Source organism: Nonlabens ulvanivorans, from assembly GCF_032922765.1.
Lineage (GTDB): Bacteria > Bacteroidota > Bacteroidia > Flavobacteriales > Flavobacteriaceae > Nonlabens > Nonlabens ulvanivorans.
Window position 1 is genome coordinate 2100001 of sequence record NZ_CP136694.1, and the last position, 57671, is coordinate 2157671.

Annotated in this window: 52 protein-coding genes and 1 rRNA gene (1 of these 53 running past the window's edge); 33 read left to right on the plus strand and 20 right to left on the minus strand. The window is 36.4% G+C overall.

Annotation, left to right across the window (positions count from 1 at the left end):
• Positions 1-11: 11 nt before the first annotated feature.
• Positions 12-1537: ribosomal RNA gene (locus R1T42_RS09495) — 16S ribosomal RNA — on the minus strand.
• A gap of 478 nt (positions 1538-2015) precedes the next feature.
• Here R1T42_RS09495 and R1T42_RS09500 point away from each other — a divergent pair.
• On the plus strand, positions 2016-2522 hold the full coding sequence (locus R1T42_RS09500; protein ID WP_317290164.1) for a GTP-binding protein: 507 nt from the start codon (positions 2016-2018) through the stop codon (positions 2520-2522).
• On the opposite strand, the gene R1T42_RS09505 is transcribed toward R1T42_RS09500, so the two are convergent.
• The 3 genes from R1T42_RS09505 to R1T42_RS09515 form a co-directional block, all read right to left on the minus strand.
• Entirely contained in the window at positions 2506-3222 is a 717-nt protein-coding gene (locus R1T42_RS09505; RefSeq protein WP_317290165.1) for a pirin family protein, read from the minus strand. The two genes, R1T42_RS09500 and R1T42_RS09505, sit on opposite strands and share 17 nt — an antisense overlap.
• A gap of 97 nt (positions 3223-3319) precedes the next feature.
• Positions 3320-4807 (minus strand): sensor histidine kinase, encoded by a 1488-nt coding sequence (locus tag R1T42_RS09510; RefSeq protein WP_317290166.1) that lies wholly within the window; start codon positions 4805-4807, stop codon positions 3320-3322.
• Between the two features lie 2 nt (positions 4808-4809).
• Positions 4810-5511 carry a response regulator transcription factor gene (locus tag R1T42_RS09515; protein WP_317290167.1) on the minus strand — a complete coding sequence of 234 codons (702 nt, stop codon included), beginning with the start codon at positions 5509-5511 and terminating at the stop codon, positions 4810-4812.
• Positions 5512-5637: 126 nt separating this feature from the next.
• Between R1T42_RS09515 and R1T42_RS09520 the strand changes: the two genes are divergently transcribed.
• Complete coding sequence (locus R1T42_RS09520; RefSeq protein WP_317290168.1) at positions 5638-6537, plus strand: anti-sigma factor domain-containing protein; 900 nt, start codon at positions 5638-5640, stop codon at positions 6535-6537.
• Between the two features lie 75 nt (positions 6538-6612).
• Here R1T42_RS09520 and R1T42_RS09525 read toward each other — a convergent pair whose 3' ends face one another.
• Positions 6613-7899 (minus strand): multidrug effflux MFS transporter, encoded by a 1287-nt coding sequence (locus R1T42_RS09525; RefSeq protein WP_317290169.1) that lies wholly within the window; start codon positions 7897-7899, stop codon positions 6613-6615.
• A gap of 102 nt (positions 7900-8001) precedes the next feature.
• Here R1T42_RS09525 and R1T42_RS09530 point away from each other — a divergent pair, with 102 nt between their 5' ends.
• The 14 genes from R1T42_RS09530 to R1T42_RS09595 all read left to right on the plus strand — a co-directional run bounded on the left by R1T42_RS09530 (position 8002) and on the right by R1T42_RS09595 (position 21303).
• Positions 8002-8670, plus strand: coding sequence for a selenophosphate synthetase (locus tag R1T42_RS09530; protein ID WP_317290170.1), 669 nt, complete (start codon positions 8002-8004; stop codon positions 8668-8670).
• Entirely contained in the window at positions 8670-9932 is a 1263-nt protein-coding gene (gene kynU / locus R1T42_RS09535; RefSeq protein WP_317290171.1) for a kynureninase, read from the plus strand. The genes R1T42_RS09530 and kynU overlap by 1 nt, the downstream gene beginning before the upstream one ends.
• Before the next feature lie 115 nt (positions 9933-10047).
• The gene (locus R1T42_RS09540) at positions 10048-11442 is read left to right on the plus strand and encodes an FAD-dependent oxidoreductase (RefSeq protein WP_317290172.1); all 1395 of its coding nucleotides are present in this window, start codon (positions 10048-10050) and stop codon (positions 11440-11442) included.
• A 15-nt stretch (positions 11443-11457) separates the two neighbouring features.
• Positions 11458-11862, plus strand: coding sequence for a RidA family protein (locus R1T42_RS09545; protein WP_317290173.1), 405 nt, complete (start codon positions 11458-11460; stop codon positions 11860-11862).
• Between the two features lie 11 nt (positions 11863-11873).
• Positions 11874-12455 carry a DUF7638 domain-containing protein gene (locus R1T42_RS09550; RefSeq protein WP_317290174.1) on the plus strand — a complete coding sequence of 194 codons (582 nt, stop codon included), beginning with the start codon at positions 11874-11876 and terminating at the stop codon, positions 12453-12455.
• 150 nt (positions 12456-12605) lie between these two features.
• Positions 12606-12974, plus strand: coding sequence for a hypothetical protein (locus R1T42_RS09555; protein WP_317290175.1), 369 nt, complete (start codon positions 12606-12608; stop codon positions 12972-12974).
• An 11-nt stretch (positions 12975-12985) separates the two neighbouring features.
• A complete protein-coding gene (locus R1T42_RS09560) occupies positions 12986-14431 on the plus strand; it encodes an aldehyde dehydrogenase (protein WP_317290176.1) in 1446 nt (481 codons plus the stop codon).
• Complete coding sequence (locus tag R1T42_RS09565) at positions 14421-15623, plus strand: BaiN/RdsA family NAD(P)/FAD-dependent oxidoreductase (RefSeq protein WP_317290177.1); 1203 nt, start codon at positions 14421-14423, stop codon at positions 15621-15623. The genes R1T42_RS09560 and R1T42_RS09565 overlap by 11 nt, the downstream gene beginning before the upstream one ends.
• Positions 15624-15688: 65 nt before the next feature.
• Positions 15689-16960: a hypothetical protein gene (locus R1T42_RS09570; protein WP_317290178.1), complete on the plus strand. Its 1272-nt coding sequence runs from the start codon at positions 15689-15691 to the stop codon at positions 16958-16960.
• Positions 16961-17050: 90 nt separating this feature from the next.
• Entirely contained in the window at positions 17051-18565 is a 1515-nt protein-coding gene (gpmI, locus tag R1T42_RS09575) for a 2,3-bisphosphoglycerate-independent phosphoglycerate mutase (protein WP_317290179.1), read from the plus strand.
• 4 nt (positions 18566-18569) lie between these two features.
• Positions 18570-19151, plus strand: a complete 582-nt coding sequence (locus tag R1T42_RS09580) for a thioredoxin family protein (RefSeq protein ID WP_317290180.1) — start codon at positions 18570-18572, stop codon at positions 19149-19151.
• A gap of 49 nt (positions 19152-19200) precedes the next feature.
• Positions 19201-19560 (plus strand): cupin domain-containing protein, encoded by a 360-nt coding sequence (locus R1T42_RS09585; protein WP_317290181.1) that lies wholly within the window; start codon positions 19201-19203, stop codon positions 19558-19560.
• 131 nt (positions 19561-19691) lie between these two features.
• On the plus strand, positions 19692-20501 hold the full coding sequence (map, locus tag R1T42_RS09590; RefSeq protein ID WP_006796011.1) for a type I methionyl aminopeptidase: 810 nt from the start codon (positions 19692-19694) through the stop codon (positions 20499-20501).
• 28 nt (positions 20502-20529) lie between these two features.
• A complete protein-coding gene (locus tag R1T42_RS09595) occupies positions 20530-21303 on the plus strand; it encodes a class I SAM-dependent methyltransferase (RefSeq protein ID WP_317290182.1) in 774 nt (257 codons plus the stop codon).
• On the opposite strand, the gene R1T42_RS09600 is transcribed toward R1T42_RS09595, so the two are convergent.
• Positions 21287-22321 carry an FAD:protein FMN transferase gene (locus tag R1T42_RS09600; RefSeq protein ID WP_317290183.1) on the minus strand — a complete coding sequence of 345 codons (1035 nt, stop codon included), beginning with the start codon at positions 22319-22321 and terminating at the stop codon, positions 21287-21289. The genes R1T42_RS09595 and R1T42_RS09600 overlap by 17 nt on opposite strands.
• Complete coding sequence (locus tag R1T42_RS09605) at positions 22318-22677, minus strand: hypothetical protein (RefSeq protein WP_042247405.1); 360 nt, start codon at positions 22675-22677, stop codon at positions 22318-22320. Before R1T42_RS09605 ends, R1T42_RS09600 begins: the two co-directional genes overlap by 4 nt.
• Before the next feature lie 115 nt (positions 22678-22792).
• Between R1T42_RS09605 and R1T42_RS09610 the strand changes: the two genes are divergently transcribed.
• From R1T42_RS09610 to R1T42_RS09620, 3 genes are read left to right on the plus strand one after another with little or no spacing between them, the layout of a single operon-like run.
• Entirely contained in the window at positions 22793-25723 is a 2931-nt protein-coding gene (locus R1T42_RS09610) for a GH92 family glycosyl hydrolase (protein ID WP_317290184.1), read from the plus strand.
• Positions 25724-25729: 6 nt separating this feature from the next.
• Positions 25730-26713, plus strand: a complete 984-nt coding sequence (locus R1T42_RS09615) for an isoaspartyl peptidase/L-asparaginase family protein (protein WP_317290185.1) — start codon at positions 25730-25732, stop codon at positions 26711-26713.
• Positions 26714-26723: 10 nt separating this feature from the next.
• Positions 26724-28058, plus strand: a complete 1335-nt coding sequence (locus R1T42_RS09620) for a sugar MFS transporter (protein ID WP_317290186.1) — start codon at positions 26724-26726, stop codon at positions 28056-28058.
• 169 nt (positions 28059-28227) lie between these two features.
• Here R1T42_RS09620 and nqrF read toward each other — a convergent pair whose 3' ends face one another.
• From nqrF to R1T42_RS09650, 6 genes are read right to left on the minus strand one after another with little or no spacing between them, the layout of a single operon-like run.
• Positions 28228-29535: an NADH:ubiquinone reductase (Na(+)-transporting) subunit F gene (gene nqrF, locus R1T42_RS09625; protein WP_042247402.1), complete on the minus strand. Its 1308-nt coding sequence runs from the start codon at positions 29533-29535 to the stop codon at positions 28228-28230.
• Between the two features lie 4 nt (positions 29536-29539).
• Entirely contained in the window at positions 29540-30274 is a 735-nt protein-coding gene (nqrE, locus tag R1T42_RS09630; protein WP_006796019.1) for an NADH:ubiquinone reductase (Na(+)-transporting) subunit E, read from the minus strand.
• 46 nt (positions 30275-30320) lie between these two features.
• Positions 30321-30965: an NADH:ubiquinone reductase (Na(+)-transporting) subunit D gene (locus R1T42_RS09635; protein ID WP_317290187.1), complete on the minus strand. Its 645-nt coding sequence runs from the start codon at positions 30963-30965 to the stop codon at positions 30321-30323.
• Between the two features lie 4 nt (positions 30966-30969).
• Positions 30970-31758, minus strand: a complete 789-nt coding sequence (locus tag R1T42_RS09640; RefSeq protein ID WP_036584249.1) for a Na(+)-translocating NADH-quinone reductase subunit C — start codon at positions 31756-31758, stop codon at positions 30970-30972.
• A gap of 2 nt (positions 31759-31760) precedes the next feature.
• A complete protein-coding gene (locus R1T42_RS09645) occupies positions 31761-32987 on the minus strand; it encodes an NADH:ubiquinone reductase (Na(+)-transporting) subunit B (RefSeq protein ID WP_317290188.1) in 1227 nt (408 codons plus the stop codon).
• Positions 32987-34342, minus strand: coding sequence for a Na(+)-translocating NADH-quinone reductase subunit A (locus R1T42_RS09650; protein ID WP_317290189.1), 1356 nt, complete (start codon positions 34340-34342; stop codon positions 32987-32989). Before R1T42_RS09650 ends, R1T42_RS09645 begins: the two co-directional genes overlap by 1 nt.
• 183 nt (positions 34343-34525) lie before the next feature.
• On the opposite strand from R1T42_RS09650, the gene R1T42_RS09655 reads away from it, so the two are divergent.
• Positions 34526-35782, plus strand: coding sequence for a type IX secretion system plug protein (locus R1T42_RS09655; RefSeq protein WP_317290190.1), 1257 nt, complete (start codon positions 34526-34528; stop codon positions 35780-35782).
• A 2-nt stretch (positions 35783-35784) separates the two neighbouring features.
• Here the strand turns inward: R1T42_RS09655 and R1T42_RS09660 are convergent, their stop codons facing one another.
• Entirely contained in the window at positions 35785-36687 is a 903-nt protein-coding gene (locus tag R1T42_RS09660) for a peptidase associated/transthyretin-like domain-containing protein (protein ID WP_152565651.1), read from the minus strand.
• A 153-nt stretch (positions 36688-36840) separates the two neighbouring features.
• On the opposite strand from R1T42_RS09660, the gene R1T42_RS09665 reads away from it, so the two are divergent.
• From R1T42_RS09665 to pruA, 3 genes are all read left to right on the plus strand, one after another.
• A complete protein-coding gene (locus tag R1T42_RS09665) occupies positions 36841-37986 on the plus strand; it encodes a DUF3667 domain-containing protein (RefSeq protein WP_317290191.1) in 1146 nt (381 codons plus the stop codon).
• A 3-nt stretch (positions 37987-37989) separates the two neighbouring features.
• Positions 37990-38376, plus strand: a complete 387-nt coding sequence (gene apaG / locus R1T42_RS09670; RefSeq protein WP_317290192.1) for a Co2+/Mg2+ efflux protein ApaG — start codon at positions 37990-37992, stop codon at positions 38374-38376.
• 133 nt (positions 38377-38509) lie between these two features.
• A complete protein-coding gene (gene pruA / locus R1T42_RS09675; RefSeq protein WP_317290193.1) occupies positions 38510-40138 on the plus strand; it encodes an L-glutamate gamma-semialdehyde dehydrogenase in 1629 nt (542 codons plus the stop codon).
• Positions 40139-40295: 157 nt separating this feature from the next.
• Here pruA and R1T42_RS09680 read toward each other — a convergent pair whose 3' ends face one another.
• Complete coding sequence (locus tag R1T42_RS09680) at positions 40296-41333, minus strand: Omp28-related outer membrane protein (protein ID WP_317290194.1); 1038 nt, start codon at positions 41331-41333, stop codon at positions 40296-40298.
• Positions 41334-41500: 167 nt separating this feature from the next.
• On the opposite strand from R1T42_RS09680, the gene R1T42_RS09685 reads away from it, so the two are divergent.
• On the plus strand, positions 41501-41980 hold the full coding sequence (locus tag R1T42_RS09685; RefSeq protein ID WP_317290195.1) for a TlpA family protein disulfide reductase: 480 nt from the start codon (positions 41501-41503) through the stop codon (positions 41978-41980).
• Positions 41981-42019: 39 nt separating this feature from the next.
• Entirely contained in the window at positions 42020-43651 is a 1632-nt protein-coding gene (locus tag R1T42_RS09690) for a DUF6029 family protein (protein WP_317290196.1), read from the plus strand.
• Positions 43652-43706: 55 nt separating this feature from the next.
• On the opposite strand, the gene rsmG is transcribed toward R1T42_RS09690, so the two are convergent.
• Entirely contained in the window at positions 43707-44348 is a 642-nt protein-coding gene (rsmG, locus tag R1T42_RS09695) for a 16S rRNA (guanine(527)-N(7))-methyltransferase RsmG (RefSeq protein WP_036584224.1), read from the minus strand.
• 98 nt (positions 44349-44446) lie between these two features.
• Here rsmG and R1T42_RS09700 point away from each other — a divergent pair, with 98 nt between their 5' ends.
• The gene (locus tag R1T42_RS09700) at positions 44447-45634 is read left to right on the plus strand and encodes a pyridoxal phosphate-dependent aminotransferase (protein ID WP_317290197.1); all 1188 of its coding nucleotides are present in this window, start codon (positions 44447-44449) and stop codon (positions 45632-45634) included.
• Here the strand turns inward: R1T42_RS09700 and R1T42_RS09705 are convergent.
• From R1T42_RS09705 to trkA, 3 genes are read right to left on the minus strand one after another with little or no spacing between them, the layout of a single operon-like run.
• Positions 45626-46465 (minus strand): RNA 2'-phosphotransferase, encoded by an 840-nt coding sequence (locus R1T42_RS09705; RefSeq protein WP_317290198.1) that lies wholly within the window; start codon positions 46463-46465, stop codon positions 45626-45628. The genes R1T42_RS09700 and R1T42_RS09705 overlap by 9 nt on opposite strands.
• 3 nt (positions 46466-46468) lie before the next feature.
• The gene (locus R1T42_RS09710; RefSeq protein ID WP_036585331.1) at positions 46469-47965 is read right to left on the minus strand and encodes a TrkH family potassium uptake protein; all 1497 of its coding nucleotides are present in this window, start codon (positions 47963-47965) and stop codon (positions 46469-46471) included.
• Between the two features lie 6 nt (positions 47966-47971).
• Positions 47972-49321, minus strand: coding sequence for a Trk system potassium transporter TrkA (gene trkA, locus R1T42_RS09715; RefSeq protein WP_036584218.1), 1350 nt, complete (start codon positions 49319-49321; stop codon positions 47972-47974).
• 156 nt (positions 49322-49477) lie between these two features.
• Between trkA and ubiE the strand changes: the two genes are divergently transcribed.
• Both ubiE and porT read left to right on the plus strand, forming a co-directional pair.
• Positions 49478-50209: a bifunctional demethylmenaquinone methyltransferase/2-methoxy-6-polyprenyl-1,4-benzoquinol methylase UbiE gene (gene ubiE / locus R1T42_RS09720; protein ID WP_036584215.1), complete on the plus strand. Its 732-nt coding sequence runs from the start codon at positions 49478-49480 to the stop codon at positions 50207-50209.
• Between the two features lie 4 nt (positions 50210-50213).
• Entirely contained in the window at positions 50214-50927 is a 714-nt protein-coding gene (porT, locus tag R1T42_RS09725; protein ID WP_317290199.1) for a type IX secretion/gliding motility protein PorT/SprT, read from the plus strand.
• On the opposite strand, the gene R1T42_RS09730 is transcribed toward porT, so the two are convergent.
• The gene (locus R1T42_RS09730) at positions 50914-51642 is read right to left on the minus strand and encodes a TrmH family RNA methyltransferase (protein ID WP_317290200.1); all 729 of its coding nucleotides are present in this window, start codon (positions 51640-51642) and stop codon (positions 50914-50916) included. The two genes, porT and R1T42_RS09730, sit on opposite strands and share 14 nt — an antisense overlap.
• A gap of 26 nt (positions 51643-51668) precedes the next feature.
• Between R1T42_RS09730 and tamL the strand changes: the two genes are divergently transcribed.
• The 5 genes from tamL to R1T42_RS09755 form a co-directional block, all read left to right on the plus strand.
• Positions 51669-54221 carry a translocation and assembly module lipoprotein TamL gene (gene tamL / locus R1T42_RS09735; RefSeq protein WP_317290201.1) on the plus strand — a complete coding sequence of 851 codons (2553 nt, stop codon included), beginning with the start codon at positions 51669-51671 and terminating at the stop codon, positions 54219-54221.
• 59 nt (positions 54222-54280) lie between these two features.
• Positions 54281-55348 (plus strand): class II fructose-bisphosphate aldolase, encoded by a 1068-nt coding sequence (fbaA, locus tag R1T42_RS09740; RefSeq protein WP_036584206.1) that lies wholly within the window; start codon positions 54281-54283, stop codon positions 55346-55348.
• 57 nt (positions 55349-55405) lie between these two features.
• Positions 55406-56266 (plus strand): acetyl-CoA carboxylase, carboxyltransferase subunit beta, encoded by an 861-nt coding sequence (gene accD, locus R1T42_RS09745; protein ID WP_006796041.1) that lies wholly within the window; start codon positions 55406-55408, stop codon positions 56264-56266.
• A 183-nt stretch (positions 56267-56449) separates the two neighbouring features.
• Positions 56450-56719, plus strand: coding sequence for a 30S ribosomal protein S15 (gene rpsO, locus R1T42_RS09750; RefSeq protein WP_036584203.1), 270 nt, complete (start codon positions 56450-56452; stop codon positions 56717-56719).
• 175 nt (positions 56720-56894) lie between these two features.
• Positions 56895-57671, plus strand: partial view of a polyribonucleotide nucleotidyltransferase gene (locus R1T42_RS09755; protein ID WP_317290202.1) — the 5' portion only. 1455 nt of this gene lie beyond the right edge of the window; the window shows 777 of its 2232 coding nt (coding positions 1-777); its start codon is at positions 56895-56897; its stop codon lies beyond the right edge, outside the window.

Consider the following 57671-nt stretch of genomic DNA (forward strand, 5'->3'; position numbering starts at 1 on the left):
AGGAACTCCAGAAAGGAGGTGTTCCAGCCGCACCTTCCGGTACGGCTACCTTGTTACGACTTAGCCCCAGTTACCGGTTTTACCCTAGGCAGCTCCTTGCGGTCACCGACTTCAGGTACCCCCAGCTTCCATGGCTTGACGGGCGGTGTGTACAAGGCCCGGGAACGTATTCACCGCATCATGGCTGATATGCGATTACTAGCGATTCCAGCTTCACGTAGTCGAGTTGCAGACTACGATCCGAACTGTGATAGGGTTTATAGATTCGCTCCCACTCGCGTGGTGGCTGCTCTCTGTCCCTACCATTGTAGCACGTGTGTGGCCCAGGACGTAAGGGCCGTGATGATTTGACGTCATCCCCACCTTCCTCACGGTTTGCACCGGCAGTCTCGCTAGAGTCCCCGACATGACTCGCTGGCAACTAGCAATAGGGGTTGCGCTCGTTATAGGACTTAACCTGACACCTCACGGCACGAGCTGACGACAACCATGCAGCACCTTGTAATATGTCCGAAGAAAAATCTGTTTCCAAATCTGTCATACTACATTTAAGCCCTGGTAAGGTTCCTCGCGTATCATCGAATTAAACCACATGCTCCACCGCTTGTGCGGGCCCCCGTCAATTCCTTTGAGTTTCATTCTTGCGAACGTACTCCCCAGGTGGGTTACTTATCACTTTCGCTTGGCCACTCAGACGTCAATTCGTCCAAACAGCTAGTAACCATCGTTTACGGCGTGGACTACCAGGGTATCTAATCCTGTTCGCTACCCACGCTTTCGTCCATCAGCGTCAATATATTGTTAGTGATCTGCCTTCGCAATCGGTATTCTATGTAATATCTAAGCATTTCACCGCTACACTACATATTCTAACCACTTCACAATAATTCAAGACTAACAGTATCAATGGCAGTGCCGGAGTTGAGCCCCTGCATTTCACCACTGACTTATTAGCCCGCCTACGGACCCTTTAAACCCAATGATTCCGGATAACGCTTGCACCCTCCGTATTACCGCGGCTGCTGGCACGGAGTTAGCCGGTGCTTATTCTTACGGTACCGTCAGCTATCCTCACGAGGATAGGTTTCTTCCCGTATAAAAGTAGTTTACAACCCATAGGGCCGTCTTCCTACACGCGGCATGGCTGGATCAGGCTTGCGCCCATTGTCCAATATTCCTCACTGCTGCCTCCCGTAGGAGTCTGGTCCGTGTCTCAGTACCAGTGTGGGGGATCTCCCTCTCAGGACCCCTACCTATCGTAGCCATGGGGAGCCTTTACCTCTCCATCTAGCTAATAGGACGCATACTCATCTATCACCGTAACCTTTAATTATAAAACCATGCGATTCTATAATACTATGAGGTATTAATCCAAATTTCTTCGGGCTATCCCTCAGTGATAGGTAGATTGTATACGCGTTACGCACCCGTGCGCCGGTCGTCAGCAGAAAGCAAGCTCCCCCTGTTACCCCTCGACTTGCATGTGTTAGGCCTGCCGCTAGCGTTCATCCTGAGCCAGGATCAAACTCTTCATCGTAGAATCTTTTTAAAGATCGTTTTATGACCTATATAGTCAATACTACTTAATTAGCGTAATTGTGTTTATTTACATTAAATCTTACCAGAAAATATTATAAAATATCTCCTTATTATTTTTGTGCTGTCAATCAAAATCTCAATGAACTACTTCAAATCATAAAATTAAAACTTTGACAATCCTCTCCCGATTCTTGAACTAGTATTCTAACCTTCTTTGAAGAACTAACGCTCTACTTTAGACATCACGTCTGCTGCAAAGCGGGTGCAAATATACTCACGTTTTTCTCTACCAACCAAACTTTTTGTCAAATTAAATTAAAATAATTCGTAAAACACAAACAAACAAGTCATTACGAAAATGATTTAACTAAATTATGTGTGCCCTAAGATCATTTATCAATGAACTATTATCAATATTTACTTAATTTGAAAATTCTTTTATGAAGAATCTTCAACAAATCTTAAATTAAAATTAAATGAAGGAACTAAACAACACTATAATATTAAGACCTCGTTTTACTGTAACTTTAGATTGTGATATATCTTTAGTGAATAGCCAATTTAAAAAAGCCAAACTCAATAGAAAAGGCTACAAAGTTTCTTTTAGTGACCAGCACATCTTCATTAGAATCCCAAAAAAGCAACAGCATTTCTGGTCTCCACAATTACATTTAGAATTACAGAATAACAATATGACAACGGAAATACGAGGCTTATATGGACCCAAACCTACTGTATGGACTATGTTCATGTTTCTACATTTTGTTGTGGCAATACTTTTATTGGGAACTATCATTTGGGGATATACGATGGCAGCAACTCACAATAGTATTAATTCAGCTCTTGTATCAGCCTTATTGCTAATCTTTATATGGTTATCCTTTTATATTGCTGGTCGATTTGGAAAGAAAAAGGCTAACAAACAAATGCTTCAACTAAATACATTTTTCTATTCTATAATTAATCCTATTGAAAAATCATAGGCACTTCAATTAATAATAATTCCGAGTCTTGTTGCGAATGGACAGTAAATGAAGTTGCATCCTCAATAGCAATAGCATCTCTAGAAGAGAGAAATTGATTATTTATGTTGACCTTTCCACTAATCACCATTACAAAAACTCCATTCCCTTTCATATTAATGGTGTATATGATTTCTTTACCTTTATAGAGATTACTCATATACATCCACGCATTTTGATGAATCCAAACTCCATCATCATCAGGAATTGGCGATAATATTTGTTGCAACCTGTTGACTCTATCTTCTAGGTTTAATTGAAGCTCATCGTACCTAGGAACAACATTTTGTTTATTAGGAAAAATCCAAATTTGAAACAGCTTCAATTCTTCATTCTGTAAAGCGTTATATTCAGAATGTGTCACTCCTGTTCCAGCGCTCATTACTTGAACTTCTCCTGCTGCAATTTGCGCCTTATTCCCCATACTATCTTCATGCTCTAATTTACCACTTAATGGAATGGTTATGATCTCCATATTATTATGAGGATGTTTTGGAAATCCTGCTCCACCAGCAATACGATCGTCATTCAATACACGTAGCGCACCAAAATTAATTTTTTCCGGATTATACCAACTAGCAAAACTAAAACTATGATTTGCTTCTAACCATCCGTGGTTAGCATATCCTCTATCTTCAGCTCTATGCACCGTTGCTTTCATATCTATTTTTTACCATAAAATGAACAATACTTGTACTAACAAATATATTGAGGACAATTTGTCATTTATAACTCGCTTTCGCGAAAGCGAGATAATTTTAAGCTACCGGAAGATTAAATTTAAATGTGCTACCTGAATTTTGTTTACTCATAACGGTAATTGTAGATTGATGTAGATCAAGTATTTTTTTAACTATCGCTAATCCTAATCCTGCTCCATTCTTTGCAAAGCTTTCACTAGACTGCTTGAAACGTTCGAAGATACTAGATTGCATCTCAGGCGCGATACCTATACCCGAATCGTTAACCTTAACTAAGCATTGCTCTCCTGACTTTTCTAACTCAACCCTTATAGATCCGTTATCAGGTGTGAACTTCAAGGCATTATCGATCAAGTTTTGTAAAGCCCGCTCGATAAGACTTATGTCTGCATAGACTAATATATTTTCATTATTCTTTACCGCGATACTAAGGTCTATATTCTTCTTTTTAGCCAGAATATCATATTTAGAAACTAAATCCAGACACAAATCTGTTATTGAAAATTGTTCCATTAAAGGTTCTATTTGCTTTGCTTCTAGTTTAGAATACTCAAATAATTGTTCGACCAGATTAGTAAGCTTATCACTGTTAGAGCTTATCACATTTAAGTATTTGTTTCTCTCCTGTTCTGTTAAGCTGCTCGATTTTTCTTGTAGAGTGTCCGCATATCCTTTTAGTACTGCAAGTGGAGTTCTTAAATCATGTGAAACATTTGCTATTAATTGTCTACGTAATTCATCGACAGATTTAATCTCTTCCAGATTTTCGTTGATAGTGTCTGCCATATCGTTAAAAGTATGGGCAAAAACAGCAACATCCGTTTTTTCTGGATCTTCTATTCTCGCATTAAGATCTCCTTCCTTAAACCTACGAGCTACTTGAGTAATCGTACGTAAGTTTTTTGTGATAAACCAGATTAAGACAAAGCCTATCAATAGAGTGAAACATGTAGTCAAAGCAATTGCTCCTAGACCAAAACTCTTGATATACTTATTAAATATATTACTACTAGCAAGCTGATAAGCTTCTCCTGAGAGTATTATATATATGTATCCATTTCTGCCGTTATTTTCAAAAGGAGCCACAGAAAAAATCTTACGCTCTGATCGATCCCTTGGATCATCACCTAAACAAAAACCCTTATAATCAGATTCAATAAAATCAGTTATCGGTTTAGTGTCCACGTATAAAGCTGGCTCCTTTGGACTATGTTCTAAAACAACCGAATGTAAAACTTCACCATCGATGCCCAATAAATACACCTCGATACTGCGATTTACTGCCATCATATCATGCATTAAATCTCCAAACATAGCCTTATTAACGGTACCGTCTTCCATAAATGGAGAAGCATCTGCAAATTTCTCATCTATAAGATGCTGTGCTAGTGGTGCATTAATTTCTTGTTGTGTAGCGAGATGATGTTGATTAGAAAAATAGGTCGTTACTAAAATATAACAAGCCGCCATACCTAATATCAATAGAGATAACGCGAGCCATAGTTTAAAAACTAGTTTAGGGGTTAATGTAGATTGCTTACTCATAGTTATATATCTTCATTAAATCGGTAACCTATTCCCCAAGTAGTTAATATGTAAATAGGATTCCCCATGTCAGGTTCAATTTTTGCACGCAGCCTATTGATATGTGAATTTACAGTGTGCTCATAACCAGAAAAATTATAACCCCATATAACATCCAATAATTCTGACCTACTATAGCTGCGACCAGGATAATTTGCTAGCAGTATAAGAAGATCAAATTCTTTAGGGGAAAGATCGATTTTCTTCCCTTCCAAAGTGACACGACGCATTTCAATATTAATTTTCAAATCTCCAAAATCTAATTCTGCAGATTTTGAGTCACTCGTTTGCTGGTTAGCGGCGTCACTTCTTCTCATTACAGCTTTTGCTCTCGCTTTTAATTCACGTATAGAAAATGGTTTAGTGATATAATCATCTGCACCTATCTCTAGCCCTAGTACCTTATCTATTTCTTCAGTTTTAGCGGTAACCATTATAATAGGTGTATTCTTAGTTTTACGTAACTCTCGACACACTTCTACACCGTTAAGTTTAGGAATAGATAAATCTAATAGAATTAAGTCATAATCTTTATGCTGTGCTTTTTCTAATGCACTTAATCCATCATTAACACTTTCCACCTCAGCATTAAGGTCTTTCATGTGTATCTCTAGTAGATCCACAATCTCTAGATCGTCCTCTACAATTAATATTTGATTTGCCATAAGATAAAAGTCTACAAAGTATATCACAAAACAATCACGTCATTGCGATAAAAGTTGATAATTACGTGACGCTAATGGGATATGATAATCATTAGTTTGTACAGTAAAATAATCAAACTTAAAAAAATGAAAAAGTATTTAGCACTATTAGCAGCAGCTACATTAACATTTACCAGTTGTAATAACGATGACGATAACAGCGGTAATATAGCCACAAAAAATTTAACTCTCGATTTACAAGGTCTAGAAGATCTAGGATCAGGATTTGCTTATGAAGGATGGGTAATGGTTGATGGCTCACCTATAACAACGGGTGTATTTACTGTAGATGATACTGGAAATTTAAGCCAGACAACATTTACTGTAGACGCGGCAACATTAGATGCAGCAACCGCATTTATCTTAACGATTGAACCTAGTCCAGATTCAGATCCAGCACCTGCAGACTCAAAATACATTGCAGGGGAATTCAATAATGATACTGCTAGTCTATCAACAAATTTTGGACCAGCACCAGGTGATTTCAGTATGGCCAGCGGTAGTTATTTTTTAAGAACTCCTACAGATGAGCCAGCAGGAACAGCAAACAATGGAAACGACACTAATGGTGTATGGTTTGGATTACCTGGAACACCACCTACTGCAGACTTCAACCTACCTACACTACCTGCGGGATGGATATATGAAGGTTGGGTCGTGGGCGATGCTGGAGCACTTTCTACAGGTACATTTACAGATTTCTCATCTGTAGACTCTGGTAATGGATTTTCAGGAACTCAAAACAATGCTGGACCACCAGTACCAGGAGAAGACTTTTTCAACAACCTTCCTATGGGTGAATCATTACCATTTAGTGTAGTCGGTCGTAATGTAGTAATTACTGTAGAGCCTGTACCAGATAATTCTCCAGCACCTTTTACATTAAAGCCACTTGCAGCAATTGCTGGACCAGATACTGCTCCTAACTCACAATCTTTCAATAATAATGTTACCGTTTCTTTCCCTACCGGAACCGTAACTAAATAAAGAAATGTGAAGATAACTTTGGTTGGTTAGTTTGAAGTACCTCACAAATCTTAAGATTCTGTGGGGTATTTCTTTTTAAGACGCATTTTCTCTTTTTAAACTTACGTATGGATGTTTTAAATACGCTTTCGCGAAAGCGTATCCACGAGCATATTTTATCCTAAAGGTTTCTATCGCAGCATATCCTAGTAATGCACATCCTGCAAGCATTAAGGCTAGCGGCAATAATGAAACTGTCACATAACTAGACACAAACCAGCTCGCAAAGGAACCAAAAATCATACTCACCGCACCTACAAATGCACTAGCACTACCAGCTCTTACCGTAAATGGTTGTAAGGCAAGCGCTGTAACGTTAGGATTTTGAAACCCGATAAATGTCATCATTAAAAATAATAAAGGATACACTACCCAGAATTGCGGCTCAAAGAAACTGATATGTCCTACTAAAAGTAAAGTGGTTACCACTAGCAAAATACTTATCGTATAAGTGATTTGAAAGGTCGTAAAACGTCTTAATAAAAATCGGTTGATCTGGCTACCAGCAATAAGCCCAGCAGCATTACTACCAAAGATAATCGCAAAATCACTTTGTGCCATGTCAAAAAAGTCCAAGAAAATAAATGGTGCCGCAGCCACATAGCCTAGTAAAGCACCTATGACAAAACCTCGAGCAGTTGAAAATAAGAAAAAGGCTTTGTCTTTATAAATAGTCCAGTATTCTCTCAATACCGGAACTGGATGCAAACTAGTCGCAAGGTTAGGCTTAGAACTTTCAGGAAGAATAAAAACCACGTTAAACAACATTAAAGCTGCAAAACCTGCTAGCCCATAAAATATCATATCCCAGTGATAATGTTCTATAATAAAGCCACCAATGGTAGGTGCTATAATAGGTGCGATTCCCATGATAAGCATTAAGGTACTCAACACCTCAGCAACTTTATCATTATCAAATAAATCTCTTACAATTGCTTTACTGGCTACCATACCTGCACAAGCTCCTAAAGCTGTAAAAAAGCGCAAGGTTGCTAGTGAAGAAACATCCCATGCATAAGCACTTAAAACACTAGTTGTGATATATAAAATTAATCCAGCAATAAGTGGTCTACGTCTACCATACCGATCCATTAATGGACCATAAGCAAGTTGACCTAAACCTATCCCTATAAAATAAGTGGTTAAAGTGAAACCTATCGCACTGGTATCTACCTTAAAGTCTCCAGCAATTTGTTTAAAGGCAGGCAAATAGGCGTCTATAGAAAATGGTCCTATGGCTATTAGAGTTCCTAACACTAATATGACACTGGTTTTCCTTCCTTTACTTACGTTTTCTTTATCTACTTGTTTAACTTTCACCATGCAAAATTACTTTTTTGAGAACGCCTAAAGCATACAATTAGGAAAGGTTTACGATTTTATAACCACTAGATAAATTGTACTTTTAAGCCAAAGTTGAAAATGATGAAAAAGACGATTACTCTTCTACTAATAACTATCGCAATCTACAGTTGTAAAAACGCTGAAAAGAAGAGAGAAAAAAAGACCCTTACTAATACAGAACAAGTCGCTCAAGCAGCAGGATTTGATAATTGGGACGCTATTAAAGAAGTGAAATTCACCTTTTCAGTTGGTAAAATGGGTCGTAATTTATATGACCGTAACTGGACGTGGAATCGCCATACTGGTGATGTAACTCTTATCGCATCACCAGATACCGTACATTATAATCGCCGTCAACCTATGGATTCTATACAAACCAGTGCAGACCGTGCTTTTGTAAATGACATCTACTGGCTATTACCAGAATTTAAATTCATCACAGATAGTGGTACAAAAATCGTAGAAAAGAGCAATGCTGTCGCGCCTATTTCAAAGGACACACTTGATATGTTTACCATTGTGTATAGTAATGATGGTGGTTACACACCTGGCGACGCATATGATGTTTACTATGATAAAAAACACAATTTGAGAGAATGGGTTTATAGACAGCAAAATGATACCACCATAGGTATGATGACCACATTTGAACAATTTGATACCATCAACGGTATAAAAGTAGCAACAGATCATCGTACTCCAGACCGCATGACACGCATTCATTTAACTAACATAGAGTTCAACAAATAATGGAATTCAATACTACCAGAGATTACGCATTACAATTAGATCAAGACGATTCTTTATCTCGCTTTCGCGAAAGCTTCCATATACCAAAACATACCGATGGAACAGACTCCATTTATTTATGTGGTAATTCCTTAGGCTTACAACCTCGCCAGACCAAAACCTTTCTGAATCAAGAACTAGATGACTGGGCAAAACTAGGTGTAGAAGGTCACTTTCATGCAGAGAATCCTTGGATGCCTTATCACGAGTTTCTTACAGAGACGACCGCACAAGTTGTAGGTGCAAAACCGCACGAAGTGGTGATTATGAATACGCTTACAACTAACCTTCATTTAATGATGGTCAGTTTTTACCAGCCTAAAGGCAAGCGCACTAAAATAATCATAGAGGCAGATGCTTTTCCTAGTGATCGCTATGCCGTTGCGTCCCAAGTCCAATTTCACGGACACGATGATAAAGAAAATATTATCGAGTGGTCACCTAGAACTGGCGAGCATACACCAAGATTAGAAGATCTAGAAACAATTCTTAAAGAACAAGGCGATACCATTGCCTTAATTATGGTAGGTGCTGTCAACTATTATACAGGCCAGTTTTTTGACTTAAAAAAAATTACAGAGCTAGGCCATGCTGCTGGAGCCATGGTAGGTTTTGACTGTGCGCATGGTGCTGGTAATGTAGATTTGCAGTTGCACAATTCTGAAGCAGACTTTGCCGTGTGGTGCACCTATAAGTACATGAATTCAGGTCCTGGTAGTTTGGGTGGTTGTTTTGTACATGAACGTCATGCAAACAATTCAGACTTACCAAGATTTACCGGTTGGTGGGGACACAATAAAGACACACGATTTAAAATGCGTGACGACTTTGAACCCATGCACGGTGCTGAAGGTTGGCAACTGTCCAATCCACCGATATTAAGTATGGTAGCCATAAGAGCAAGTTTAGATCTATTTGCTCAAGCAGGTTTTGAAAATTTGAGAAAAAAATCTATCCAATTAACCAACTATCTAGAATACCTAGTAGGTGAATTAGATGGTGATCGTATCTCTATAATAACACCTGAGAATCCTAAAAATCGTGGTTGTCAATTATCACTTGCCGTTAAAAATGCTGACAAATCATTGTTTGACGCCATCACCGCAAAAGGTGTGATTGCCGACTGGCGCGAACCAGATGTGATACGCATAGCACCAGTTCCTCTATACAATAATTATGAAGATTGCTGGAGATTTGTGGATGTATTGAAGTCAGAGTTATAATAATAAGTTCGATGAAATCGCACCTCGACAAACTCAGTGTGACACGAGTATTTGAAAATAAATATGTCAGTCTAAGCTTGTCGAAGACGATGTTCCAATAAATGAAACTTTCTTAATGAAAACAACTAACAAAAAAACAAATATCCTCATCACTGGCGCTGGACTTTGTGGTTCACTATTAGGACTGCGACTGGCACAACGAGGCTATCATGTAGATATATTAGAAAAGCGACCAGACATGCGCAAAGCTGTTGTAGATGGTGGACGTTCTATTAACCTCGCACTTTCTGATCGTGGACTCGCTGGATTAAAACTGGTAGGACTAGAAGAAAAGGTACGTGAGTTGTGTATTCCTATGCATGGTAGATTGATCCATGATGTAGATGGAAACACCTTTGCTTCTAACTATAGTGGTCGTGAAGGTGAGTACATCAATTCCATCTCTCGAGAAGAATTGAATAAACTTCTACTCGATGAAGCCGATAAGTACGAAGATGTTCAAATAGACTTTGATGACGCGGTTACATCTGTAGATTTAAAAAACGCATCAGTCACCTATCACGATTCTGAAACCGATACCGAGAAAGAATGGAAAGCAGATATCGTTCTAGGAACTGACGGTGCAGGATCTGTCGTACGCAAAGCGATGATGAAACAGCGAGACATTTTGTTTTCGCATAGTATGAACTGGTTACCGCACGGTTATAAAGAATTGAACATTCCGCCTACAGAAGATGGGAAATGGCGTATCGATAAAAATTTCTTGCACATATGGCCACGTGGTGGTTTTATGTTGATTGCTTTACCTAATCTCGATGGTAGTTTCACGCTTACTTTGTTCATGCAATACGACGGCGATGGACCAGCATTCAACAAGATTAAAACTGACCAAGAAATCACCGATTTCTTCACGACTTATTTTAAAGATGTGATGGAACACATTCCAGATTTGATAGAGCAATACCATACAAATCCAGCTCCGCCATTAGGAACCGTGCGTTGTTCACCATGGACGGCTTATGGAACTAGTTTGATTATGGGTGATGCCGCTCACGCCATTGTACCTTTTTATGGTCAAGGAATGAATGCGAGTTTTGAAGACGTAGTCGTTTTTGACAAGATGTTAGACCAACACGAGAATTGGTCAGATGCCTTCACCGCATTCTCCACCACAAGAAAACCAGATGCCGATGCTATTGCAGACCTTGCTTTGGACAATTTTGTAGAAATGAGAGACAGCGTGGCAAATCCTAACTTCCAGTTGAAAAGGCAAATCGAGATGCGTTTAGAAGCAGCTTTCGCGAAAGCGGAATACCAATCTAAATACTCACTCGTAACTTTCCCTGATGAAGGAATAAGCTATCGAGAAGCCATGCTGCGTGGACGAGCGCAAGACAAAGCGATTTTATGGTTGCTAGAAAACGACCAAATAAAAGTAGAAGACGATTTAAACGATTTATTAAAATCCATCCAGCAAAAGACCGAAGAGGTGTTGTGGCTGCGAGGATAATTTAAAATAACAATAATGGCAGTATTAAAAGATAAAGCAACACCTAGAGGAAAATATCCACATATCAAGCGCGTGGGCGATTTCTTATTTGTTTCAGGAACCAGCAGCCGTAGAAAAGACAATACTTTTGCAGGCGTAGAAGTGGACGAAATGGGAACGACTAACCTCGATATAAAAGCACAAACCGCAGCGGTTTTAAAAAACATAGATGCTATCCTACAAACGGAAGGCGCTTCTATTAAAGATGTAGTTGATGTGACTACCTTCTTAGTAAACATGAACGATTTTGGCGGTTATAACACAACATACGGTGAGTTCTTCAATTACGACGGACCTACTAGAACAACCGTTGCAGTGCATCAATTACCTCATCCGCATTTACTGATTGAGATTAAAGCGATGGCTTATAAGCCATTGTAATGGTTAACAGAATGATTAGTCTAGGAACTAAATTTTATAAAAATTCAAATGAGAATAAAATAAATGGAGAGTATTTTAAAGGAGTTGGTACCATAGGGAATAATTATTTTACATATTTGATAGTGTTTGCAAATAGCATGATTAAATGTCATAAAGTTATGAGCTTTTCAGTTTTCAAAGAAAAATTATTATCAGGATTGATTCAAATTAATTTACCTTCTAGTTGTAAGGTTCATTTTAGTGATTCCACTAGGTATAAATTAAACGATGACTACTTAGAAGAAACCAATGAAGATTTTATTAAAATTGTTGAGGATTCAATTATAGAATTAAATGGTGGTAAAGGGAGATGTAATAAATGTATTGAACTATTTAAATCATATTTATTAAATGATACGGAACAAAATTATTTTAATTTAAAAAGTCAATTTGAAGATTTACCTAGCACCAAAAAAGTTCTATTTGAGATGGTTGATTATAAAGACCCTTTGATCGCTTTGATGAAAACTGGAGAGAAATTTTCTCCCGAAGGAAGAAAACATATGTTAATCGATTACTTTGAAGATGAATGGAACGAGAAGGACTTCAAATGATTTAGTAATTGAAGATCACCGCATTTCGAGTACTTCAATGCTCGATATGAAAATAAATTGAGGACTGAGGCACTCGAAGTTCGATTCTAATAGTTAGTGAAAAAATGAATTGTCAGTTCGAGCGCAGTCGAGAACAGTGTTAAAATCAAAATGATGTGGTCAGACCGATATTATTACTTGAATATTTACAAAGATGAATCTCTAGGCTCGTATTGTGATACTAAGATATTGAGAGAGTTTCTCAACAGTATTCCAGAATTACAACAAAAAAGTAAACACGAATTTGATAATGTAAAACCATTTCCTTTTACTCAATTATTATTATTGAATGCCAATAGCATTGACAATTGGAGCGGAAGTGACACAAATGCTAAAAGAACCAATCTAATAACTATAGTTTGTGGGAAGAATGAGCATGTAAACTTTAAGGAATTAAAAAGAGTTTTTGAACAAATTTCTTCATTCATAGATTGGTCGTTAAAGACTGATGACAATGAAGAATTTACAGAATATGATTAAAACATCACAAAATGGACCTAAAAAACTTCATCAATAACAATGAGCACATTCCACTAAGTGGATTATGGCTCGATAATTATGAACCAGCAAGCGGTCAGGTTTATGGACAGATTCCTAATTCAAATGAAGATGATATTGAAAAAGCCTATCAAGCGGCCAACGCTGCTTTTAAAGATTGGTCCACTACCAGTATTGATGAACGTTCCAGAATTATGTTGCGAATTGCAGATTTGATTGAAGAAAACCTAGAAGAACTCGCAGCAGCAGAATCTCGTGATAATGGAAAACCGTTATGGCTTGCTACGTCAGTAGATATTCCGCGCGCGTCCTCTAACTTCCGTTTTTATGGAAACGCGATTACGCAGTATTCTAGTGATGCACATGAAAGTGTAGGCAAGAATACTATGAATTTTACTATGCGCAAACCTATAGGCGTGGTAGGATGTATCTCGCCTTGGAATTTACCTTTGTATTTATTCAGCTGGAAAATTGCTCCGGCGATTGCAGCAGGAAATTGCGTCGTGGCAAAACCTAGCGAAGTCACTCCAGCAACCGCTTTTCTTCTAGGAGAAATTGTTAAAAAAGCAGGATTACCGGCTGGTGTCCTCAATATAGTACATGGTTTAGGCGGTAGTTGTGGCCAGGCCATAGTAGCTCATCCAGGCATTAAAGCCATTAGTTTTACAGGTGGAACGACTACTGGCGAACACATCGCTAGAACGGCAGCTCCTATGTTTAAAAAATTATCGCTGGAACTAGGAGGCAAGAATCCTAACATCATTTTTGCCGACTGTGATTATGATAAAATGCTCACCACGACCCTACGATCTTCTTTTGCAAATCAAGGGCAGATCTGTTTGTGTGGTAGTAGGATCCTAGTGGAACAATCACTCTATGAGAAATTCAAGACAGACTTTGTTGCTCGTGTACAACAACTCAAAGTAGGTCATCCTAATCAGCCTGACTCTAAAGTAGGTGCTGTGGTCAGTGCTGCTCATAGAGATAAGATTTTGGATTATATCGCTTTCGCGAAAGCGAATCCCGAAGAATACACCATACCATCTGGAGGAAATTCGATTCTTATAGAAGGTCACGAAGGTGGCTATTATCTAGAACCTACGGTCATAGAAGTCCAGTCGAATGATTGTAAATTGAACCAAGAAGAGATTTTTGGGCCAGTAGTAACCATCATGCCGTTTAAAGATGAAGCGCATGCACTAGAACTCGCAAATGGTACTCGATATGGATTAAGCGCCACATTATGGACGAATGATTTGAGCCGCACCATGAGAATGAGCAATGAACTAGAAGCCGGTATCGTATGGGTAAATACCTGGTTAAATCGTGATTTACGCACACCTTTTGGCGGTGTTAAAGACAGCGGTGTAGGTCGTGAAGGCGGATTTGAAGCCTTGAATTTCTTTACAGAACCTAAGAACATTTGTATTGAATACTAACTACCACACGATCATCATAGGCGGCGGCGCAGCAGGATTTTTTACAGCCATTAATCTTGCAGAGCGATTGCCTGAAGCTAAAATCGCAATTCTTGAACGAGGAAAAGATGTACTTCAAAAGGTACGTATTTCTGGTGGTGGACGCTGTAATGTCACTCATGCCGAATTTATTCCTAAAGAGCTATCGTTAAACTATCCGCGTGGTGAGAAAGAATTATTAGGGCCATTCCATAGTTTCATGACTGGAGATACTATTGCATGGTTTGAAGAACGTGGCGTGACATTGAAAATAGAAGAAGATGGACGTATGTTTCCTACTACAGATTCTTCTCAGACCATTATTAACTGTTTTCTTGAGCTCGCACAAAAATTCAACATAGAAATTTTAACCAGCCATAATGTAACTTCCATAAATAAAGAAGAGAACTGGAACGTATATACTAAAGAAGAACAATTTGCTTGTGAAAACCTAGTAATCACTGCTGGTAGTAGTCCTAAAGTTTGGGAGATGATGCGTGAATTAGGTCATTCCATAGAAAGAGCTGTTCCTTCTTTATTTACCTTTAATATAGTAGACAAGAAAATCACAGAGCTTGCAGGAATTGCACTTGAGGCAACTGTTGAAATACCAAAACTAAAATTAGAATCTCAAGGTCCTTTATTAATCACGCATTGGGGCTTTTCTGGTCCAGCGATTTTAAAAATGAGCGCTTGGGGCGCAAGAGATTTAAATCAATCAGATTATAAGTTTGATGTAGTAATTAATTGGTTGAATCACATTTCTAGACAAGATTGCTATGAAACTCTAATAGCACAACGTTCTAGTAAAAGGCAAGTCGGAAACGAGTGGTTATTTGATCTACCTAAAAGGCTTTGGAAGTTTTTAGTGGCAAGTATCAACCTCACAGAAAAAAACTGGGCAGATTGTTCAAACAATGATTTACAAAACTTGGCTACTGTTCTAACTGCTAGCACATTTTCTATTAATGGTAAAAGCACTTTTAAAGAAGAGTTTGTCACCGCTGGTGGTGTGGATTTAAAAGAAATCAACTTTAAAACTTTTGCTTCTAAAAAACAAGAAAACCTTTATCTCGCTGGTGAGGTTCTCAACATAGATGCCATTACTGGTGGCTTCAATTTCCAAAATGCCTGGACTGGCGGCTGGATGATTGCGCAGTCGATTGATGATTAATTTTTTTACTCTAAAATCTACAATTCTTTGTTTTTTTAGGTACTTTAAGTCTCTAAAAGCATCTTATGATTTTAAAAGATATTCACCAATATATCTGCATCCTTTTGCTATTTGCTGGTAACTCATATTTCACTTATGGTCAAACCGATAATATTAAAGAACCTTTATCAGGAGAAGTAAAATCTATAAGAGTTACTATTGAATTTGTTAATGACTCCATTCAAAATTTAAAACTTTTTAGTATTGATAATGATTATGGACATACTGGTTTTATAAGTCCTACGGCTGTAAAAAGCAACTTTAATTCTGTGTGGCACAATACTACTGCTACCCGTTATTTAAATTACTATCAAGAAAGAGATAAAAAGGATAGAATTATCAAAGAGTTATGGCTTAACAAAAAAGATGAACTTGTAGAGGACTATAGATATTTCTATAATAAAAATTCTAAATTGACAACAGAGCAAGATATTTCTGAGTTTGAAAAAAACCTAATAATTGACAAATATTGCGATTTTCAGAAGTATTACTTTGAAAATAATTTGTTAATTAAAATGACCGAAAGAGATAAATGGCCTAAAAGCGAATACTTTAAAACCTACATATATGATAAAAATAAAAAGCTTATCAATAAATTCAGATATTACTCTGATCCTGGAAATAGACATCTTATGGATGGAGAGCTTAATATATATGAAGACACTTTACTAGTTAAAACTACTCCTTATGATTACAGTAATTCTCAATATGATCAAGGTCGCGAGTATACCTATGACGGTAAACACAGATTGACAGAAATCTATCAACTACTTTACTACAAATGGGCTAGCGTAGATGACACTTTGAAAAAAATATACTCCTCAATTCCTTTAAAAAAACTTTACCGTACGCATGAATATGATGACAATAACAATATCGTTAAAGAGGTTTTTTATAACGATGATAATAGCAATAATGATTCTATAAAACATTTCAAAACAATAGAAAGGCAGTTCAAAAATAATCTAGAAGTAAACATTAAAACCTATTATTCAATTACTAAAGACGAGCTTTCGGTTTCTTTAATTGAAAAAGAATTTGATGATTCTAATCGCATCATCTCTTACCTCAGATATTTTAAAGATGTTCTCAATGCTGAAAGACATTATGCTTACAACTCACACAACGACGTGATATCAATTCAATTAGTACGTTATGATGAGTCAAATGCAATCACTAAAAATAAGATAGATTTTAAATTTGAGTACGATTCACATGGCAATTGGATTCAACAAGTAAAATCAGTTGATGGTCAACCACTTTTTATCTGGCATCGCAAAATCGATTATTATAATTAAGACATTACCGAAACCGATTGCGCAATCTTATTCACAAATCATCATTTTAAAAAATCGCTTTTCTTAACTTTAGCTTTCAAAAGAAAGACATTGAACAAGAAAACGATATTAATGATTCTCGATGGATGGGGAATCACTCAAGACCCAAAAGTTAGCGCCATCGCTCAAGCACAGACTCCTTTTATAGATAGTCTATATGATAAATATCCACATGCAACACTGCGCACAGACGGCGAGCACGTTGGATTACCAGAAGGGCAAATGGGAAATAGTGAAGTAGGCCACATGAATCTAGGTGCTGGCCGTATTGTTTATCAAGATCTAGCCAAAATCAATAAAGCCATTAAAGAAGATACGCTTAAAGATGAGCAGGTTCTTGTTGATGCACTCGCTTTCGCGAAAGCGAATTCCAAAAAAGTTCACTTCTTAGGGTTATTATCTGATGGTGGAGTTCATGCGCATATAGACCATTTAAAAGCACTATTAGATGTAGCTGAAAGTCATGAAATAGAAGATGTTTTTATACATGCCTTTACTGATGGACGCGATGTAGACCCAAAGTCTGGCGCAGGTCACATTGCAAATCTGGAAAAACATATCTCAGGAACTAATGCACAACTGGCAACTGTTACAGGACGTTATTTTGCCATGGATAGAGACCAGCGATGGGATCGTGTTAAAAAAGCATATGATGTTATTGTTCACGGAATGGGACAACCATCACACGATGCTACTAATTCTATTAAAGAGTTTTATAATCAAGGTGTCACTGATGAATTTATTGAACCTATCGTGGTTCTTAATGGAACAGAACCTGTAGCTACTGTTGAAGATGGTGATGTTATCATATTCTTTAACTATCGTACGGATCGTGGTCGTGAGTTAACTCAAATGTTATCTCAGCAAGACTATCACGAGCAAAATACTCATGCGCTAGATTTATATTATGTGACCATGACAAAGTATGATGATAGTTATAAAAATGTAAAAGTCATCTTTGAAAAAGATAATTTAAAAAACACTCTAGGTGAGGTACTATCTGCTGATGGTAAAACACAAATACGTATTGCCGAAACTGAGAAATATCCACATGTGACTTTCTTTTTTAATGGTGGTCAAGAAAAACCATTTAAAGGAGAAGAAAGAATTATGTGTAACTCTCCTAAAGTAGCAACCTATGACTTGCAACCCGAAATGTCCATCGATTGTGTTTCAAGTAGTATCATACCCGAAATTAACAGACAAGCTGCAGATTTTATATGTCTTAATTTTGCAAATCCTGATATGGTAGGCCATACAGGCTCTTTGGAGGCTGCAGTAAAGGCGTGTGAAGCTGTTGATCAAGCAGCACATGATGTCATAACAGCTGCAATGGAACAAGATTACACCATTATTGTTATTGCTGATCATGGAAATTGCGAGGTAATGCTTAATCCTGATGGATCTGTAAATACTGCACACACGACCAATCCGGTACCTATTATTTTAGTAGATAAAGATTTAAAAGAAGTTAAGGACGGCATCTTGGGTGATATAGCTCCTACTATATTAAAGTTAATAGGTGTTAAACAACCTGAAGAAATGACTCAAAATTCGTTACTTTAACCCTATGAAAAAGATTATACTATTATTAACCGTAATACTGTTAGCTAGTTGTGGAACACAAAAAGCAACAAAAGAAAAAGAAGCAAGTGTTGCTCAACCTGAAGTACCAGCAACACCAGAACCACCTAAAACACCAGTTTTAGTTAATGGGCATTTATCTGGTGTTCAAACTAAGGATGCTTTTATGCAAGAGCCATTTTCAACATGGTTCACACCACGTTATAACGCATACAGTCTCGACGAAGAAACAAAAAACACGCTAGCCGATGCTATGAAAGATGTTGAAATCAGAGCTTATATGGGAACCTGGTGCGGCGATTCAAAACGTGAAACACCTATGTTTTATAAACTATTAGATGAAGTAGGTTTTAAAGAAAAAAATCTAACACTAATTACTGTAGATAGATCAAAATCAAAACCAGAAGAATTAGTGTCTGGTTATAATGTAGTAAGAGTACCTACTTTTATCTTTTATCGCGGTGGACAGGAAATAGGTCGATATGTAGAACGACCAAGAGAAAGTCTAGAAAAGGATATTTTAAAAATAGTAACTGGAGTGCCTTATAAACATTCTTACGATAATTAAATGACTACTTTAAACCCAGCAAATGCTGGGTTTCTTTTTAAGAAGAATTATGAGCGCGATAAATCTGAATGAAAAACTCACCTTATTTCAAGAAACCTGGACTCCTAAGATTATAGGCGAGCTTAATGGGCAACAAGTAAAACTTGCAAAACTTAAAGGCGAATTTGTATGGCATCAACATGAGAATGAAGATGAACTTTTCTATGTAGTGAAAGGTCAATTAATCATTGAACTTAGAGATCAAACGATTACTCTTAAAGAAGGAGAAATGTACATCGTACCACGCGGTGTAGAACATAAACCTATTGCACATGAAGAAGTTCATATCATGCTATTTGAACCTGCAAGCACAGCACATACTGGCGATATAGAACATGAGTTAACTAAAGATGAGTTAGACTGGATATGATTTCAAAAATCAGCCTTATTATTCTTTAGTGTTTTTTACGCTTACTAAAACAAGCTTTCCTATGTGTTTTTAATTTTGATTTTTAAAAGCATCGCGTTTGGAATTGCTATTTTTGCACTTTATTACAATCTATGATAGTTACTAAAACTCGAGAAGAATTAGAAATAATGCGTCGTGCTGCACTTATGGTAAGTAAAACACTTGCTATGGTTGCTGCCGAGATCAAACCTGGTGTTACTACTTTAAAATTAGACACCATGGCCGAAGAATTTATACGCGATCACGGAGCTATTCCAGGATTTAAAGGTTTATATGATTGTCCTAGTACACTACTTATTTCACCTAATGAAGAAGTAGTACACGGTATACCAAAAGATGTAGAAATAAAAGATGGTGACGTACTATCTGTGGACTGCGGTGCCATCGTAGACGGATTTTATGGAGATCATGCTTATACATTTGCAGTAGGCGAAATTCCTCAAGAGACGCAAGATTTATTAGATCGCACTAAAAATTCTTTGTACTTGGGTATTGAGCAATTCCGTGTAGGGAATCGTGTAGGTGATGTAGGCTATGCCATCCAGAATTATTGTGAAGGATTTGGTTATGGTGTAGTACGTGAACTAGTAGGTCATGGACTAGGTCGCACCATGCATGAAGATCCACAAATGCCTAATTATGGAAAACGTGGACGCGGGAAAAAATTTGTAGAAGGAATGACTGTTGCTATAGAGCCTATGATTAATCTAGGTACTAAAGACATCAAGCACTATCCAGATGGATGGACTATTAAAACTCGTGACATGAAACCTAGTGCACACTTTGAGCACGATATCGCGATTGTAGATGGAGAACCTCGTTTATTAAGTACGTTTGATTATATCTATGAAGTACTAGGAATTACTTCAAACGAAGAAGATCCTTATCGCTGGAAAGATTAAGTAAGGAGTGATATAGGATCAACGATAAATGAAAAAACTCTTCAAATTCTTCCTCAACCTTATCCCAAGGCCATGGCTTATTAGCTTGAGCTATTGGGTGCGTCCGCTAATGGCGTGGTGGTATCGTGGTGATCGATATACAGATCCTATAGATGGGAAATCTTTTAAAAGCTTTTTACCTTATGGCTACGGAATCGTGAGAGAAAATGTCCTTTCTCCTTCTACTCTATCCTTAGAACGTCACCGTTTACTTTGGTTGTACCTTAATAGAGAAACAGACTTACTTACTCGCCCACAATCGCTATTGCATTTTGCACCGGAACAATGTTTTTATAAACGCTTCCGCGAAAGCGAAACTATAACATACACCACAACAGATTTACTTTCTCCACTAGCAGATGTCAAGGCAGATATTTGTAACCTACCGTTTGAAGATAACAGTTATGATTTCATACTATGTAATCATGTTTTAGAACATATTCCTGATGATGAGACTGCAATGAAAGAATTGTATCGCGTCTTAAAACCTGGTGGAAAAGCCATTTTACAAATTCCGTTAGAAAATGACCGAGACATAACCTTTGAAGATGATTCTATAACAGATAAAGAAGAACGCGCTAGGATTTTTGGCCAGTATGACCATGTGCGAGTTTATGGAATGGATTATTTTGACCGTTTAAGATCCATTGGATTTCAAGTAGATGCCGTTGATTACACAGCACACCTGTCTACAGATGAAGTGGATAAATACAGACTAGCAAAAGGAGAATTAATCCCTGTAGTGACTAAATCTGTGGTTTAATATATTGATTAAAACCTGGCGTGAGTTCAAATCGCAGCATTCCATTATCATCAATATACATTATAATAACCTCGATTTCTGGTATGTTTTTGAGCAGTACTCTAGATTTTTCTAATGGCATTGCCATAAGAGCTGTCGCATAGCCATCTGCTAGTGTACAATTATTTGCAATGACATTAACACCTATGACCTGTGATGGTTGCGCTAGTCCGGTTATAGGATTTACGGTATGAACGTACTCGATTCCCGTCGCCTCATCAACTTTATACTTGCGATAATTTCCACTACCTGCCATAGCCTTATCTTGTAAATTAATGGCCATAAGAGTCTTAGTTCCTTGAGCGCCGCTTTTAGGGTCATTAATACCGACTAGAAATGGCGCATCCTTTTCTAGGTTTTTACCTTTAGTAATTACTTCACCACCTACCTCTACAATATAATTCTCAACTCCTTTTTCATCCAGCATTCTAGCGATATAATCTACTAATGTACCTTTGGCAATGGCATTATACTCTAGATACATTCCTGGCTGTGTAGTTGTCACGTGGTAACCTTCATCAATTGTAGTTTTTTGTATATCCATTTTATAAAAACCTACAAACTGTAATAGACTATCAATTTGTTTTTGTGATGGAATATTAGTTTGTTCACCATTTGCTCCAAATCCGTAAGCGTTCACTAAGTTTCCGACTGTAGGATCAAAGTATCCATCAGTCTTGCGATAGATCTCTTGAGCAGCATCAAAAACTTCTTTAAACGCCTTACCTACAACAACAGTAGAATCTCCATCATTAATTCTATTTATATCAGATTCAGGTACCCAAGTAGACATGCTTTGATTAAACATATCAATTATTGCGTCTATATCTTCTGTAAGCTCCAGCGGCACATCATGAAAAGCTTTAATTCCATAAGTGGTGCCTATCGCATTGCCTACAAAAGTTTGCGGTGCGGTTAGTTCCTGTTTTTTTTCACAAGAGATTACTATAAGAATAAGTAATAGAATTAGTTTTTTCATTTGATTTCAATTAGGCCTGCAAAATTAACGGTATAATCTTCTTCGTGATGTACTGGTATTTCGTAATTTTTTGAATTAGCTAGCCCTACACCAGCATAATAAGTTCGTGCTTTAAATTTAATGCCATGATCTTTAAGTTTATTCATAAATACTTGATCATACTCAACTGGGTTTGCAGGATAAGAAATCGCTCGTACTACTACAAAATGTAATATTTTATCCTTGAGTGCCACAAACTGTGGATTCTTTTTAGGCTTAGAATTTATAGATATAAATTCAAAACCTAATTCTTCCATTTCCTTACCTACGATATTCATCGCTAGTTGATGCAGTTCTTGTTCTGTAAGTGGTGTCATGCTACAAAAATAGTCACTAACTCATCAATAGACTATAAAGGTTTACTTAAAACCACGAGCGGCTTATTAAAAATCTAGATATGACTATATTTAGGCACAAACTGACTCTGCACCTATGAAAAGAATAGTACTATGCTCACTCTTTACAATTCTTATGTTTTCATGTCAACAGAAAAATGAAACTATCATAACTGACAATTCTGTAGCAAAAACAGACAGACCACTTACAGAATACGTCAACACCTTCATAGGAACTGGTGGACATGGGCACACTTATCCTGGCGCGACGATGCCTTTTGGAATGATGCAATTAAGTCCAGACACTAGACTCGATGGTTGGGATGGATGTAGTGGTTATCATTATACAGACGATGTGATTTATGGATTCTCACATACTCATTTAAGCGGAACAGGAGTAAGCGATTACGGCGATATTCTTTTGATGCCTACTACAAAGCCTATTCTACACAACGGTGCCGATGGAAAAGAAGGCTACTCTTCAAAATTCTCTCACGATAATGAAAAAGCAAGTCCCGGATATTATGAAGTGCATCTGGACGATACTGATATAGACGTGCGATTAACAGTTACAGAACGTGCAGGAATACATGAATATCGCTTTCGCGAAAGCGAGAACCAATACGTCATCCTAGACTTATTACATAGAGATAAATTACTGGAGCATGATGTACAATTCTTATCCGATACTGAGATTACTGGAAAACGATATTCCAGCGCATGGGCTACTAAGCAAATGCTCTATTTCTATATAAAAACATCGCATCCTATTAAAAACTGGGATCGTAAGTACATAACTACACCAGAAATTGAAGCCCTAGAACTGGACAATCCCGATAATGAACCAGTCACCATCAAAATAGGAATAAGTCCAGTAGATAAAGAAGGAGCAAAACGCAATCTTGAAGCTGAAATAGGTGAAAATGATTTTGACACCATTAAAAAAGAGGCAAACAATGCTTGGGAAAAACAGTTAAATAAAATCGTTATTGAAGATGATAATCACGATAACAAAGTAAATTTCTACAGCGCTCTATATCACACCATGATTGCTCCAAATTTATATCAAGATGTAGATGGTCGTTACAGAGGAGTGGATCTAGAAATTCACGAAACACAAGATTTTGATTACTACACAGTATTTTCATTGTGGGATACTTATCGAGCTGCTCATCCATTATATACCATTATTGAACAAGAACGAACTAATGATTTTATCAACACCTTTACTGCTAAATATAAGGAAGGTGGCATTATGCCCATCTGGGATTTGAGCGGTAATTACACCGGCTGTATGATAGGTTACCACGCCGTACCTGTAATAGCCGATGCTTACATGAAAGGAATACGCGACTATGATGTAGACATAGCTTTTGAGGCTATGAAACACAGTGCAACTAGAGATAAATTAGGCTTAGATTCTTATAAATCATTAGGATTTATTCCCGTAGAATTGGAAAGTGAGTCTGTTTCTAAAACACTAGAATATGCTTATGATGACTGGACTATTGCACAACTGGCTCAAGAATTAAAAAAACCTGACGATTACAAAACTTATATTCAAAGAGCTCAATATTATAAAAATCTATATAATCCAGCCACAGGTTTTCTTCAAGGTAGAATGCGTAATACATGGTTTGCACCATTCAAGCCTGAAGAGGTGAACTTTAATTACACTGAGGCAAACGCATGGCAGTATAGCTTATATACTCCACAGGACATCTCTGGCCATATTAAATTAATGGGAGGAAATGCAGCTTATGAAAAACATCTAGACGAAATGTTCAATGCACCCATGGAAACTTCAGGACGTCATCAAGCAGATATTACTGGTCTTATAGGTCAATATGCACATGGCAATGAACCTAGCCACCATATGGCTTATCTGTACAACTATGTAGGCAAACCGTATAAAACCCAAGAGAAAGTTTATGAAATATTAACCTCACTCTATCACAATGCGCCAGATGGAGTGTCTGGTAATGAAGACTGTGGACAGATGAGCGCTTGGTATGTACTCAGTTCGCTAGGGTTTTATCCGGTGACTCCAGGATCAAATGAATATGTGATAGGAACACCTCTTTTTGACAAAGCGACGATCAATCTGGAAAACGGAAAGCAATTCACTATAGAGAAGCATGGTGATGGTAAGTATATCGCTTCCGCGAAAGCGAATTCTCAACCACATTACAACTCTCACATAACTCACGATCTTATTATGAACGGTGGTACGCTAGCGTTTGAGATGAGTAACGAAGTAACCGATTGGGGAACAGTTCAAGAAAACTGGCCAGTATCTTCTATTAAAGATGAACTTATTATCACACCTCCATTTATAGAAAAAGGTAAAATCGCATTTGCAGACTCTACCGTCATTCATTTAAATCAGGTTAATGAAAATGCAACTATGTTCTACTCCAGAGATGAGTCTGCATGGCAAGAATATAAATCCCCTATTACTTTATATAATGCGGGAACATTATCTGTGATAGCTCGTATGGAAGATAAAAAAAGTCCAATGGTTACCACCGCTTTTTATAAATATGATAAAAACATGAAGGTGACTCTTGGGCATTCTTATGCAAACGAGTATAGCGCTGGTGGTAATAATGCATTAATCGATGGCATGAGAGGAACTGAAGATTTCCGTTCTGGAGCCTGGCAAGGAACTCAGAATGAAGACTTAAATGTGACTATAGATTTAGGCAACCCTAGAACTATTAGTAGTATAGAAGCAGGTTTCTTAAAAGATCAACGCAGTTGGATTTTCTGGCCTAAGACTGTAACTTTTGAATTCTACAATGAAAATGGTGAAATGGTAAAAAACATAAATCGTAATTTACCAGAAACAGGAAAAGAAGAAGTGTCTAAAGTCTTTAGACCTCGCCTAGAAACTCCTGACATTAAGGATAAAATTAAGTTTATTAAAATGAAAGCCACCACATATGGGAAATTACCTGAGTGGCATTTGGGATATCCTTTTGGCGGTACCTCATGGATTTTCATAGATGAAATTAACGTAAACTAACCCAGATTGAAAAGAAGACAATTTATAAAAAAAACAGCTCAAGGTAGTGCTGCGCTTACGTTGGGCGCTACATTACTGTCGTGTGTAGAATCAACAAATAAATCGATTATGACAAATAAAACAGCACCTGTAGCTATTTGCACTTGGGGTTTTACAAAAGCAAATCAAGCTGCTGGTGAAGCATTAGAATCTGGTATGGCAGCACTTGATGCAGCAATCAAAGGTGTAGCTGTAGAAGAAGAAAACATAAAAAACACCACAGTAGGTAAAGGAGGCGCACCAGATCGAGAAGGTAACGTAACCTTAGATGCCTGTGTAATGAATTCAAACGGTGATTGTGGTGCTGTAGTTTGCGTTGAAAATATTACTAATGTTGCTGCATTGGCTAAAGTTGTCATGGAAGAAACTCCACACGTCATGTTAGCTGGTAAAGGCGCCGAAGAACTGGCGTATAAAAATGGGTTTCAAGCAGAGCAACTACTTACCGATTCTTCAGAGGCTGCTTATAGAGAATGGCTCAAAACTAGCGAATACAAACCTATTATTAACATAGAAAATCATGATACTATAGGAATGCTATGCTTGGATCAACATGGTGATATCGCTGGAGCTTGTACCACATCTGGACTTTCATATAAAATGAAAGGTCGTGTAGGTGATTCTCCTATAATTGGGTCTGGTTTATTTGTAGACAATGAGATAGGTGGCGCCGCTGCTACTGGAATGGGTGAGGAAATCATGAAAACTGTAGGTAGTTTTTTAATTGTTGAATTGATGAGACAAGGTAAAACACCACAAGAAGCTTGTGAAGAAGCTGTACAACGCATCGTTACCAAAAATAAAAATATAGAAAATTTTCAAGTAGCTTATATCGCTCTCAATAAGAAAGGGGAAACTGGCAGTTACTGTATTCATCCTGGATTTGCAATGATGCAGTATAAAGATGGTACTAATTCACGTATAACATCAGCAGCAACACTGGACTCATAGAAACATACCAATGAAATCAAAAAATAATTACAACACAGCATTTGTCTTTTTGGCGACCTTATTTTTTATGTGGGGTTTTATAACCGTTTTAGTGGATGCCTTAGTACCTAGATTGAAAGATGTATTTGAATTAAGTTATGGACAATCCATAATGGTACAACTAGCATTCTTTGGAGCATTTTTCTGCTTTGCTATACCATCAAGTTTTTTACTTGAAAGAATAGGATATCAACGTGGAATTGTGATAGGACTATGTACTATGGGAATAGCTTGTTTACTATTTTATCCAGCTGCAAGCATGAGAGAGTTTTGGATATTTATTACCGCCTTTTTCACATTGGCAGCAGGGATTACCTTATTACAGGTAGCTGCAAATCCTTATGTCACACTACTAGGTGATGAGAAAACAGCATCAAGCAGACTTAATCTATCACAAGCTTTCAATAGTTTCGGAACCTTATTAGCACCTATAATTGGAGCTTTATTTTTACTAAGTGATACCGTAATGGACAGTATAGCGATTGAGAAACTCAATGAGTCAGATCGCTTAGATTATTATGCTAGTGAGGCATTAACGGTTCAAGAACCATTTATCATAATCGCACTCATACTGTTTGCACTTGCCGCTATTTTTGGTTGGAAAAAACTACCTTCTTTAATTAAAGTAGCTCCAGTTGGTGGATATTCTCAACTATTAAGTAATAAAAAATTCCTATTTGGAATGTTGGGTATATTCATGTATGTAGGAGCTGAAGTTTCAATCGGCAGCTTTTTGGTCAATTATTTTCAAGAACTCGATGTAATAGAAAACATTAAAAACAACGAGTTTTTAAGAGGCCTATCTTCGTTTCTGTTAGTCGGTAAAGACATTGATCAATTAGATGCTAAAGCTGTATTAGGATCCTTTGTAACGCTATATTGGGGTGGAGCGATGATTGGTAGATTTATTGGAGCTTTTTTAATGCGTTTTATTAGTAGTGGCAGATTACTTATGATATTCGGATTACTTGCTATAACAATGATAGTTATATCAGTGAGTAGTAACGGAACGACTGCCATGTTTACCATACTAGCGGTAGGACTATTTAACTCGATCATGTTTCCTACTATCTTCAGTCTAGCTTTAAATGGACTAGATAATTTAAAAGCACAAGCTTCAGGATTACTAGTAATGGCAATTGTCGGTGGAGCTATTATACCAAAGCTTATAGGAACAATAGCTGATGCCATGAGTACTGATGAAGATGGTAATCTAACCGGTCAAGGACTAGGAATTGCTTTTCTATGTCTCACATTTTGTTATGGTTATATCGCCTATTATGGCTTAACGAAAAGCAAATCATAGAAACCGACTATAGATCATTATCTATAAATCAATTGGACCTAGCTCAAATAACATATTCACTGAACAATCTGTAGGTCAGAGACTCATAATAATGAGGTTATCACGATTCTATAAAATAAAAAACCCGACTATAAAGTCGGGTTTTTTATGATTGAGATAAAATTAATTATTAACCTCCAAAGTCATCAAATCTGATGTTCTCATCAGGAATTCCAAAATCCTCACCCATTTTTTGAACCGCTTGATTCATCAATGGAGGACCACAGAAATATAACTCGATATCTTCTGGTGTATCATGATGATTTAAATAGTTTTCAATTACACAGTTGTGAATGAAACCTACAAATCCATCACCTTCACCATCTATACCATCTTTTACTTTCCAATTATCTTCTTCTAATGGTTCAGACAATGCAAGGTAAAATTTGAAATTAGGAAAATCTTTTTCTAATGCTCTAAAGTGATCCAAGTAGAATAATTCGCGTTTAGATCGACCACCATACCAATAAGTCACTTTTCTACCAGTCTTCAAAGTACGGAATAAGTGATACAAGTGAGAACGCATAGGCGCCATTCCTGCTCCACCACCTACATAAAGCATTTCTGCTTCAGATTCGTTGATAAAGAACTCTCCATAAGGACCTGATACTACAACTTTATCACCAGGTTTCTGGTTGAATATGTAAGAACTAGCAACACCAGGATTTACATCCATCCATCCGTTCTTTGCTCTATCCCATGGCGGCGTAGCAATACGTACATTTAACATAATATCACGACCTTCTGCAGGGTAAGAAGCCATAGAATATGCTCTTTCAACAGTTTCCGGGTTTTTCATTACAAGTGGCCATAAGTTAAACTTATCCCATTCTGCTTGAAATTTGTCTGCTGTATCATGCTCTTCTGGGTGAGCTGTGATATCCATATCTTTAAAATTCACAGTACATTCTGGAATTTCGATTTGAATATATCCACCAGCTTCATAATGCATATCTTCTGGAAGACGCACTACAAATTCTTTAATAAAAGAAGCAACGTTATAATTACGAACTACTTCTGCTTCCCATTTCTTAATACCAAAAACCTCTTCAGGAATCTCAATCACCATGTCTTGTTTTACCTTAACCTGGCAACCTAATCTCCATCCTTCTGCGATTTCTTTACGTGAGAAATGTGGCTCTTCAGTAGGAAGTATTCCTCCACCACCTTCTTTTACTATACACTTACACTGGATACATGTCCCACCACCACCACATGCAGATGGTAAGAATAGTTTATTATCACCTAATGTACTTAATAAAGTACTACCAGATCCAGTCGTTAAATCTCTTTCTCCATTCACGTTAATGGTCACTGGACCAGATGGAGATAATTTTTGCTTTACTACTAAAAGAAGCGTTACTAATAACAAGGTTAATAGTAAAAACGCTGCTACTGTAGCAATAATCGTTCCCGTAGTTCCTGCTGCTAATATCATTCTATTACTGGTTTACTTGTGTTAGTTTGTCTTCTAATGCAGTCGCTTGTATAGTCAACTCATTACTTTCATCTACCGGCATTACAGATAATTCATTTGTATCTGATTTTTCTTCTTCATCACCGCCTGTTAACATTCCACCAAAGCTCATAAAACCGATGGCCATTAATCCAGTAATAATAAATGTAATCCCTAGTCCTCTTAACGGAGCTGGCACAGATGAATAGCGTATTTTTTCACGTATCGCTGCAATAGCTAATATTGCTAAAAACCATCCTATACCAGAACCTACACCATAAGTGGTAGCTAATCCTAGAGTAGCAATCTCTCTAGATTGCATAAATAATGATCCACCTAATATCGCACAGTTTACTGCAATAAGTGGTAAAAATATACCTAGTGAATTATAAAGTGATGGCGAGAATTTCTCTACTATAATTTCTACTAATTGCACCATGGTAGCAATAGTTGCGATAAACATTATAAAAGATAAGAAGCTTAAGTCATAAGAAGCGTACTCTGCCCCTAACCACTTTAAAGCTCCAGGCTGCAATATATACTGATCTAGCATCCAGTTTAACGGTACCGTAATCGCAAGTACAAAAATTACAGCAGCACCTAATCCAACTGCCGTAGATACTTTCTTAGATACAGCAAGGTATGAACACATCCCTAGGAATGTAGCAAACACCATATTATCTATAAAGATTGATTTGAAAAATAATTCTATATGTTCCATATTGTATGTTTTGAATACGCTTTCGCGAAAGCGTAATAACCTATATCTAGTCTTCTATTAAAGCTTTATTTCTACTACGTTGCACCCATATAATTAGACCTACAACAATTAACGCCATAGGAGATAATAGCATGAAACCATTATTCTCATATCCTATCGAATATAATCCAGTCTTCTCTATTGGATCTCCTAGCACTGCATAACCTAATAAAGTTCCTGAACCTAAAAGCTCTCTAAAGAAACCTACCAGAATAAGTATAAATCCATATCCAGCTGCATTACCTATTCCATCAAGGAAAGATCTCCATGGACCATTACCTAAAGCAAAAGCTTCAAAACGTCCCATGATAATACAGTTTGTAATAATCAATCCTACAAATACTGATAGCGTTTTACTTAACTCATAAGCATATGCCTTAAGTACCTGGTCAACAATAATTACCAATGCTGCTACAACTACTAGCTGTACAATAATTCTAATTTTAGAAGGAATAATGTTTCTCATTAAAGAGATCACCACGTTACCTACACCTAATACAAAAAGTACTGAAATAGACATTACAATCGATGCCTGCAACTCTGCAGTAATCGCAAGAGCAGAACAGATCCCTAATACCTGAATAGTAATCGGGTTATTATCTAATAATGGATCTGATATTAGCTTACTATCTTTTTTTGATAAAAGTCCCATATATCTATTTCTTTAAAGTTTTAAAATAAGGTACATAAAGACCTAAGTCTTTTTTAATCATAGCAGTTACTCCATCACCTGTAATTGTCGCTCCTGCAATAGCGTCTACCTCATAATCATTTTTATCATTATTCTTAGGATCTGCATTACCTTTTGCTACCGTAATTCCTTTAAAAACACCGGAGTCGTTCAATAAATGTTCGCCAGTGAAGTCATCCATAAAATAAGTTTGCTTGATATTAGCACCTAGACCAGGTGTTTCTCCTTTATGATCAAAATAAGCGCCTTGAACAACCATATCTTCATCAACAGCTACATAACCCCATATGGCATCCCATAGACCTTTACCTCTAATAGGTGCTACATATAAGGTTTTACCTTCTGGGTTTTTACCAACAAACAATGGCAACAAACGTGTACCTTCGGTCTTTTGAAGATTTTGTTGTTTTTTTACGTCTATTAAATAAGGCTCTTGGTTAGCCTCATCCATGTATTCTTGACGAGTTTGCGTTTTAACAATGCTACCATCTTTAAAAGTAAGTACTAATTGTTCAGTCACATTCTTTTTAAATTCTTCTGGAGCTTCACTAGCATCAATAAATACAGCAGAGCTACCTTCGTTATTATTAATACCTAGAGCATAAAGTATATTTTGCTGCTTTTCTATTTTCTCGTTTTGAGCTATTGCAGGGCTTAAGCTAGATGCTAAAAAGGCCAATATTCCACCTACTACGATTACCATTCCTACGGCAAAGAGTAAGGTATATGAATTTTTATCAGTTCTATTTTCCATAATTAAGCTGCTTTAACTTTTAAACGCTTCATTCTTTTCTTTACGTTACCTTGAACTACATAGTGATCAATTGTAGGCGCAAAAACATTCATCAATAAAATGGCAAGGAATACTCCTTCTGGATAAGCTGGATTAAACACGCGTATCATAATTGAAATGAACCCAATTAAGAAACCATAAATCCATTTACCCTTATTAGTTTGTGAAGCGGTTACTGGATCTGTCGCCATAAATACAGCACCAAAAAGGATAGAACCTATGATTAAGTGTTGCCCGAATGGAACACTCATTAATCCATAAAATTTACTAGAATCTGTTATGATTCCTGCATCAACCACACCGTTAAAGATCAATCCCATCACTAGTGCACCAACAACAGTACTCAACATAATTCTCCAGCTTCCTATCTTAGTAAAGATTAAGAACAATGCTCCGATAATTATTAAGAATTTAGAAGTCTCACCAACTGATCCTGGGATTAATCCCCAGAACATATCCCAGTAATCGTAAGCAACTGTGCTATTTTGAGCATAAGATCCTAGAATCGTTTCTCCAGATATTGCATCTAAGTTACTTTGTCCAGCAGCAATCATTTGATCGCGTTCTACTGCACCATGCACCCAAACTTTATCTCCAGACATCCAAGTAGGATAAGCAAAGAATAAGAAAGCTCTTATAGTTAATGCTGGATTCAAGATATTCATTCCTGTTCCACCAAAAACTTCTTTACCTATTACTACTCCAAATATTACTGCTACCGCTAACATCCATAACGGAATATCAACAGGAACTATTAATGGAACTAACATACCTGTTACTAGATATCCTTCTTCAACCTCGTGACCTTTGATAACTGCAAATAAAAATTCTACTGCCAGACCTACTCCATAAGAAACAGCTACAAGTGGTAAAATTGTCCATGCTCCAATTAGTAAGTTATCAATCGTCCAAAATGATGCTCCTAGGAAACCATTTGCACTTTCAATCATTCCTTGAGCAAGGTAATGCTGGTAACCAGCGTTATACATACCAAAAATCAAACATGGCACTAGAGCCATGATCACTGTATTCATAGTACGTTTTAAATCATCTGCCGCTTTGATATGTGTCCCATTGTGGGTCACCTCATTAGGCAAGTATAGAAAAGTATGGAGTGCGTTAAACGCAGGAGCCATCTTCTTCCCTTTATACTTTTCTTTTAAGTCGTGTAATTTGCTTTTTAAACTCATTATCCTATCTCTTTAAGCATTAAGTCTAATCCTTCTCTAATTATCTTTTGATGCGGTTGTTTAGACACACAAATAAATTCTGTCACCGCAAAATCTTCTGGTGCTACTTCGTACATACCCAAAGCCTCCATTTCATCAAGATCTTTATACATACAAGCCTTTAAGATTTGCATAGGATAAATATCTAAAGGAAATACTTCTTCATAATTACCAGTAACCACAAACGCTCTGTGTTCACCATTTGTATTGGTATCTAGGTCGTATTTCTTCTTAGGATTTAACCATGAGAAAGTTAAAGCTCTAGATGGAGAAATTTTATCAAAAACAGGTTTATTCCAACCAAATAATTCATAATCATCACCTTCTGGAATTACCGTAACAACATTGCTGTAATAATCTAAAACACCAGACTCACCGACCTGCTTACCTGAAAGAACATTTCCAGAAATCACACGGTGATTAGCTCCTTTTTCAATACCATTTTTATAAATAAAAGTATCTAAAGTAGCCCCTATTTTTGTTGTAAAGTATCTTGGGTTTTCAACAGAAGATCCTGCTAGAGCAACAACACGCTCTGCGTTGAACTTACCCGTTAAAAGCAACTCACCGATAATCACCAAATCCTGTGCTGCTACAGTATAAACCGTCTCACCTTTGTTAATAGGATCAATTTTATTGATAAGAGTACCTACATTACCACTAGGATGTGGTCCAGAAACCTTATGCAGTTCAACACCACTTAATCCAGTAAAGATAGAATCAGAGTTTTTTGCAACTCCTACATGAACCTTACCATCAGTAAGCATTCCTAAGGCAGTAATAGCTGCCTGTAGTTCTTTTTCCTTACCTGAAAGTGCAAAATTTAAATCTGCTGCAAGCGGTGCGCTAGCGTGACCAGAAATAAAAATAGCTTTAGGAGTAAGTGTTGGATTTGCAACCACGTCATAAGGACGCTGCTTTACAAATGACCAACAACCTGATGCGAGCAAGTGATTTTTAACCTCTTCAGCTTTTTTACCAGACAAGTTAAATGCGCCATGATTGACGAAGTCTTGGTTAACATCTGCTTTGATCTTAAAGGCATCGATACGTCTTTTAGGACCACGTTGCACTTCTACAATCTCACCAGATACTGGAGATACAAATTTCATTGACTCGACAGACTTGTTGTAAAACAAAGTCTCACCGGCTTTTACGTGAGTACCTTCTCTAGCTACTAGCTTAGGAATGATACTGTGAAAATCTTCAGGTCGTACATAATAAAAAGATGAAGCAGCAGCATTATCAAGCTCTTTTTGAGCAGCTCCTACTAACTTTATATCGAGACCTTTTTTAATTCTAATGTCTTTTGACATAGGATGATGGATTTAGTCCTTTTAAAAATCGTGCAAATTTACGCGATAATGCGCAGATTATTGGATGCTGATTTTATTTAGAATAATTCTTAATAGAATAACTCCGTAAGTTTGGCATCGCTTTCGCGAAAGTATTAACAACATACACAATAAACGTTATATTTATCACGTATTTAACCATCTATGAAGTCGTTTTTTATTTTAGTCTTTACAACACTATCCGTTGTTTTTATCGCTCAGTCACAAACTTTAGAGGATCTTGTTAATGATCCCGACTATATAAAGTCAGTAACATTCAACAAAGAACCAGAATATATGCTTCCCGTGTTTCAAATGGGAGAAACCGTGGCGTTAGAATTTGATGACGTCATAGGTGATGAGGCAGATTATTACTATCAGTTTGAACACTATGATTATAACTGGCAACCTAGTCGTTTATTTAAAAATGAGTTTCTAGACGGTATTGATGACATGCGCATCTTTGACTACCGTAATTCTTTTACCACTTTACAATCTTTCTCACATTACACCTTATCGATACCAAATCAATTTACGCGTGGTTTTAAGGTAAGTGGCAATTACATGATTCACATTTACAATGATAACAGAGAACTCGTTTTTTCAAGAAAATTTATGATAATGGAAGAAAAAGCTCAAGTTGGTGTAGAAATTAAAAGAGCAAGAGATATTAAATATATTAACACCCAGCAAAGAGTTCAATATACTGTAGACTCTCAAGAAATTAACTTCATTAATCCAGCTGATAATCTGAAAACAGTTATTATACAAAATTCAGACATCCAGACCGCTCTTTATGATATTAAACCACAATTTAATTTAGGAAACAGGCAAGAATACAGGTACGATACAGAAACCTCATTCTGGGCAGGAAACGAATATTTAAATTTTGAAAACAGAGATTTCAGATCACCTAATCAAAACATAGATTATGTACGAAAGAAAGATTTATATGAAGCATATCTTTTTGTTCACAAACCTCGTTACGGTAATGAATACACATTTTTCCCAGATATTAATGGAAACTATTTAGTGACCACATTAGATAATGAAGACAACGCTGTTCAAGCAGAATATGTAAACATTCACTTCTCACTTTTACCTGCTTTTAATTTGCCTCCAGATGCCAGCATCTATGTAATGGGTAATTATAATGCTTTTCAATTACAACCCGAAAATCAACTAATCTACAACGAGAAAAGAGGTATGTACGAAGCCACTATTCTTTTAAAACAAGGTTTCTATAACTATAGATATACAGTGGTGTACGATAACGGAGAACAAGATCCAGGATTCATATCAGGGAATCTATGGCAAACAGAAAACGTATACACTGTTCTTGCTTATTATCGTGAACCAGGTGGTCGTTATGATCGATTAATAGGTCAAGGCGCAGGAAGTAGTGAGGATATTAGGAATTAAATCTACTCATAATATTTAAAACGATAATTTAAAAAGTAATTTTTATCTAAATCATTTTTTCCAAAAGATTGGGTGTAATTCAATTGCTTTTCTAGGTCAACTGAACCATTTTTTGCTAAGCGATAAGATTCAATTTTATATTCTTTTGATTCTTTATCAGATATTTTTACTCTAGCCATAAACAATCCATTGTTGCAAGTAATAAACTCTCCGTTTTCATCAACTGCTCCAAGGTTTTCTAATTGTAAATAGAATCCATCTTCCGAAAATTTTAAGTTTAATTCCTTAGTTGAAAATGTTAACTCATCAATCTTACCAGTAAGAATATTTTTAATCGATGAAGAATAAATTAAATCACCCAAGCTGTCACCGTTAACTTTGAGAATATTTAATCTTAAATTAAGTTTAGACTTGCTAAATATTTCTTTTTGCTTTTTTGATAAACCAGAATGCCTATCAAAAGGAATTGTAATTGAGATTATTTTTTTTTCTTTTAAATTAGAATATGATGAGACCTTAGTAATTATGTTGGTATGACAAAAAATCACCTGATTCCCTAATTTTTTAGAATCACTTAATTTTTTTGTTGTCTCAGTATCTTTCTTATCAGATATTACAACTATCTCATCTAAAACATTATCAATAGGCTTTAATAAAATAGTGTCAGCAATTTTTGACCTATACATTTCTTGTGATTTGTAACCAATAGCTGAGATTTTAATATACTCATCTTTATTAAAAGTTGCTAAATCTAAGACTCCATTTTCATTGCTATACACTACTGTAGAATCACTTACCAAATTAGCAAATGGGATGATTTCTTTTGAACTTTTATCTAATACCAAAACTTTTTGAGCACATAACAATTGCATAGAAAAAAATAATAAAAAGAAACAATTTTTCATGATTTTTAATTTTATGATTCCAAAAATGATATTTTAAACACTAAGCTTTACTTGCTTAACAAAATTTTACGAAAAGTTTTGACAGAGTTCATTTCTAACTGTGCAATATGATCTTGATCTTTTACAATATCTTTACATCGACTAACCATCGATATGAAACCTACCGTAAGATCACTTGCAAAATTTAGAGGACAGCAATGTCTCAATTGTGACACGCCACTTGATCTAGCCGATAAATATTGTCATCAATGTGGTCAACTCAATACAACTAAGCGACTGGCTTTAAAGGATTTTTTTACTGAGTTCTTTGCAAATTTTATCGCATACGACTCTAGAGTGTGGCGTACTATAACGCACATTCTCATAAAACCAGGTTATGTTACAGAGCAATATTGTAACGGTAAACGAACTGAGTATGCAAATCCATTTCGGTTTTTTCTAACCGTAAGTATTGTTTTCTTTTTACTTCTTCAATTAGCCATTCAATTTTCTGACACCTCGCATCTTAAAAGTCAAAAAAGTAATAATGCAGGGATTTTTAATATTAGTATAGATTCTACGACACAAAACAAAGCAGAGCTGATTGAGCTCATTAAAAATCAGCAAGACAGCTTAGGTGACAATCAAAATTTTTATCAAAAATTAGCGATTGACAAAGCTATCGAAGAAATTGAAAAGGACACAACCACTTTAAACATAGGTCGCACCTATTACACACAAGAAAAACTTGATAACCAAAGCTACCTTTCAAAATACTTCAGTCAAGTAACTGATTATGCAAACTTCTATGGTAATCATCCATCAAAGAGTACCAGTGAAGCATTAAATGAATTAGGACATCGACTAGATAATCAAAACATCACAAGATATAACAAAGCAAAAAAATTCAGTGACTTAACAGATCAACCTATTGAGATGATCAACATCATACTTCCTAAGGTACCGTTGTTTCTATTTTTCTTTGCCCCTTTTATGAGTCTATTCTTTTGGTTGATTTATGCAAGAGGTAAATGGAATTATATGGAACACATGGTTTTTAATTTTCATCTTTTAACCTTTGTCTTCCTGATACTTTATCTGATCATCGCAGAAAAATCTTTTACAGGTACTAACATTATCGCATCACTATTTTTTGGCATTATAGGACCTTTATATCTTTACAAAGCCATGCGCAAGTTTTACAAACAAGGTAGATTTAAGACTATTTTAAAGTTTCTATTTATAAATTTTGTATTTTTCGTATTATTATTGGTAAGCAGCACATTGTTTATGTTAGGAAGTATTTTTCTAAGTATTTAATCTATGATTCAACAAGTTACAAGAGGAATTAAAATCTCTGTACAAACCAGTTTTGAAGGCACATTTTATAAAAACTATAAGATGAACTTTGCCTTTAGCTATATTATTACCATAGAAAATCAAAGCAAAAACTCTGTTCAACTAACTTCCCGCCATTGGAAAATCAAAGATAGTCTCAGTAAAACTGAGCATGTTGATGGCGAAGGTGTAATAGGTCAGAAACCAGTCATCAAGCCTGGCGAGTCGCACACTTATCAGAGCGGCTGCCTTCTTTCATCACCATTTGGCAATATGAGTGGTTATTATTCCATGGTTGATTTTGCTACGACTAAAAAGTTTGGCGTTGTAATACCTGCATTTAAACTCAGTGCGCCTTTTGCACTTAATTAATTCTAATTCCGCTTTCGCGAAAGCGGAATCAAATTTCTCATTTACTAGATTAAGAATTCTTTAGGTTATAATACAACCGTAAAGCAAGCTATTATTTGTAATTTCACGCCGAAATTATAAAATAAATCATATCATGGGAAAAGGATTTTTCAAAGTCCCAGTTGCTGTAAATGAGCCTATTAAAACATATGCTCCAGGAACTGTAGAAAGAGATCAAGTGCTAGCAGCTTACAAAGAATTGTGGAATGCAAACACAGAAGTACCGCTATATATTAATGGAAAAGAGGTTAAAACTGGCGATACTGCAGCTATAAGACCACCACATGATCACCAACATGTTGTAGGTAATTATCATAGAGGTGGAAAGAAAGAAGTACAAGAAGCAATTGCCACAGCCATAGAGGCACGTAAAACATGGTCACAACTACCGTGGGAACAGCGCGCTGGTATCTTTTTAAAAGCAGCAGAACTTATCGCAGGCCCTTATAGGGCCCGTATTAACGCTGCTACAATGATTAATCAATCTAAAACTATTTTCCAAGCAGAGATTGATTCGGCTTGTGAATTAATAGATTTTTTAAGGTTTAATGTACAGTATATGACAGAAATATATGCTGAGCAACCAGAATCTACATCGGGCGCATGGAATAGATTAGAATACAGACCTCTAGAAGGTTTTGTTTACTGTATCTCTCCTTTTAACTTTACCGCTATTGCAGGTAATTTACCAGCAAGTGCTGCTTTAATGGGTAATGTATGTGTGTGGAAACCTAGCGATCATCAAATGTTGAGTGCTCAAGTAATTGTTGAAGTATTTAGAGAAGCTGGTGTACCTGATGGCGTTATCAACATGGTAAATACTGACCCAGTAATGATGACTGATGAAGTAATGACTCATCCAGACTTTTCTGGTGTTCACTTTACAGGTTCAACATCTGTCTTCAGAAGTCTTTGGACTAAAGTAGGTGAGAATATTAATAACTATAAGACTTATCCTAAGATTGTAGGAGAAACTGGTGGTAAAGACTTTATAGTAGCTCACAGTAGTGCTGTACCTGCACAAGTTGCAACAGCCATTGTAAGAGGTGCGTTTGAATTCCAAGGTCAAAAATGTAGTGCAGCATCTCGTGCCTACATACCTCAAAGTATGTGGTCAGAAGTTGAAAACCTTATTAGAACTGACGTAGAAAGTTTTAAAATGGGATCTCCAGAAGACATGAGTAATTTCATTACAGCAGTGATTCACGAAGGCTCATTTGATAAACTTGCTAAGTATATTGACGGAGCAAAAAACGATTCTAATGCAGATGTGGTTATAGGTGGAAATTACGATAAATCCAAAGGATGGTTTGTAGACCCAACCGTTATCGTGACTACTGACCCTAAATATGTTACTATGGAGACTGAACTATTTGGTCCTGTAATTACTATTTATGTATACGAGGATGATAAATATGCCGAAATGCTGAAGTTAGTTGATGAAACTAGTGAATATGCATTAACTGGTGCTATTTTAGGTCAAGATCGCTATGCCGTATCTCAAGCAACTACAGCTTTAGAAAATTGTGCAGGTAACTTCTATATCAACGATAAATGTACAGGTGCTGTGGTTGGTCAACAACCTTTTGGTGGCGCGCGTGCATCTGGAACTAATGATAAAGCAGGTTCTAAATTGAATCTATTACGCTGGGTTTCTCCACGTATGATTAAAGAAACTTTTGTAACTCCTACAGATTATAGATATCCTTTCCTAGGGGAATAATCATTTGAAGTTTTAAATAGTAAAAGCCACGTCAGTTGACGTGGCTTTTTTATTCTACCAACATTCTGTAAACCTATAATTAATCAGAATATTTGAAACATAAAAAAAGCGCTCTATATAGAGCGCTTTTTAAAAAATCTAATAAAATTTATTACTATTAATCAAAATCTTTATTAGTTCCAACAGTAGCTTTTTGTACGTTAACAACCTCACCGGTTGCGCCTACAACAAATGCAACAACATCCCAATCAGTAGAATTTGCTGAAGCATTAGCCGTTAAATCAACACTATAAACTCCACCACCTACTTGCTGATCAGCTGGGATAGCATCTCCAAAAATATCTGTAAAAGAAGCTCTTAAGATATCATTATGAACAAAGTTAGGAATCGAACTTCCTCCACCAAAATTACTTGTGTAGTTAGTTTGTGCTGCAACCACTCCATTTTCCAATAGCACTACAACTAATTTCATACCTGTTTGATCTAAGTCAAAACCAACTTTTACAGTTGCGTTAACAGTAGATCCAGATACAGAAGAATTAATAGCAAGACCTACCGGCTTAACTGTATTTAACAATTGCATAGGTTGACTTATATTCATTGCATCACCACTAACAGATGCCCAACGAGCATCTCTATTTAGGATACCTGTAGGGAATCCTGTAACACCAAATTGAGATCTCATGCTAGCTTCTAATGGAAATGCCATAGCATCACCATTATGCACAGCGACTGCTATAACATCCTCACCACCAGACATGTTGTGTACATCTATAATTCCCTGAGAAATACGTGGACACCATCCACACCAAGCTCCTGTATAATCTTCAATCAAGGCTTTAGTTGAATAAGATGGATTGATAACATTCACGCTTACCGTATTTGAAGTATCACTACCTAAAGTTGCTTGAACACTCTTAGTTCCTACTCCTGTTAAAATAGCTGAAGTCCCAGTAATAGGAGTTCCATCAACTGTTATAACAGCTTGAGAGCTCACTATTGCGCCAGAAGCATCTCTTACTGTAAAGTTTACTAAAGTATTATCATAAACTCTAGTCTTACTAGACTCTAAAGTAACACCATTGGTACCACCACCGCCAGTTCCACCGCCATCATCTGTTGAATTTGAAGAACATGATGTTATTCCCACTGCTAGGAACAATATCATCATTTTTAAAAAGTTTGCTGTTTTCATTGGTTTGTTATTTAACATTAATTTATGGAAGTCCAAATATAACGTTTTCATAATATTATCCTAATTTATGTTAAGAAATCTGTAAATAACGTAGATAGAAAAAACGCTTTGGCATGATAATTACTTATATTCTTTATATCATTGTAAACCTTAACTATACTTATATTATGAAAAACTTATTAATTGTAGCCTTGATTTTCAGTTTCGCTTTTGCAAAAGCACAAACATCCTTACCTGAAATCACCTTAAAAAATCTAGATGGTAAAGAAATCTCTTTAGCTACCTTAAGCGATGACAAAACTGTCGTTGTTTCCCTTTGGGCAACATGGTGCGTACCTTGTATAAGAGAATTAGATACAATTGCCGAGGTTTATGAAGAAATGCAAGAGGAAATTAATTTTGAACTTGTTGCGATATCTGTAGATGATTCCCGTTCAACACGCAGAGTTAAACCAGCAGTAATGGGTAAAGGCTGGGAATATACAGTATTACTAGACCCTAATAATGATGTAAGAAGACACTTAGGAAATCCTAATGTGCCACTTACCTTAATTATTAAAAATGGTGTTATCGTTTATCGTCACTCAAGCTTCACACCTGGTGCTGAAGACGAATTATTTGATAAGTTCAAAGAACTTGCAGGATAAAACAACTCAAACAGCCAATATTAACCAACCAATTTGACAATGAAAAAATTATTGATAGCCATAGTAGCTCTAACTACTATGCAAATAACTATAGCGCAAGAAAATAGAGGAACATTCTCTGGAGGCTTTGAATCTAATAGTCAATGGTACCAAGATGATGAAGGTCTAGGTACAGTTGCACCTCAGGATCAATTGCGCTCTAATAATTACTTTACTCTTAGATATTCTTATGATAAATTCACCGCAGGTATTCAATATGAATTATTTGCACCCAATCCATTGCTAGGATATTTTGAAGGCTTTAAGGGAAATGATATCGGAACGTACTATCTTAATTTTAAACATGAAGGTTTAGATATTACCGGAGGTCATTTTTACGACCAATTTGGTAGTGGACTTATTTATCGCTCATGGGAAGACAGACAATTAGGAATAGACAACTCGATTAGAGGAGTACGCATTAATTATGAATTCACAGATTACTTAGTAGCTACAGCCTTTACCGGTAATCAACGAGTAGGCTTTGAGGTTTCTGAAGGAACGATCACGGGTCTAAATGCAGAATTAGATTTATCAAACGCCCTAGATTTAGAAACTGGAATACAAATAGGAGCTAGTTATGTAAACCGTTATCAAACCTCTACCAGTCCAGACTTAAACTTTCCGGCAGACGTTGGTTCATATAGTGCTCGTGCAGATATAACTTTTAGTAAGTTTTTCTTAGGAGCTGAATATGTTTATAAAGAACAAGATGCTTTTGTTCTTGACGGATTTGTAAGCAATAACAATTATCAAGATGGTAGAGCTCTCTTATTAAATACTGGGTATGCTACCAAAGGCTTAGGAATTAATGCCACATTTAGAGCCGTAGAAAATATGGGCTTCTATTCGGACAGAGAAGCTAGTGGTAACGCATTTCTAACAAACACTATTAATTACGTTCCTGGATATACAAAACAACAAGATTATGCCGTTTCAAATATCTACGTCTACGCACCACAACCATTTGTATCACCTGGAGAAGGAAAAGCTGGTGAAATAGGTGGTCAGATCGATGTTTATTACACGGCAAAAAAAGGAAGTAAATTAGGTGGGAAATACGGTACTAAATTTGAATTTAACTACGCTAATTGGAGTGGATTAGACGCAACATTTGATGTCACAAATAACACTTATCAAGCATCTTTACTGAGCAGAAATGAAAAATATTTTGAAGAAGCTAGTGTTGCAGTCAAAAAACGATTCAGCAGAAACTTCTCAACCATATTTACTGCTGTACACACAGAATATAACACAACAATAATTGAAGGTAGTGGAGATTTCTTAAGAGGTGACGCCTTCATTATAGATGCTCTTTATAAATTAGATGGTGGTCGTAGTGTTAGAATGGATTTACAACATTTAAGTACCGATGCTGATCGTGGAAACTGGGCTGCTGCAACAGCAGAGTATGCTTTTAGTCCCTACCTATCCATGTATGTAACTGATTTATATAATTATGACGAGACTGACATACATTACTATTCTGTTGGTGGTAGTTATACTAGAGGAAGAACTCGTGTCGCTATGAACTATGGCCGACAGCGCGGTGGATTAGTTTGTGTAGGTGGTGTATGTAGATTTGTGCCAGAAAACACTGGGCTTACTTTAAATATCTCAACAAACTTCTAGTTTTTAAAAATTAGATCAAAAAAAAGACCTCATCACAGAGGTCTTTTTTTATTTATCAAAGTGGCAGATGAACTACTTTTTTAGTTTCAAAAAATTCATCATCAAAATAATCTGGTAATTCATAAATATAAGTATCTGGAAATGGCTTTAACTCTTCAGTTAAATCACCACCTTTAAGATATAGAATACCATTCTCAATCTCGTGATAGCTATCTTTTCTTATTTTATTACGTGTCCAACTCACAAAGTCAGGCATGTTAGTGACCGCACGACTTACTATAAAATCGAACTTGCCTTTCACCTTTTCGGCTCTTCCATGCTGTGTAGTGACATTTTTTAATTGTAAAGCTTCTACAACAGCATCAACAACCTTAATTTTCTTCCCGATAGCGTCTATAAGGTGAAAATTTGTTTTAGGAAACATAATAGCAAGAGGTATACCTGGAAAACCTCCACCGGTTCCTACATCCATTACTCTGGTGCCACCTGGCGTATTAGGCAAGCTTTCGCGAAAGCGTACTACACAAGCTATACCGAGAGAATGGAGTACATGTCTAGTATACAATTGATCGATATCTTTTCTAGAAATCACATTGATTTGTGAGTTCCACTCTGCATATAAATCACCTAACTGGGCAAATTGCTCCATTTGATGATCTGATAAATGCGGAAAATAATTTTTTATGATTTGATGCACTGTCAATATTTTGTGCAAAAATAACGCATTAATAATCTAGTGAAATGAAAGCTAGGAATTAATGAAATGATATTTTTGTAAATCTAATCTCATATCCTATGAAAAACAATCTATCTGATCGCATCAATAATTTACCAGTAAGCGCCACACTCGCAATGGCTGCAAAAGCACGCGAATTGAGAGAGCAAGGTAAAGACATCATAGGGCTTAGTCTAGGAGAACCTGATTTTAACACACCAGACTTTGTAAAAGAAGCTGCTATACAAGCAATTAACGATAACTACAATTCATACACACCTGTAGATGGGTATGCAGAATTGAAAGATGCAGTTATATTAAAGTTTAAAAGAGATAATAATCTAGAATACACAAGAGATCAGATTGTAGTATCAACAGGTGCAAAGCAATCGATTGCAAATGTAGCAATGGTATTACTTAATGAAGGTGATGAATGTATTTTACCAGCACCATATTGGGTAAGCTATGCCGCTATTGTTCAACTAGCAGAAGGTGTTCCCGTAGAAGTAAGAGCTGGCGTAGAACAAAATTTTAAAATTACTCCAGATCAATTGCGTGCGGCTATAACGCCTCGCACAAAAATGATCTTATTTTCTTCTCCTAATAATCCAAGCGGTAGCGTTTATAGCCAAGCAGAACTAGAAGGACTGGCTGCTGTACTTAAAGACTATCCAGAAATTATTGTAGTAAGCGATGAAATCTATGAGCATATCAATTATGGTAGTGGGCATGCAAGTATAGCTAGCGTGGATGGAATGTATGACCGTACCGTTACGATAAATGGAGTTAGTAAAGCGTTTGCCATGACAGGTTGGAGAGTTGGTTACATAGGAGCTCCAGTATGGATAGCGCGTGCTTGTAACAAAATGCAAGGACAAATCACTAGCGGAACCAATTGTATAGCACAACGTGCTGTCATTACCGCATTAGAAGCTCCAGTTTCCAAAATTCAATATATGGTAGACGCATTTCATAAGCGTCGTGATTTAATACTCGAATTATTATCAAAAATTAATGGGTTTGTTACAGACATCCCTGAAGGTGCTTTCTACGTATTCCCAGATATTTCTTCATTTTTTGGAAAAACGATTAAAGGTCATAAAATTGAAAATGCGACAGATTTCTCTTTATTATTATTAGAAGAAGCACTTGTAGCCACAGTTACGGGCGATGCTTTTGGCGCACCTAATTGTATAAGACTCTCTTATGCAGCGAGCGAAGATCAAATCACCGAAGCGATTAAAAGGATTGAAAAGGTTTTAATCTAGCCGAAATAGAAACCAATCATCTTGTTCAAAAAGCAGGCAGTTCATTAGCCAGTCATCAGTACTCTCATACGAGGTCGTAGAAGGAAAATGATCATTAGTTGCGCCAAAGGTAAAATGAACACAATGAATTTGGTCTGTTTTTTTATTTATAAAATAAACCTCTTCCCTCGGAGCATAGTCTGTAAAAAAGATAAGGTCATTTATTTCGTTAAAGAGTTTATGACCTTTTTTAACTTCTAGTCTAAGCTGGCGTGAAAAGTAATCAATCCTTTCTTGATTTAAATTAAAATCAAACGGAGGCAAACTTACGTATGAAACAGGAATATCAGTCGTAAGCCATACGTTTTGTTCAGTTCTATAAAAACTCCACCCATCCTTTATTAATGAAATGGCATCTATCTCAAATAGAATAGGTTTACCATGACGGCTTCCTATTTTTTTAGCCATTTCAATAGAATCGGTGAGATGAACGTATTGTCTAGATTTTGAGCGTATACCTTCTTTAACAATACCTCGATAGTTTTCTATACTTGTTCCATGGTAAATTTCAACCTCAGGAATTGTTGATAGAAGCTCATTCTTGATAGATATAGAATGTCCGTGAGTAGCTTTTACACGGTTTTTTTTAATATCAATTTCCCATCTGATTTTTTCTGTTTTAGAATTTAAATCAAGGAGATCATTAATTGTCAATTCGATACCATTTGATTCCAACACTTCAAGTAAATCACTTAAACAAGCCCAACCATAACTATCTAAGACAAGTCCTACCTCCTCAGGTTTATGACGCAACCAGTAACTAATTAATTTGCTAATCTTTTTATAATTCATTCCCTACCTATTCCTCCAAAAGAATGGAGTTAATAGTATCAATACGGTAAACAGTTCCAATCGTCCAATCAACATTAAAAAAGAACACCACCATTTCCCCAGTGCTGGTAAATTTGCAAAATTATCAACCGGTGATAGAGATCCAAATGCTGGACCTACATTTCCTAAGGAACTTAAAGCTCCACCTATAGCCGTTTCAAAATCCAGCCCAAGTGCCGCAAGTACTGTCGCTCCTATGATAAACGACAACATATACAGAATAAAGAATCCCAGGATATTGAAAACGATACCACTCTGTAATGCTTTACCGTTATAACGCACAGGTAAAATAGCATTAGGATGCAGTGTGCGTTTGAATTCCATAATACCATTACGTATTAATATGATGTGACGCATCACTTTTACTCCACCAGATGTAGATCCTGCACTACCACCTAAGAAAAACAACCCAAAACACATAATTGTTAAAAAAGGCGTCCATAACGTATAGTCTGCACTCACAAATCCTGTCGTTGTAATAATCGCTAACACTTGAAAACTTGCGTGTCGCATAGCACTTTCAAACTCGCCCCATACCATAGGATGATCAATTGTTGATAAACTTACATCTGCTTGAAAATAAATAAGCAATCCCGCAATAACACTAAACCCAATTACAAATCCACTATACCATTTAAACTCTGTATCTCTTATAATTTTGCTGAATTTCCCTTTGAATGCAAAATAGCTCAAGACAAAGTTCATCCCAGCAATGAACATGAATATGATGATAATCCATTGTATCACGGGTGCATCGTTCCAATAAGCTACACTTGCATTTTTAGTAGAAAAACCTCCGGTAGATAAGGTGCTTAAAGCGTGGTTTACTGCGTCAAACCATCCCATTCCAGCTATACGTAGCAATACTGCTTCTATAGCTGTATAACTAACATAGATAAGCCACAATCTTTTTGCGGTATCAGTAATTCGTGGATGTAGTTTATCTGCACTAGGACCTGGTGCCTCGGCCGCAAATAGTTGCATTCCTCCTATTCCTAAAAGCGGTAGTATGGCGACTGCTAACACTATAATTCCCATTCCTCCTATCCAATGCGTTAAACTGCGCCAGAAAAGAATCCCTTTTGGCATCGCCTCAATATCGTTAACAACACTAGCACCAGTAGTAGTAAAACCACTCATAGTTTCAAAAAACGCGTCTGTGTAGTTACCTATGGAACCAGTAAATATATAAGGCATCGTACCTGCAAATGCCATGATTAACCAACCTAGAGTAACTATTAAATAACCTTCTTTTTTATGTAAAACCTTCACATGGTTTCTCGTTAGATACATCACGATAGCACCTAATAAAATAGCAACAGCACTAGCTGCTAATATCTCATAACCTTCTGTTTCACGATATATGGCACTCACCAAAGCACATATCAACATAAAACCGCCATTAAAAAGCAGCAATAACCCCATTATATAGGCGATGATCTGATAATTGAGTTTAGTCATTGTCATTTATAAAAATAACTTTTCTACCTTACTAATAGAGCGCGGTAATGAACAAACTACAACTCGATCTCCTTCTCTAACTTTAAAACTACCTAAGACAATATTACCTATTCCATCTCTTATTACACCACCTATAATAGCACTACGTGGTATATTAACATCTTTAATAAACTTATCACACATAGGACTTCCGGCTTTAACAATAAACTCCAGCAGTTCTGCATTCATGTTATTGAGTTTGGTCATCGCAACAACATCACCTTTTCTTATAAATCTAAAAATATTATTTGCTGCGAGCAGTTTTTTATTAATTAAAGTATCGATTCCTATACTATGTGAAAGCTGGAAGTAATCCATATTCTCCACTAAAGATATCGTTTTATTGACACTTTTAGATCGAGCCATAAGACACGATAAAATATTAGTTTCACTATTCCCTGTTACAGCAATAAAAGCATCCATCTCGTGGATACTTTCTTCTTGTAACAATTCAACATTACGTCCATCTCCATTAATAACTAGAGTTTCTGATAATTCATCTGCAAGATCAAAAGCCTTTTCTGCGTTTTGTTCAATAAGTTTAACATTGACTCCATTTGCAGATAAATGCTTTGCCGTTTGCTTCCCTATATTACTACCACCTAAGATCATGACGTTTTTCATCACGTGCTTCGTCTTTCCTGTTAGCTTGTATAATTCTGCAACGCCATCAGTTGTTGTGATAAAATATACTTGATCACCTTCTTTAAACTGCGTATCACCACGAGGTATTAACGTATATTGAGTACCAAATCGTTGTATTGCAATAGGCATAAAATGTACTTCTGGGAATATCTCACCAGCTTCTTGAACTGTCTTACCTACAAATTGTGCTGTACGTTGCAAACTAACACCAACCATAGTAAGCGCACCATTTTCAAATTCATAACTATCATTGAAGGCGCTTTGATTAAGCAATAATTCAATCTCTTTACTAGCTAAAGATTCAGGAGAGATTAATTCATCAATACCAAATTGCTGAAAACCTATTTCATCCTGAAAATCTAAAAACTCAGTATTGGTAATACGTGCAATGGTACGTTTTGCACCTAACTGTTTTGCCAGTACACAAACGGTAATATTGGTAGTCTCGCTACTGGTTACGGAAATAACAAGGTCTGCGTCGTGAATATTAGCCTCTTGTAATATTTTAATAGAAGTAGCATCACCTCTCAACGCTCTAATATCCAAATGCGTATCTGCATAATGCAGATTTTCTTTAACTGGATCTATTAAGGTAATATTTTGCGACTCATAAGAAAGGAGTTTTGCAAGGTGGAAACCTACCTCTCCAGCTCCGGCGATAATGATCTTCATAAAATCTAATCTATAATTCAAAGATACTGGAAAGCTATAAAATCCAATGAGATAAGCTGATTTTTAGTAAGGTGTTGTTAATATTTTGCTTTCGCGAAAGCGTAATTACTCAAACCTCACTGCTCTGCCTTATCTTTGTAACAAATTACTAGAATCGTGGCTCAAGAGGTTAAACCATATAACGAAGAAGATAGCAGTAAAAAGGAACAGGTGACTAAAATGTTCGACACTATAAGTGGAGAATATGATGGCCTTAACCGTATGATATCATTAGGTCTAGACCAAAAATGGCGTGCTAACGTGGTGGACATGATTGCTGCGACTAACCCAGATACGATTATGGATATCGCGACTGGAACTGGTGATCTAGTAATACAAATGGCGCAAAAGACGAATGCTTCTAAACTTATAGGGTTAGATATATCTAGTGGTATGCTTGAAGTAGGCAAGATAAAAGTTAAAAAGGAAGATCTAGACAATCGTATCGAGATGGTTTTAGGAGATTCTGAAGATTTACCTTTTGAAAATGATTCTATTGATGCTGTTACTGTTTCCTACGGTGTACGCAACTTTGAGGATTTAGAAAAAGGGTTATCAGAAATAAGACGTGTTCTTAAACCTCAAGGGATACTTGTGATACTTGAGACTAGTGTCCCTACTAAATTCCCATTTAAGCAAGGCTACTATGTATTTTCTAAATTAGTCGTTCCCACTATAGGTAAATTATTTTCCAAGGATAAGATAGCCTATGGATATCTTCAAAAAAGCGCCTCGACTTTTCCTTATGGTGAACGTTTCAACAATATTTTAAAGAAAGTTGGGTTTAATAATGTGGAACATTTTTTACAATTCCATGGTGCATCAACTATTTACAAAGCAATTAAATAATCATATGAGGTCATTTCTTATCCTTATTAGCCTGATGATAGGCTTTCAAGTCGCTAGTGCGCAATCTGTAAAGGAAAAAATATCTAATGATGCCACTGGTGGACAAGGTCAGATTGATGAGAAAAGATATACCTGGGGATATTTTTTAGGGCTTAATTCTTATGATTATAAATTTGATTATAATGAAGTTACAGATGATATCTTTGTAGAAACATCGATGGGTTTTAATGTAGGACTAATTGGTGATTTAAAAATCAACAATTATATAAACCTAAGATTAGAGCCAGGAATAAGTTTTGTGACTAGAACTTTGAACTTTGAAGACCCTTCATTTACAATGCCTGGTGATTTTGAAAGAGAAGTCACCTCTACTTACATCAACGTCCCTTTACTAGTTAAGTTTTCAACTAAAAGATTAAATAACTGGAAACCTTTTATTGTAGGTGGCGCCTCGTGGTCACGTAATCTATCCAGTAATGAAGAGAATCCTAATGATAATAGTGCAAATCAGTTCCGTCAGGTGACTAATGTGTTTAATTATGAATTAGGTTTCGGAATTGACTTTTACTTGTATTATTTTAAATTCACGCCTTCAATAAGAGGAGTATTTGCTATTAATGACGAGTTAGTAAGAGACGTGGATCCTAACAGTCCGTATACTGGAAACATTTCTAGTATGCAATCTAGAGGGATTTTCTTAAACTTTACTTTTCAGTAGAGCGTCTCCATTCTCCTAAAACTACGGCTGTAGCCATTGCTACATTAAGACTTTCAGTACTAGGTTGAGAGCCGTATTGTGGAATACTTATTTTACTACCCAAGTTCATAATTTCTTCAGAAATACCAGCAGATTCATTTCCCATTACAAGAATACCATTTTCAGGCAGGCTCATATTGTAAATAGATGTGCCGTCCATAGCTGTTGTATAGATATCAGGCTGCGCGTCTTTAAGAAACTCTTCTAAGTTTACATAATCCACTTGCACTCTACCTAATGAAGCCATCGAGGCCTGAACACATTTAGGATTAAAAACATCCACAGTTTCTTCAGAACAAATTATTTGTTTGATATCAAACCAATCGCACAACCTTATGATGGTCCCTAGGTTACCTGGATCTTTAACATCATCAAGCGCTACAACTAGCCCATCCACATTAATTTCTTTTTTTACAGGCATCTCAAATACTGCGAGGTAACCTGGAGGCGTTTTCAATGTAGAGACACCTGACATATCTTTTTTTGAGATAATATCAGTAGGTAAAGAATCTAATGCATGATGACCTTCAGTCACAAGAACTTGTTGACGTACTAAATCTGTTTGAGATAATTCTAGAATAGACTTATAACCTTCTACTAGAAAAAGCTGATGATCATCACGATTCTTTTTACGTGAGAGACTTTTGAGAAGCTTTAATCTGCTTTTTGTAACCATTTATAATTGTATTTTTGACTATCCATATGAAGAAATCGAGTCTACTTGCAAAAATAGGTTTAATTATCACGGTTATCATAGTCCTAACTTCTTGTAATGCTATAAAACGTGTGCCTGAAGGTAAAAAACTATTGGTAGACAATACTATTCTTGTTGATAGTGTTGCCCCTAAAGACCCTAGAGTTAAAACTTTACTGGTCCAGCAGCCTAATAACCGAATTCTTACCGTTCCTGTTGGACTTCACTTTTACAATTTAGCAAGACCACACAGAGATTCTATCTATTTAAAATGGATGCAAGAAAACCCAAACGGTCTCAAGCGACGCAATAAAATCTTATCAGAAAAACAAACTATTCAGTTAGGTCAAAGTTTAGTGGACTTTAATAGCTGGATAAAACGTACCGGAGAAGAACCAGCAATACTGGAATTAGATGACATCACGAAATCTAAAGAAAGACTTAGAGCCTGGTACTGGAATCAAGGATGGTTCAATACCGAGGTAACCCATGAAATAATTGATAGTGATAAAAAACAACGTGCTGAAGTTGTCTACACAATTAAAAAACACCAGTCCTATAAGGTTGACAGTATTAAAACTCGCATATCATCTCCACTAGTAGATTCTTTGTATCAAGCAAATACTCAAGGACAACTTATCACTGCCGGCGAGCAATATTACACTCCAGATTTTAATGCAGAACGAGATCGATTAATGACCTTATTCCGCAACAACGGGATTTTTTACATGGAAAAAGAATTCATCAAATTTGAAGGAGACACTGTAAACACAAAGCATAAAGCAAACATTGCTGTAATTATAGATGACAGAGAAATTAAGGATGGTGATTCTATTATTAAAAAACCTTTTCTTATTCATAAAATAAGTAAAATCAATGTCTACCCAGATTATGAAGAAGCATTAGCCAGCAGTATACCAGACACTACTAGATACAAAAACATTAACATTATAAGATACGGGGAAAAGAAGTATCGCAATTTTGTCCTTGCAGACGCTATTTTCTTTCATGAAGGTGATATCTATAGAGATATTGACAGAGACAGAACTTTTAATAGAATTACAGAATTAAAAAGTTTTTATACTCCTTCCATAAGATTAGAACCGGATCCAGCAGATTCTACCGGCGTTAGCTTAATCGCAAACATTCTTCTAACATCAAAAAAGAAATTTTTCTTAAAAAATAGTGCAGAAACTACACATAGTAATATTCAAGCTTTAGGAATAGGACTAAACAGCTCATTAGTCATTAGAAACCTTTTCCAAGGCAGTGAATTATTAGACATCAATTTTAGAGGAAGTATAGGTGCTAGCGCAGATGGTGCTTCAGGTGATTCTCGATTTTTTGATTTACAAGAATATGGAGCAGATGCACGTTTAAGCTTCCCTAGACTCTTCTTCCCTATTAAAACAGAAAAATTAATTCCTAAATATATGTCACCTAGCACTAACCTATCTATAGGTTTTGTTAGCCAGACCAATATAGGATTAGATAAAACTAGTTTTAATAGTATTTTGAGTTATCGATGGAAACCCAAACCTACTAACACTAGTAGATTTGATTTAATTAACGCTCAATATGTGCGTAATCTTGATCCTGGAGATTTCTTTAATGTATACAACAGTACTTATAATAGTCTCAATGCCGTTGCTGAAGATTTGAACATCAACAACCCTATATACTTGAATGATGATAATGATTTAAGTATTCCACAAGGGACATCCTTATTCACTAGAGATGTCTTGAATGGCAGTATCGCTACTACTAGTGACCAAAGAGAAACAGTGCGTAATATAGAAGAGCGCAGGGATCGATTAACACAAAACAACCTTATTGTATCAACTAGTTATAACTGGATTAGAAACACACAAAAAGGAATCTATGACGATGACTACTCCTTGTTCAGTATAAGAGTAGAGTCTGCAGGAAATGTATTAGCAGGCATCACTTCTTTAGTCGGAGAACCTACTAATAGTGATGGAAACAGAACTGCATTTGGAGTAGAATACTCTCAATATGCAAAAACAGAAATCGACTATATAAAACACTGGCAGCTTTTCAGTAATAACGTATTTGCTATAAGAGCCTTCGGTGGAATAGCGATTCCATATGGCAATTCTGACAACATACCTTTTACTCGATCTTTCTTTGGTGGTGGCCCTAACGACAACAGAGCATGGCAGGCATATGAACTAGGACCTGGTAGTACTGGTGGAATTAATGACTTTAATGAAGCAAATATGAAACTTGCTTTTAACGGTGAGTATCGCTTTACTATCAATGGTAGCTTTAAAGGAGCCCTATTTGTAGACGCAGGAAATATCTGGAACGTGTTAGATAATGAAGATAACCCAGACGCACAGTTTAAAGGAATTGCAGACCTCTCTACTATATCCGTAGGATCAGGATTCGGTATTAGATATGACTTTGGATTTTTTGTTTTGAGATTAGATACAGGTTTTAAAACTTTCAACCCAGCACTAGAAGAAGGTCGCAGGTGGTTTAAAGAGATAAAAATACCTAAAGCAGTATTTAATGTAGGTATCAATTATCCATTCTAGTATCAGGTTTATCGAGCCTATATTTTCCTTACTTTTGTAATCCAACTTTAAGAAATATCATGAGTCATAATATCAAACCAGGTGTTGCCACAGGTAACCAAGTTCAAGAAATATTCAACCATGCAAAGGCAAATGGTTATGCCCTACCAGCCGTTAACGTAGTAGGATCAAATACTGTTAACGCTGTGATGGAAACCGCTGCAGAGTTAAACTCACCAGTGATTATACAGTACTCAAATGGAGGAAGTGTATTCAACGCTGGTAAAGGACTTAACAATGACGGTCATCGTGCTGCTATTCTTGGAGGAATCGCTGGAGCAGAACATGTTCACAGACTAGCAGAAGCATATGGCGCTACTGTAATACTTCACACAGACCACTGTGCAAAAAAATTACTTCCTTGGATCGATGGATTACTAGATGCTAGTGAAACTCGCTTTCGCGAAAGCGGTAAATCACTATACTCTTCTCACATGATTGACCTTAGTGAAGAACCACTTGAAGAGAATATCGAAATATGTAAAAGATATCTAGAACGCATGTCTAAAATGGACATGACTCTAGAAATAGAGTTAGGTATTACCGGTGGTGAAGAAGATGGTGTAGACAATAGTGATGTTGATGAATCAAAATTATACACACAACCAGAAGAAGTAGCATATGCTTATGAAGAGCTAAAAAAAGTAAGTGATCGCTTTACCATCGCAGCAGCATTTGGTAACGTACACGGTGTATATAAACCTGGGAATGTAAAACTAACTCCTAAGATTTTAAAGAATTCACAAGAATATATCACCCAAAAGTATGGCGTTGAGCACAATCATATCGACTTTGTATTTCATGGCGGATCAGGTTCAACACTAGAAGAAATTAGAGAAGCAATAGGTTATGGTGTTGTAAAAATGAACATCGATACCGATTTACAATGGGCTTTTGCTACAGGTGTAAAAGGTTATATGGATACAAACAATGATTTTTTACTATCACAAATAGGAAATCCGACTGGAGCAGATGCTCCAAATAAAAAATACTATGATCCACGCAAATGGTTACGCGTAGGTGAAGAAAGTTTTAAAGCACGCTTAAAAGCTGCCTTTGAAGACTTAAACAACATCAATACATTATAGAACAACCCGAGCATTTAAATCATTAATGATTTAAATGCTTTTTTTATGGAAAAAGATATGGCTTGGTTTAAAAGAGATAAAAAAGGAATTACTACGCCTACTGAGGCAAAGAAAGATACTCCTAAAGGTCTGTGGTATAAATCACCGACTGGTAAAATTGTAGACGCAGAGCAATTAAAGAATAATTACTATGTAAGTCCAGAAGATGGATACCACGTGCGCATAGGTAGTAATGAATATTTTGAAATCCTTTTTGACGATAATAAGTTCAAAGAACTTAATGCAAAAATGACTTCAAAGGACCCATTAAAATTTGAGGATTCAAAAAAATATGTGGATCGTCTAGAAGACGCTAAGAAAAAATCAGGTTTAAAAGATGCAGTAAGAACTGCTGTAGGTAAATCCGGTGGACATGACCTAGTTGTTGCCTGTATGGATTTTGGATTCATAGGTGGATCAATGGGTAGTGTTGTAGGAGAAAAAATCGCTCGTGCAGCAGACTATTCTTTAAAAAACAACATTCCATTTATGATCATATCAAAGTCTGGTGGTGCTCGTATGATGGAAGCCGCATTATCATTAATGCAATTAGCAAAAACTAGTTCCAAACTCGCACAACTGGCAGATGCAGGAATACCTTATGTATCACTTTGTACAGACCCTACTACTGGTGGTACCACAGCATCATTTGCGATGCTAGGTGATATCAATATAGGAGAACCTGGTGCACTAATCGCATTTGCAGGACCACGTGTAGTAAGAGACACTACCGGTAAGGAATTACCAGAAGGTTTTCAAACTGCAGAGTTCTTACTAGAAAAAGGGTTCCTAGACTTTATCGTGCCTAGACATGAGTTGAAAGAGAAAGTGAATCTTTACTTGAACTTGATACTTAATAGAGAGGTACCAATCGTTTAGCACTGAAAATTTAAATTTATAAAACGCCTGTAATTTTAAATCACAGGCGTTTTTAATTTAAAGATATTTATAGAGTAATTGGATTTAATTAAAAGTGTATCTTTGCAGCCACTTTAAGAACAAGTCTTATCGTGAAGTCAGATCATCTGACGTACATAATATTCATTATAAAATAATTTTGGCATGTATTTAGCTCCAGAAAAAAAAGCAGAGATTTTCGCAAAGTACGGAAAAGACGCAAACGACACAGGTAACACTGATGCGCAAATCGCATTATTCACTTACCGTATTAACTATTTAACAGGACACCTTAAAAACAACCGTCATGACTACAATACAGAGCGTAGTCTAGTGAAACTGGTAGGTAAAAGACGTTCTCTTCTTGATTACAAAATGAAGAAAGATATCGTTGCTTATCGTGAGTTGATTAAGGACTTAGGTATTAGAAAGTAAAGAATTGGGGACCTTGTGTCCCCTTTTTTATTTTATATAAGTAGGAGAGCTTATCTCTATTCCGCTTTCGCGAAAGCAGAATTAAAACAAATCATCGCGACATTACAAAAGCTGGTTTCTCACAAAGTAAACGCCTTCTCTACTCACAACTTGAGATTAACGTTTAACTATATTTATGAAACCACAAGTTTTTAAACAAGTGATTAAAATGGCTAATGGGCCAGATATCACTATCGAAACTGGAGCGCTTGCAAAACAAGCACATGGATCTGTTGTGATCACATGTGGTAAAGCAATGCTTCTAGGAACTGTAGTGTCCAGCTACAAATCTACTGGACTAGATTTTCTTCCACTTACTGTAGATTACCGTGAGAAATTTGCCGCTGCCGGTAAATATCCTGGTGGATTCTTCAAGCGTGAGGCACGTCCTAATGATGGAGAAGTACTTACTATGCGTCTAGTGGACCGTGTATTACGTCCATTATTCCCTAAAGATTACCATGCAGAGGTTCAGGTAATGATTCAGTTGATGTCTCATGACCCAGAAGTAATGCCAGACGCTATGGCTGGTCTTGCGGCGAGTGCTGCAATACAATTATCTGATTTACCATTTGAGTGTCCTATTTCTGAAGTACGCGTTGCACGTGTAGATGGTGAATTTGTAATCAACCCTAGTTATGCACAATTAGAAGCTGCAGACCTAGAGATGATGATAGGTGCTAGTGCAGACTCTGTAATGATGGTAGAAGGTGAAATGGAAGAGATCTCTGAAGAAGAAATGATCGCTGCCATTAAAGCCGCTCACGAAGCTATCAAGGATCAATGTGCTGCTCAAGTTGCCCTTGCAGAGCAAGTAGGTAAAAAAGAAGTACGTGAGTACGAAGGAGAAAAAGAAGATGCGGATATCGAGGCTAAGGTTGCAGAATTAGCTTACCAAAAAGTGTACGATGTT

Coding starts and splice junctions, on each gene's coding strand:
- R1T42_RS09540 (WP_317290172.1), top strand. CDS start 10,048: ATGAAAACAACTAACAAAAAAACAAATATCCTCATCACTGGCGCTGGA.
- pruA (WP_317290193.1), top strand. CDS start 38,510: ATGGGAAAAGGATTTTTCAAAGTCCCAGTTGCTGTAAATGAGCCTATT.
- kynU (WP_317290171.1), top strand. CDS start 8,670: ATGGAATTCAATACTACCAGAGATTACGCATTACAATTAGATCAAGAC.
- nqrE (WP_006796019.1), bottom strand. CDS start 30,274: ATGGAACATATAGAATTATTTTTCAAATCAATCTTTATAGATAATATG.
- R1T42_RS09500 (WP_317290164.1), top strand. CDS start 2,016: ATGAAGGAACTAAACAACACTATAATATTAAGACCTCGTTTTACTGTA.
- nqrF (WP_042247402.1), bottom strand. CDS start 29,535: ATGATATTAGCAGCAGGAACTACGGGAACGATTATTGCTACAGTAGCA.
- R1T42_RS09515 (WP_317290167.1), bottom strand. CDS start 5,511: ATGGCAAATCAAATATTAATTGTAGAGGACGATCTAGAGATTGTGGAT.
- R1T42_RS09545 (WP_317290173.1), top strand. CDS start 11,458: ATGGCAGTATTAAAAGATAAAGCAACACCTAGAGGAAAATATCCACAT.
- R1T42_RS09585 (WP_317290181.1), top strand. CDS start 19,201: ATGAGCGCGATAAATCTGAATGAAAAACTCACCTTATTTCAAGAAACC.
- R1T42_RS09650 (WP_317290189.1), bottom strand. CDS start 34,342: ATGTCAAAAGACATTAGAATTAAAAAAGGTCTCGATATAAAGTTAGTA.
- R1T42_RS09560 (WP_317290176.1), top strand. CDS start 12,986: ATGGACCTAAAAAACTTCATCAATAACAATGAGCACATTCCACTAAGT.
- rpsO (WP_036584203.1), top strand. CDS start 56,450: ATGTATTTAGCTCCAGAAAAAAAAGCAGAGATTTTCGCAAAGTACGGA.
- R1T42_RS09600 (WP_317290183.1), bottom strand. CDS start 22,321: ATGAAAAAACTAATTCTATTACTTATTCTTATAGTAATCTCTTGTGAA.
- R1T42_RS09610 (WP_317290184.1), top strand. CDS start 22,793: ATGAAAAGAATAGTACTATGCTCACTCTTTACAATTCTTATGTTTTCA.
- R1T42_RS09680 (WP_317290194.1), bottom strand. CDS start 41,333: ATGAAAACAGCAAACTTTTTAAAAATGATGATATTGTTCCTAGCAGTG.
- trkA (WP_036584218.1), bottom strand. CDS start 49,321: ATGAAGATCATTATCGCCGGAGCTGGAGAGGTAGGTTTCCACCTTGCA.
- fbaA (WP_036584206.1), top strand. CDS start 54,281: ATGAGTCATAATATCAAACCAGGTGTTGCCACAGGTAACCAAGTTCAA.
- R1T42_RS09505 (WP_317290165.1), bottom strand. CDS start 3,222: ATGAAAGCAACGGTGCATAGAGCTGAAGATAGAGGATATGCTAACCAC.
- R1T42_RS09685 (WP_317290195.1), top strand. CDS start 41,501: ATGAAAAACTTATTAATTGTAGCCTTGATTTTCAGTTTCGCTTTTGCA.
- R1T42_RS09655 (WP_317290190.1), top strand. CDS start 34,526: ATGAAGTCGTTTTTTATTTTAGTCTTTACAACACTATCCGTTGTTTTT.
- R1T42_RS09730 (WP_317290200.1), bottom strand. CDS start 51,642: ATGGTTACAAAAAGCAGATTAAAGCTTCTCAAAAGTCTCTCACGTAAA.
- R1T42_RS09520 (WP_317290168.1), top strand. CDS start 5,638: ATGAAAAAGTATTTAGCACTATTAGCAGCAGCTACATTAACATTTACC.
- R1T42_RS09645 (WP_317290188.1), bottom strand. CDS start 32,987: ATGAGTTTAAAAAGCAAATTACACGACTTAAAAGAAAAGTATAAAGGG.
- R1T42_RS09660 (WP_152565651.1), bottom strand. CDS start 36,687: ATGAAAAATTGTTTCTTTTTATTATTTTTTTCTATGCAATTGTTATGT.
- R1T42_RS09640 (WP_036584249.1), bottom strand. CDS start 31,758: ATGGAAAATAGAACTGATAAAAATTCATATACCTTACTCTTTGCCGTA.
- R1T42_RS09510 (WP_317290166.1), bottom strand. CDS start 4,807: ATGAGTAAGCAATCTACATTAACCCCTAAACTAGTTTTTAAACTATGG.
- porT (WP_317290199.1), top strand. CDS start 50,214: ATGAGGTCATTTCTTATCCTTATTAGCCTGATGATAGGCTTTCAAGTC.
- R1T42_RS09665 (WP_317290191.1), top strand. CDS start 36,841: ATGAAACCTACCGTAAGATCACTTGCAAAATTTAGAGGACAGCAATGT.
- R1T42_RS09530 (WP_317290170.1), top strand. CDS start 8,002: ATGAAAAAGACGATTACTCTTCTACTAATAACTATCGCAATCTACAGT.
- R1T42_RS09555 (WP_317290175.1), top strand. CDS start 12,606: ATGATGTGGTCAGACCGATATTATTACTTGAATATTTACAAAGATGAA.
- R1T42_RS09605 (WP_042247405.1), bottom strand. CDS start 22,677: ATGACACCACTTACAGAACAAGAACTGCATCAACTAGCGATGAATATC.
- R1T42_RS09580 (WP_317290180.1), top strand. CDS start 18,570: ATGAAAAAGATTATACTATTATTAACCGTAATACTGTTAGCTAGTTGT.
- R1T42_RS09570 (WP_317290178.1), top strand. CDS start 15,689: ATGATTTTAAAAGATATTCACCAATATATCTGCATCCTTTTGCTATTT.
- tamL (WP_317290201.1), top strand. CDS start 51,669: ATGAAGAAATCGAGTCTACTTGCAAAAATAGGTTTAATTATCACGGTT.
- R1T42_RS09635 (WP_317290187.1), bottom strand. CDS start 30,965: ATGGGACTTTTATCAAAAAAAGATAGTAAGCTAATATCAGATCCATTA.
- map (WP_006796011.1), top strand. CDS start 19,692: ATGATAGTTACTAAAACTCGAGAAGAATTAGAAATAATGCGTCGTGCT.
- R1T42_RS09710 (WP_036585331.1), bottom strand. CDS start 47,965: ATGACTAAACTCAATTATCAGATCATCGCCTATATAATGGGGTTATTG.
- R1T42_RS09700 (WP_317290197.1), top strand. CDS start 44,447: ATGAAAAACAATCTATCTGATCGCATCAATAATTTACCAGTAAGCGCC.
- R1T42_RS09550 (WP_317290174.1), top strand. CDS start 11,874: ATGATTAGTCTAGGAACTAAATTTTATAAAAATTCAAATGAGAATAAA.
- R1T42_RS09620 (WP_317290186.1), top strand. CDS start 26,724: ATGAAATCAAAAAATAATTACAACACAGCATTTGTCTTTTTGGCGACC.
- R1T42_RS09705 (WP_317290198.1), bottom strand. CDS start 46,465: ATGAATTATAAAAAGATTAGCAAATTAATTAGTTACTGGTTGCGTCAT.
- apaG (WP_317290192.1), top strand. CDS start 37,990: ATGATTCAACAAGTTACAAGAGGAATTAAAATCTCTGTACAAACCAGT.
- R1T42_RS09595 (WP_317290182.1), top strand. CDS start 20,530: ATGAAAAAACTCTTCAAATTCTTCCTCAACCTTATCCCAAGGCCATGG.
- R1T42_RS09525 (WP_317290169.1), bottom strand. CDS start 7,899: ATGGTGAAAGTTAAACAAGTAGATAAAGAAAACGTAAGTAAAGGAAGG.
- accD (WP_006796041.1), top strand. CDS start 55,406: ATGGCTTGGTTTAAAAGAGATAAAAAAGGAATTACTACGCCTACTGAG.
- R1T42_RS09690 (WP_317290196.1), top strand. CDS start 42,020: ATGAAAAAATTATTGATAGCCATAGTAGCTCTAACTACTATGCAAATA.